The following is a 42,159-nucleotide window of genomic DNA, read 5'->3' as shown; positions in this document are numbered from 1 at the left end:
TCACCACCGTGCCATGGCCGCTCGCCCCTCAGAGCAAGCGCCGTTCTCTCTCCAAAACTTTTTGCAGAACCTTCAGCACACTATCTGCGCGGCAAACCGGTACCAGATCCGGATGCCGAGCCGACCATTCCGTGCCACTCGCCTACCAGCTCACCCTGAACCCGACATTCCCGCCATAGGTCTGCACCCGATCGGCGAATTTGCCGTCGAAGGTAGAGAATACCGATGTGTTGCTGTCCCAGTTCAGCTTGATGCCGGCATTGACGGCGACCGCGTCTTCCGCCGCCGCAAGGCGTAGCCGGTACCGCTCGGAAGATTGGTTCGACCGAGCGGTCCGGCTCGAACCCATGCAGCCGGCCCATAGCCGCGAAATTTTTCTTCAGGCGGAAAGGACTGGCATCGGCTCCGCGACCGTTTCGGCCAACATCTCTCTCTGCACGGCCAGGAAGAACCTGCGCACTTCATCTCCGGCTGCTGTTCTGTCCCTGCCGGATCCGACAATGAGATCGAGTAACTCCGACGCCTTGGCCCTCCAGAACGAGGTGGCGGTCTCGCCATGCAGATTGCCGAGCTTGGCGGCAACCTCTCTGACCAAGAATACCTGACGGTCGATCGGGAATGCACGAACTTTTTCTGGGGACATCTTCCGAACCATGAGACTAACGCAACGAATCAACCATTGCCCAAGCAATGGCGTAGCCGGCAAAGTGGAAACGGAAGCTTAACGGCGCTGAAGTTGACGCGTGCCAGTGCAGTCTTCGGGGACGAACGGGCGCAGCGATACGCTCACGACAACGCCGTGAGTGTTCAAACGCAATCGCTGACGTTGCAATCGGGGCAAGCGAACCGGTGGACGGGGAGCCCTCAGGCCTGCAGCGCCCTCGCCTCACCGCCGCGCTTGCGCGGCGTCATCATATCCCTGGCCATCAGTCCGCTCGCGCGACAAAACGCCATGAACGCCCGGCAGGCATCCTCGGTCCTGACCACGTCCACCGTGGCGCCAAAGCAGGCGTTGAACGCTTTCTGATAGATCGGGCCCTGACGGCGCGCAGGCCAGTCCTGAAGAAAATCGAGCGCCTGTTCGACCCCGTAAATCTCCTCGACTGGCAGGCCGGGCGCGGGTGCGATGCGCACCGGCACCTCGAATTGCAGTCTGTCCATTTCCTATCTCCCGAACTGGCGTCACCGAGGCAACGCCGTTCGTCGTCAAAAAAGTTGCTTTGGTCGGCTTTTGGCTCAGAAATGTGTCGTCACTTGGGTCGCTAGAAAGGAAAGCAAACCGGGCAAAAACCGGCAAGACATCGCCCTATCCAGGACGAATATCCCGGAGCGCGACTGCATTGGGCAGTTCTTCCTTGAACCTTTTGCCCTCAAGTGCCAAATCTGGGGAGATTTTCACGTCGGCTCTCTTGCAGGGCCCTACCGGCTACACGGACAAAATGGTCACCTATCTCGACGCCGCCACGGCACCGCTCAGAAACACCGGACAGATTCGACTCTATGGCGAGGAGGGCTTTGCCGGTATGCGCAAGGCATGCGACCTCACCGCGCGCTGCCTCGACGAACTGGTGCCGATGGTCGAGCCCGGCGTCACCACCGAAACCATCGACCGCTTCGTGTTCGAATTCGGCATGGACCACGGCGCGCTGCCGGCGACTCTCAACTACCGCGGCTACACGAAATCGTCCTGCACCTCGATCAACCATGTCGTCTGCCATGGCATCCCCGACAACAAGCCGCTCAAGGATGGCGACATCGTCAACATCGACGTCACCTATATCCTCGACGGCTGGCACGGTGATTCCTCGCGCATGTATCCGGTCGGCACGATCAAGCGCGCCGCCGAGCGCCTGCTCGAAGTCACCCATGAATGCCTGATGCGCGGCATTGCTGCGATCAGGCCTGGCGCCCGCACCGGCGCCATCGGCGCCGCCATCCAGACCTATGCCGAGGGCGAGCGCTGCTCGGTGGTCCGCGACTTCTGCGGCCACGGCGTCGGCCAGCTTTTCCATGATGCGCCGAACATCCTGCACTATGGCAGCGCCAATGAGGGCGTCGAGATGCGGCCCGGCATGATCTTCACCGTCGAGCCGATGATCAATCTCGGCCGGCCGCACGTGAAGGTCCTGTCGGACGGCTGGACGGCGGTGACGCGGGACCGCTCGCTGTCGGCGCAGTACGAGCACACGATCGGCGTCACCGACACCGGTTGCGAGATTTTCACGCTGTCACCCAAAAAGCTCGACCGCCCGGGCCTGCCAGCTTAAAGCCCGTCGTCTAACGCGGCACGAGGCTGTCTAATGACGGTTGGGCACCGGGACCATTCGGCAGGTCGATGGTGACGACCAGTCCGTTGGGTTGGTTGTCCTGCAATTCGATTCTGCCGCCGTGACCCTGGATGATGTCGGCAACGATCGAGAGGCCCAGGCCGAAGCCATGCTTCGATGCAATGCCGCGCGACGCATCTTCCTTGAAGAATGGTTCGAAAACACGGGAGCGCGCCGTCATCGGAATGCCCGGTCCATCGTCGCCTACCGTGATGTGTGCCGCCATGTCGGTCGCCGTCAACGCGACCGTGACATTGCTGGCGAATTTGACCCCGTTGTCGCACAGATTCGCGATCGCTCGCGCCAGCGCATTGGGCTTGCACCAGCCCGGAAGCCTATCCGGTCCGGAATATGAGACTGGAAACCCGACATCGGAGAATTCGGCACAGACGGTTTGCAGAACGCTGGCAATGTCGGCGCGCTGCAGCTTCTCCGTCGAAACATCACTGCGCAGATAGGTCAGGGTCTCGTCGATCAGGACTTCGATGTGCTGGACATCGGACAGTATCGCGGTTCGGATGGGGCCATCATCCATGCGCTCGGCGCGAAGCCGCAGCCGCGTCAACGGCGTACGCAGATCATGACTAACGCTGCGCAACATGCGCGTGCGGTTTTCGATCATCGTCCGGATACGCGTTCTCATCCTGTTCAGCGCGCGCGTCAGGCCGACCATTTCTACGGAGCCGCGTTCGACGAAAAGCTCGTTGCCATTCTCGATCTCGGCCGAACCGACGGCTGCTGAGATGCGCTTCAACGGGTCCGTCACGGCCCATACAGCAAACAGCCAGATCAGGACGGGCAAGACGACGAAAGCCATGAACCTGTAGAAAGTGACGCGGACGAAGCCTGATGTCAGAAAAGAATCGGGCATGCCGAAATGAGCCAGGACGTCTCGCTCGTCCAGATCGACGACAAACGCGTATCGACCGCCGATCCTTATCCAGCGTCCGTCAATCGCCCCCCTGTCGATTCGGAAAAGCCATTCGATACTTCGCCATTGCAGATAGGAGTGCGGAATGCCGCGGATCTGTTCCTTAGACAGTATCTCGAAATCAAAACCGGCCCGCATAGCCGTTGCCAAAATTGCGCCACGCGCCGCCCCCACTGGCGTTTCGCGCAACAAGGCAGCCACAATGGCAGTCCGTCTGGCGCTATCTTCCGCCACCGGAAGGTCAACGTTCTCTATAAAATTTTCGACGACCGACCCGACGGACATGATCACAATCACCGCGATGAAAATGATTGCCGTGAACTGCCCACGCACGGATTGTGGCAGAAAACGGCGAATGAAGCCCCTCATGCTTCCTCCACCGTCGCCGTGAAGATGTAGCCGCCCAACCGGACAGTCCTGAGAAGCACCGGATCGCGCGCGTCCTTTTCGATCTTCTGGCGGATCCGGCTGATATGAACATCGACGCTTCGTTCGATCGGTCCGGCAAGGCCGGCATGGGTTGCGCCGAGAAGTTCCTCGCGAGAGAGAACCCGGCCCGCATTGCGGCAGAACGCGAGCAGCAGATCGAATTCATGCGTCGTCGTCGCAACCCGCGCGTTGCTCGGATCATGCAATTGTCGGCGTATAGGGTCGAGACGCCAGCCGTTGAAGCGAAGCACCTTCGATCGGTCCCGCTCGTCGGGAGCATAGGCCGTGCGGCGCAGCAACGCCCGTATCCGGGCCGTCAATTCGCGCGCGCTGAATGGTTTCGTCACATAGTCATCCGCACCGATCTCCAGTCCGAAAATACGGTCGATTTCCTCGCCGAGCGCGGTCAGCATCAGGATCGGAACGTTCGTTTTCGCGCGAAGACGGCGGCAGATGCTGAGGCCGTTTTCACCCGGCAGCATGACATCCAGCACGATGAGGTCGAACTTCTGGTTGCGAAGCGCGGCATTCATCTGGACTCCGCTCTCGGCGATTTCCACGATCATGCCGTTGTCGGTGAGTGTTTCACCCAGTATGCGCGCGATCTCGAGATCGTCCTCGACAATGAGGATACGCCAACCTTGCCCCGCCGATTTGGCTTCGGCGCTCAAATCGCTTTGGTGCCGTCGCTGTGCCATGTCGGAGTTTATCTAGCCTGCATTGGCGCCTGGGAAGGCGTCAGAACCGATATCCGACGAGAAGCATCCCTGAAGGCTGGATCTTGTCGACGACAACAGGGCTGTCGGCGGCGTCACCCAAGAGAACGCCGACCCCCGCTTCGCCGCGCACCATCCAGTTCTGGTTGAGCATATATGTGGCGGAAATCGAAAAATCGGCGCGCTTCAAACCCGCGCCGGCGTCATAGCGCGCCAGTCCCGAGCGAGCCGACTGTTCGGGCGTGACGCCGAAATAGGCTTGCATATAATTTTCGTCGGCGAAGACGGCCGACGCGCTGGCGCCGATCAGCAACGATTGGGACAGAGGTTGGGTCACCTCGATCCCCACCTTGCCCAACAGGCCATCGCTGCCGCCGATGGTCTTGTCCAGTTGCGCGAAGATTTCAGCCGGGCCGAACTTCGCCGCGGCCTTCGCGCCGACTGTCGCGCCCATGTCGACATCGCCCAAACCGCGCAGGTGATCGGAGTCGTCTTCCTGGCGGCCCATCTCATAGCCAAGCCGCGCACTCAATGCGAACGGTCCTTGGTCATAGACGGCGATGTTGGCGCCTGTCGGATCGATCGTCACCGTGTCGCGAAATGTTGCCGTGACGAAAGGCACCGGCATGATCTTGAACTCGTCGCTGCCCTCGTATTTGGGGGCGATGATGGCGCCGCCGCCAAGCACGACATGCCAGTCAGCCAGTTTCTGTTCGACGCGCCCAAAACGGGAAGGCTCGGGCGGCGGGCTAAAATCGTCGGAATTGACCGCAATGGCGTCGGCCGCCAGCGCGACCCCCGAATGCGTTGAAAACAGAATTGCCATCGCCGCAAGAGAGGCCCGGCCGGCGAATATTCCAGAATCGATCTTGGCGAACATGCGTGCTCCAGAACAGCGAGGCGGCGAGCCCCTGATGCTCTGACTATTTCAGGTGAAAGTGGCTGCATGCGTGAAGTGATGTTAAGTTTTGTTGCGCAATCGTGGTTTCATCTTGCCGCCGTATAAGAAAGCCGGAGGCTGTTAGCGGGAGCCGCCACCACCTGTCGCGAATCGTCTCGTGATCGGAGAACAGAACTGTTTCAATCCAGGCCGGAACGGTTCTAATGTCAGCGCCGGAGCAATGTGGGCGGCATATGGGGAACACGAGCGACGACGACGAGCGGAGTTTCTTCTCCGAAGCGCCGATGCGGCCAGCGGCGAAAGCCAAGGCGGCCGGCGAAAAGCCACATTATCTCGGCCATCGCGACCGCCTGCGCGAGCGCTTTGCCTCGGCAGGTCCGGACGCCCTGCCCGACTACGAACTTCTGGAACTTCTGCTCTTTCGCCTGATCCCTCGCGCCGACACCAAGCCGGCGGCCAAGGCGTTGCTGGCGCGCTTCGGCACGCTGGCAGAAGTGCTCGGGGCGCCGGTTGGCCTCTTGCGGGAGGTCAAGGGCATCGGCCCGGCGGTGGCGCTTGATCTCAAGATCGTCGCGGCAACCGCGCAACGCATGGCGCGCGGCGAGGTGCAGGGCCGCGAAATCCTCTCGTCCTGGACACAACTTCTTGCCTATTGCAGGTCAGCCATGGCCTTAGAGGCGCGCGAACAGTTCCGCATCCTGTTCCTCGACAAGAAGAACGCGCTGATCGCCGATGAGGTGCAGCAGACAGGCACCGTCGACCATACGCCCGTCTATCCGCGCGAAGTGGTCAAGCGCGCGCTCGAACTCTCGGCGACCGCCATTATCCTGGTCCACAACCACCCGTCAGGCGACCCAACACCGTCGCGCGCCGACATCGAGATGACGAAGGAGATCATCGACGCGGGCAAGCGGCTGGGCATTGGCGTGCACGACCACATCATCATCGGGCGGAAGGGATATGCCAGCATGAAGGGCCTGCTGCTGATCTGAGTGGTGAGTTCCAAAAGGTGAGCGCCTGAGCAAGCCGTGCCGCCTTGGACCCGCGATCCGGTCACGGCGGATCGGTGTTGCAACTGCCGGCCACTTGGTTGACCGCTTCACCGAACCCGGCGAGGTTGAAATCGGCCTCGCCGCGTCCCGACAGCAGCCCGAATCGCCACGAAAGCTGGAGCCGGTCGGCGGCAACAAGGCGCCTGATGCCATCGGCGCCATCGAGCACCAGCATCCTGCCGCGCGGCCCGACCGACCAGCTCTCATCGAACTTGCTGCCTTGGTCGAGCGTGACCGACATGGTGATCTTGCGGCTGGCCGAGACACCGTCATTCAGTTGCAGCCATTCGGTCCAATGCGGCTCGCCGTTTGCCCGGCAGGCAATCGTCAAGATCGGGCTGTAGCTCAGGGCCCCGCCCCCGGTGATCAGCTTGTTGGTGGCATACAGCGAGGCCGTGACGAGGCCGTCCTCGCCCGTTTCGAACCGCCAATTGTCAAGCACGGCTTCGGCACGGGCAATGCCGCAGACCGAGACCAGGATCAACGCAACTGCCGCAGCGTATCCCATTTCGACGAACAGCCTCAACACGTCCTCCAACAACCCAAGCGGCTGCAATAGAAGCGCAAATAATGATCAAAGCTTGGTCGCCACAGGCCGTCGTGCGCAAAGCGCATCGGCTGTTGCAGTTTAGCAACGAAAAGGCCGCCTCGAGGGCGGCCTTTCCTGTTCCAGTGAAATGCTGGTGTTATTCAGCGTCCTTGGCGGCCTTCTTCTTCGGCGCGGCCTTCTTCTTGGGCTCTTCGGCGTCGTCGGCCTTCTTGTCGTCGGCCTTCTTGGCGGCGGCTTTCTTCGCCGGCTTCGCCTTGACGGCGGTTTCGTCCTCCTCGTCGTCGGCCAGCAGCTCTTCCTTGCTGACCTTGACGTCGGTAACCGAAATCTGGCCGAGCAGATGATCGACCACCTTCTCTTCGAACATCGGCGCCCGCAACGTGTTCAGCGCTTCCGGGTTGTTGCGGTAGAATTCGAAGACTTCCTGCTGCTGGTTGCCCGGATAGCGGCGCACCTGCTCGAACAGGCCGCGCTGCAACTCCTCGTCCGACACGGTGACGCCGGCCCTCTCGCCGATTTCAGCCAGCACCAGGCCGAGGCGCACGCGGCGCTCGGCAAGACGCAGATACTCGGCACGCGCCTCTTCTTCCGTCGTCTCTTCGTCGGCGAAGGTGCGTCCGGCTGCTTCCAGGTCGCGATTGACCTGCGCCCAGATGTTGTTGAACTCGGCGTCGACGAGCTTCGACGGCGCCTCGAACGAGTAGGACGCGTCGAGCTGGTCGAGCAACTGGCGCTTGACCTTCTGGCGCGTCATGGCGCCGAACTGGTTCTCGATCTGGCCGCGCACGACGTCGCGCAGGCGCTCCAGCGACTCCAGGCCGAGGTTCTTGGCCGTCTCGTCGTTGATTTCCAGCGCGCCGGGCTGGGACACTTCCTTGACCGTGACGTCGAAGGTCGCTTCCTTGCCGGCCAGATGCGCCGCCTGGTAGTTTTCCGGAAAGGTCACGGTGACCTGCTTTTCGTCACCGGCCTTGGCGCCGACAAGCTGATCCTCGAAGCCGGGGATAAACTCCTTCGAGCCCAGCACCAGCGGCTGATCGGTGCCGGCGCCGCCATTGAAGGCCTCGCCGTCGATCTTGCCGACATAATCGATGGAGACGCGGTCGCCAATGGCGGCCTTGCCAGTCTTCGGCTCGTAGCTGCGCGCCGATTCGGCAACGCGCTGGACCTGCTCGTCGATCTCGGTATCAGGCACGTCGAATACCTGGCGTGTCACCTTGATGTCGGAAAAGTCCTTGATCTCGATCGCCGGAATGATCTCGTAGTTGAGGCGGAACTCGAAATCGGCGCCGCCAGCCAGGATCTTCTCGGCTTCCTTCTCGTCCTCGGTCATGATGACTTCGGGCTGCATGGCAGCCTTTTCGCCACGCCCGGTGATGATCGAACGGGTCGAATCGTTGAGGATCTCATTGACCACTTCGGCCATGAACGACTTGCCGTAGACCTTGCGCAAGTGCTGCACCGGCACCTTGCCGGGACGGAAGCCGTTGATGCGGACCTTGTTCCTGGCATCCGAAAGCCGCGCCATCAGCTTGGCTTCCATGTCACCGGCCGGCACGGTGATCTTGATCTCGCGCTTGAGACCGGAGTTGAGCGTTTCGGTGACCTGCATCGTAAAACCTTTGTTTTCACCAATGAGACTGCACGGCCTCTGCCGTTTACAGCCTGCCGGTATATTCTTGCCGGGAATGGCTTTTGGTACGGAACCTGGCGATTTGACCGAAAATACGGCTCAAACTCTCCCAAACTGCGTTCCAAAATGTGAATAAGTTCTTGTTTTTCCTACTTCTTATCACATTCTGTAGAAGCGGATCGTCGCGTCCCGTCACATTTGACACGCCTTTTGTCACAGGCGAGGCTAATTTTCAACAGTCTTCGCATTCCGGCGAATAACCAACATTCTGGCCCTAACCCAACATCATCTTGTCTGACATTGACAGAATGATGGCTACATGGGATTGCCGGTCCATGCGGATGTGGCGGAACTGGTAGACGCCCTGGATTTAGGTTCCAGTGCCGAAAGGCGTGGGGGTTCGAGTCCCTTCATCCGCACCAAATTCTTGGCCCCGAGTTTCTTCCTGACATCAGTGCCTACGCTTCGAACACTTGCCTAGTAAGCCACTCTGCCAACCTGGCAAGTTCCGGCCCCAATACACGGTCGGCATCGACCGGCGGCACGATCTTTCTTATATCCGCGACGAAAGCCTGAAGCGCCGGCGGCGGCGCGCGTTCCGTGACGTAGAGCGCCTGCGAGGCCATCATCGCCAGCATCGCCATGGCGGCATCGACGCAACGGCCGGCGGTCGCTTCCTTGGTCCATGCGAAGAACGCCGTGGTGGCAACATCGTCCTGCCCGGCGCCAGCGGATTCCGTTCCGGGAATGAAGGTGCGCTGCGCCACCAGCTTGGCTTGCTCAAGATAGCCGGTGATCGCCATCGGCACATAGCCGACATTGCCGTGGCCGTCGCTGTCGGCTGAGTGCCGTCCGGCCATCAAGAGGTCTGGCAGCAGCGACACCTTGCCGTTCAGGAGTTTTGAGGCGTGACGGTCGCAGAGCAGGCAGATATCGGCCCATATCGCTGCCAGATCGTCCAGTGCCGGCGTCGCCATGGCGTTGTGATAGCCGCCGGTGCTGATGCAGCGGCCGAGCGGATGCGCATCGTCGGGCGGGATATAGACCGGATTGTCCGATATCGAGGCCAACGATACGGTGGCCGCCCGCTCGGCTGTCGACAATGCGCGATGCGCCTGGCCGAGCACGCGCGGCACGATACGGTAGCTGACCGGCGCCTGGTAGTTGCGTCGCCCATCGCCGGCGCCGACCAGAAATTCCCGCAACCCGCGCAGTGCCGCTGCTTCATGCTCGTCACCCCAGAGCATGTCGAGAGCCGCGTCGTAGTGCTCGAGCGGCGCGCGAAACGCTTCGATCGACAGCGCGAACACCTTTTGCGCCATGCGGAGGCGGCGGCGCGCAGCGAGCGCTGCGTCCGCCACCAGAGCGGCAGCGCAGGGCGAGCCGTTGATCAGCGAGCCCCGTTCCTTGACCTCCAGATCGAAACGCGTCGAAAGCTCGGCAAACAGCGGATAGAGTGCCAGGATCTCGCCGGCGCCGCCCTGGCCAGAGGCTGGCACCGTTGGCATCGGCCCACCATCGAGCATTGCGGCCACGGCAAGCGCGATGCGCGGCGTGGTGGCGGCATTGCCCTCAATGAAGTTCGTCAGGCGGGCAAGCGCGATCGCCCGGACCACGCGATCCGGCAAGGGATCGCCGAACGAAGTCGCGGCGGCAAACGCCTTGATGCGCGCATGACGGTCCCGCTCGTCGAGTTCGAGCTTGCGGCTCGCCAGTTCCCCCATGGCGGTGGTGACGCCATAAATGACCGGTGGCGGGTCGGATTCAATCAGCTTGAGGAATGAAGCGCGGCATTCGGCGATGCGCCGCAAGGCCGTTTCACCGATCTCCACCGTGTCCTGCTTCCAGGCAACGCGGAAAACAGTGTCGAGGTTGATGTCCTCGCGCGTCGACAGGCTAACTGGCATGCTTCACACCACGGCAGGAAGGGACACTAACAACGAACACTAATAGAGTGGTTCCTCGAACAGCGTCTTGTCGCCGTCCACCAGCGCCTTGATCTGCGCGGTGCCGTCACCAGCGAGCGCGAGCCGGATCCCGAATGGCCGCACCCGCATGTCGTTCTGGATCGCCATCCCCTCGCCTTCCGGCAGGTAGAAGCGCTCGATGCCGTAGTCCGGCGCGATGGTCGCCGCTTCGCCGCGAAGATCCCAGCCCTCGGCGACGTGGCCTGATATATCGGCTTCGTCGGCAGTGGCCGGCGTTGGCGCCTTGCCTAACCAGGCCATCGTCGGCTGCCAATAGCCATCGGCACCCTTCTTCAGGCGGACGACAATCGGGGTGTCGTCGCTGGAAAATTTATCGGGCGGAATATCAGCGATCATTTTCACCGGTATCCGCGAAATCTCATAGCCGAGGATGATGTAGTCGCCGCGCAGGAGATCGCGCGGATCGATGGGTTCGACCTTCAGCAGCACGTCCTTGCCGTTGCGCAATATCGCCGCCCGGCCGGCGATGATCCAGCTCAGGAAACCGATCTGGACGAGCGCCAGCACCAGCGCCGAGATAACAAGTCTTTTCCCGGTCATCATGCCGTGGCTCCCCCGGTGACTGGACCCCTCATACGTTTTTCGACGCGGATGATGACCAGCGCAAGGATGCCGAGCAGCACCGCGGCGGCCAGGAAAAAGCCGGCCGTATCGAGCATCGATTGCAAGGTCACCACATAGATGATGGCGAGTTCGAAGGCGAAGCCGGCATAGGCAAGCCAGCGCAACCCACGGCTCTCGCGTCCTGCCAGGACGACTGCCGCGACTATGCCGGCAAGCGCGACCACCGAAGCGATGGCGAAACCACTGTTATAGGTGCTCTCGTCAGCCAGTTCGAACTGGATCATCGCCAAGCCGGTAAGGAAGCCGAAAAGCGCATGCAAGGGCAAGCGGCCGCCAAGCTGCACGATTCTGTCGACCGGGTCCGGTGCGACGACAGAGGCCGCGAACAGGAGCATCGAGACGATGACCAGCGGGATCGCCACCTGCAGCGTATCGTGGTTGGTGACCAGCAGCACCAGATAGAACAGCACCGACAGGATGATCAGGTGCCGTGCCGGCTGGCTGCGGGTCCAGAACGAAACGGCAAACAGCACGATCGCCATGACGACGAAGGCATGCGGAAATTCGCTGCGGCTGTAGTAGTCGAAGCCTTTCAGGAACAGCCAGGCATCGGCAATGCCGACAGAAGCGACGGTCAGCGGGTTCGAACGCAGCGCGACTGCCGCCAATGCCGTGCCGGAGCCCCAGGTGACCAAAGCCGACGCCTCGTCGCCGGACAGATGATACATCTGGCCGATCAGCGCGATCGAGCCGCCGAAAGCGGCTGCCGCCACGATCCACAGCGCCTCGCCGATCGCCGTATGGTCGCGCGTCTTCAACAGCGCGCCGCCGACATAGCCGCCAAGGATGACCGCGAAGAGTGCCAGAACGCGCGCCAGCCGCGGGATCGCGTCCCAGTTGGCGGCGACGAAAATCAGGATGGCGGCGCCGAACAGCAAGGCAGCCATCATCGCCAGGATCGAGCCGAAGCTGAGCGACTGGCGCTCGTTGGCCTCGACATCGCGCGCCAGCACGTCGGCCGTCGTGGCGTCGATCAGCCCGGCCTGCTGCCAGCGTGCGATATCCGCCCTGACCCGCGACGAATAACCCGCCATGTCGCTTCTCCCCCGGTTTGGTCTTTTTTTCAGCCGACCCGGTCAAACCGTTGACGCAACGGCATTTTCCGATTCGGGTCTTTTTGTGTCAGGTCCGTGAACGCGCGTTAATGCTGCATTGCACAATTTGCATTGCTGCCATGCAGCCATAGCGCTTTTAAATCGATATGGGTCCGCCTATTTATAGTTCGTACACAAACGGAATGATCCGCAAGAAAGACGAAACGAGAACTACCATGAACCTGATCCGCAACTACCGCAACTGGCGCCGCTACAGGGACACCGTGTCCGAGCTGAGCCGCCTGAGCAACCGTGAACTGACCGACCTCGGCATCAGCCGCAGCGACATTCCTTACGTCGCTCGCAAGGCGGTCTAATTCTTCGGACCGCAAATGGTCCGAACCAGTTTTGAAAAAGAGAACGACAATGAACCTGATCCGCAACTATCGTAACTGGCGCGTTTATCGCGAGACGGTTACCGAGCTGGGTCGCCTTTCGAACCGCCAGCTGCATGATCTCGGTATCGTCCGCGACGAAATCAAGATCGTCGCCCGCCGGGCGATCTAACCAGAATTTCGCCAGGGTCGACCTCCTCCCCGACCCTGACGGATCCGGTCAACCTTCACCTCCTCCCGAGGGTTGACCACAAAAACGGCGCCCGCCGCACCTCCTCCCGCGGCGGGCGCTGTTTCCCCGGGCAAAAACAAATTTTGCCCCAAAGGGTTTCGCCCCTTTCAAAAACAGCGAAGAGATTTCGTCAAAGCCGACCTCCTCCCCGGCAATGACGAATACGGTCGGCCTTCACCTCCTCCCGAGGGTCGACCCCCAAAACGACACCCGCCGGACCTCCTCCCCCGGCGGGTGTTGTTGTATTCAGGGGTTGATTCTTCGAGCCGCTGTTTGCCCCGCACCACGCACGGCAATTGCAATCGCCGCATCAAGCGATTATTCCGGCGCTCATGAGCAAAAATCCCATCCATATCATCGGCGGCGGCCTCGCCGGCTCCGAAGCTGCCTGGCAGGCAGCGCAAGCTGGCGTTCCCGTCATCCTGCATGAAATGCGGCCCGTTCGCGGCACCGATGCCCACAAGACCGATAGCCTGGCCGAGCTGGTTTGTTCCAACTCCTTCCGCTCCGACGACGCCGAAAACAACGCTGTCGGCCTGTTGCACGCCGAAATGCGGCTGGCCGGCTCATTGATCATGAGCGCCGGCGACGCCAACCAGGTTCCGGCCGGCGGTGCGCTTGCCGTCGACCGCGACGGATTCGCCGACGCGGTGACGAAAAAACTCGAAGCACACCCGCTGATCACCATCCAGCGCGAGGAAATACCGGGCTTGCCGCCGGCGGATTGGGATCAGGCGATCATTGCCACGGGTCCATTGACCGCGCCCTCACTTGCCCAGTCGATCGCCGAAGCAACCGGCGCCGATGCGCTCGCCTTCTTCGACGCGATCGCGCCAATCGTCCATTTCGACACGATCGACATGGATATCTGCTGGTTCCAGTCGCGCTACGACAAGGTCGGGCCCGGCGGCACCGGCAAGGACTACATCAACTGTCCGATGGACAAGGACCAGTACCTTGCCTTCGTTCAGGCGCTGATCGACGGCCAGAAGACCGAATTCAAGCAATGGGAAGGCACACCCTATTTCGACGGCTGCCTGCCGATCGAGATCATGGCCGAGCGCGGCGTCGAGACGCTGCGCTACGGGCCGATGAAGCCGATGGGGCTCACCAATGCCCACAATCCGACGGTAAAGGCCTATGCCGTCGTCCAGCTACGACAGGACAATGCGTTGGGTACGCTCTACAACATGGTCGGTTTTCAAACCAAGCTGAAGCATGCCGAACAGGTGCGCGTCTTCCGCACCATACCGGGTCTCGAAAACGCCGATTTCGCCCGCCTCGGCGGCCTGCACCGCAACACCTACATCAACTCGCCGACCTTGCTGGACGCCTCGCTGCAACTGAAGTCGCGTTCGGGCTTGCGTTTTGCCGGCCAGATCACCGGCTGCGAAGGCTATGTCGAAAGTGCTGCCATCGGCCTGCTCGCCGGGCGCTTCGCGGCCACTGAGCGGCTCGGCCAGGCACCGTCCCTGCCGCCGCTCACCACGGCTTTCGGCGCCTTGCTCAATCACATCACCGGCGGCCACATCGTTTCAGACGACGAGCCGGGAAAGCGTTCCTTCCAGCCGATGAATGTCAATTTCGGCCTGTTCCCGCCCGTCGAAGCCCCTAAAGCCGAGGGCAAACGCATGCGCGGCAAGGACAAGACCGTCGCCAAGCGCCACGCCATCACATCGCGTGCACACGCCGATTGCCGGCAATGGTTGGGGTTGGCGGCGCAAACGGAAACGGCCGAAGCGGCGGAGTAGCCAGCTTTCTCTCTGATTGGACCTTAGGCGTCAAGTAGGATACTATCCCACTTCTTGCCTAAGAGAGACAGCCATGGAATCCGCCGAGAAACTATCCGTCACCGTCACGCCCGCAATGGCGCGCATGATCCGCGACAAGGTCGAAGATGGCTCCTTCGGATCGGCCAGCGAGGTCATCCGTGCAGCCCTTCGCGCCTTCCAGCGCGAAGAGGAAGAGCATGCCGAGCGCATGGCGTCGATCAGAGCCCGGGTGAAGGCGTCGATCGAGGATACAAGGCCGGGCCATTCGGGAGAAGAGGTTCGCACTCACCTCCGGGGACTCTTCGCCCAGTATTCGAGCCGTGCTGATGATTCGGCGGCTTGAGGTCGAGTATCGTGAAGATGCCAGAAATGATTTGGCCAACATTTTCAGACATATAGTCGAGGCCAGCGGAAGTCCTGACGTCGCGCTGAAGTTCGTTCTGCGCATCGAAGACCGGTGCCAGAGCATCGGCAACGCGCCTCGCGGCGGTCGTTCCCGCGACGACATCCTGCCAGGATTGCGAACAGTTCCGTTCGAGCACTCTGCAGTCATCGCTTACATCGTCGACGATAACTTCGTCCGCATCGTCAACATCTTCTATGGCGGTCGCGACTATGAGACTCTGATGCGTGATGGCGGATCGAGCGAACCATCCTGAGGCGATAGTTATTCAGCCGGCTCCGCACCTGCCATCGGCAGCCCCGGTTTGCCGGCCTCGCTTGGATTTCGCCTGACATAGGCAGCCTTCAGCGTCTCCGACGTTTCGCGCGAGCCGTCATGGCTCCAGCCGGGAGGCTTGATCAGATAATTCAGGCGCTCGTTCAAGGTCAGGCCGGGCGCGAAGGCGTCCCTGAACATACCGATCCATTCATGGAACGCCACTTTCAGCGGATTGAAGGTGCCGAGATTCCTGACGATGCCATAGCGCGGCCGGTCTTCTTCCAGTTCCCCGACGAAGGTGCCGAACATGCGGTCCCAGATGATCAGCGTGCCGGCGTAGTTGGCGTCGAGATAGCGCGGATTGGTGGCGTGGTGGACGCGGTGGTGTGACGGCGTGTTGAAGACGAACTCGAACCAGCCCCACATCTTGCCGATGGTCTCGGTGTGGATCCAGAACTGCCAGACCAGATTGAAGCCGAAGGTGAAGGCAATGACCGCCGGATGAAAGCCAAGCAGCACCAGCGGCGCCTGCAGCACGAACATGAAGGTGAACAGCCCGGTCCAGCTTTGCCTGAGCGCCGTCGACAGATTGTAGTGCTGGCTGGAATGGTGGTTGACGTGCTCGGCCCACACCCAGCGCACCCGGTGCGCGATGCGGTGATAGAAATAGTAGCGCAGATCATCGAGCAGGAAGGCGGCGAGGAACACCCAGACCGACAGGCCGAGATTGAAGACGCGGAATTGCCAGAGCCACAGCAGCGCCCAGTAGGACACGACGCCAAGCAGCAGCCCGGCAACGACATTGCCGGTGCCCATCATCAGGCTGGTCAAGGTGTCGCGCGTCTCGAACGATCCCTTGGCGCGGCCGGTTCGCACCAGCCAGAGCTCGATCAGGATCGCGGCAACGAAGAACGGGATGGCAAGCTGCGTGACTTGCGGAAAATCATAGCTGTCCATCATGCAGCCTCTCTGGCGGAACTTGGATGTTGCGGCTGAAGCGCTTTCAGCAAGCCTTGCGCATCCGCTGCGCTGGCAAAGCGGAAGCAGCCGCCCTTCCAGGTGAAATCGGCGAGCCGGAACGAGACCGTATTCACATCTCCGAAGTTCAAAACCGCGACATCTTCGGGCGTGACGATGCGGGTCAAAAAGCAGTCGCCGACGCTATGAACGATCCCGATGCGCCCTAGCCCGATATCCAGAAATGCGGTCCTGGCATCCGCCGTCAGGCGCACCAGCGTCACCTTCTCGTCAGGAAAATCCTCGGCGAAGCGGCTCATTGCTTGATCGGCGCCGGCTAGCGTCGCCGTCTTGCTGCCGCCGGTCAAATGCACCGCGGCAACCGACAGCGCAATGCCTAGGGCGACGATCGCGACCAACAAAGGCAAGCTCATGAACGGGTATCTCCTCCGGCCGGCCTGTCGTCTGCGGCAACAGTTTCGGCTCGGGGACTCTAGCATGATTGACGTTTACGTCAAAATGCCGGCCAGCCCCTGGTCGCACGACGCAACAACAGCCAATGCCGGCGCAAGGCCGACAGCCGCGCCACGCCGTCGAGCGGCGAGCCGCGCTCCATTTTCGTGAGATAGGCGCGCGACAGGGCCAGCGGCAGAAATGCTGGACGCAGCGAGACCGGCAGAGCCGCAGCACCCTGCTCGAAGGCGGAAAGATGGTCCCGCGCCAGCGCCATCATCGCCGCCACCGCGCGTTTGGCGCCAGGACCGCCGTCGCCAGTGAGAAACTCCTGCGGCGAAGAACCTGCCGCAGCAAGGATATCGGCCGGGACAAAACACTGTCCGCGTTTGCGGTGCAACGGCAGCAACAGCAGCAGGCCCGTCATCGCCTGCGCGCAGCCGGCCCTGCCCGCCAATTCGGCAAAGCGTGGCGCCTCGCCGGGGTCGAGCACCATCGCCGCAAGCTGGATGAGTGCGGCGGCCGTCTCGCCGCAATAGCCTTCCAGATCGGTGCGCGATGGCATCGGGTCGTCGTAAAGGTCGAAGATGCGCGCATCGAGCATGTTCTCGAAGGCCGGCTTCGGCAGATTGAATGTCGCTATGGTGGCATTCAAGGCTTCGGCTGTGGGATGGCCGACGCCCGCTTCTCCGCCGGCGGCAATGACATCGCGCCACCATTGCAGCCGCACCTCGCCTGGCAGCGCCTCGTGGATGCGATCGCGAATGCCAGCGATTTCGGCATTGAAGGCATAGAGCGAAAACAGCGCGTCGCGCTTGTCTGCCGGCGCATAGAGCGCGGTGAGATAGCGGTCATGGTCAGCGGCGCGCACCGCGTCCATGACGATTTTGGCATTCTCGGACATCTCAGTCGACGGCTATGAGCGCGGCAGCTACGGCGCGCTCTTCCGCCAGAAGGACATTGTAGGTCCGTACCGCTGCACCGGTCGACATCGGGTCGGACGCAATGCCGGCCACCTTCAGCGCGGCCCGCAGTGCGGCGGGCAATGGCCTGAGATCCCTGCCCATGCCGACCAACAGGATCTCGACCTTGTCGGCCTCAGTCAGCAGCTTGTCGAAATCCGCCACCGTCAGCGCCAGAGGATCCTCCGGTTCCCAGCCATGGATGCCGGATGGCAGACAGAGCAGCGAGCCGCGATGCGACATGTCGGCAAAGCGGAACCCGCCATTGCCGTAGGCTTCGATCGGCGCGCGGCCAGGAAAATGCGCCTCGCGGATGACGATGCCTTTGCTGGTCACCGTTTTGTCACCCCTTCAGGGCGGCGCGTCAGGTCGCGACCGCCTTGCCGCCGCCGGCCGGCTTCTCCTCGTCTGCCGAAGCCTGCGGCCGCAGCTTGAACAGGATCAGCAGCGGTGCGGCGATGAAGATCGACGAGTAGGTGCCGAACACGACGCCGAACAGCATCGCCATGGTGAACGAGCGGATGACCTCGCCGCCGAACAGCACCAGCGCCAGCAGCGCCAGGATCGTCGTCACCGAGGTCAGCGTCGTTCTCGACAGCGTCTCGTTGATGGCGTTGTTCAAGAGTTGCGGCAGCGGCATCCGCTTGTATTTTCGCAGATCCTCGCGAACACGGTCATAGACCACGATCGTATCGTTCAGCGAATAGCCGATAATCGTCAGGATAGCCGCCAGCGATGACTGGTTGAATTCGAGGCCGGTGATGACAAAGAAGCCGAGTGTCATGACCACATCGTGCACTGTCGCCACGATAGCGCCGACCGCGAACTGCCATTCGAAACGGAACCAGACATAGATCAGGATACCGACCAGCGCGACCAGCATGGCGATCGTGCCTTGCTTGGCAAGTTCGCCCGAGACGGTCGGCCCCACCACTTCGACGCGGCGGAAATCATAATTGTCCTGCAGCTCGCCGCGCACCTTGTCGATGACGGTCTGCTCGGCATTCTCGCCGCCATCCTGCGAGCCGACACGGATCAGCACGTCGTTCGGATCGCCGAACTGCTGCACCTGGACTTCACCGATGTTGAGTTCGGTCAGCCGCCCGCGGATATCGGCGATGTCGGCGTTGCCGCTCTTGGCCTTCACCTCGATCAGCGAGCCGCCCTTGAAGTCGATGCCGTAATTGATGTCGACGGTCATGAACAGCACGACCGAGAGGACCGAAAGGATGCTCGACAGCGCGAAGGTCCAGCGGCGGATGCCCATGAAGGGGATCTTCGTGCCGGGGGGAATGAAGGTTACCGGCGCCTTCGGCAACTCCTTCGGGCGGGCCCGGCGCAGCCAGATCGAGACCAGCAGACGGGTGAAGGTGAAGGCGGTGAAGACCGTGGTCAGGATGCCGATGGCGAAGGTGATGGCAAAGCCCTTCACCGGCCCGGTGCCGAGATAGAACAGCACCACGGTTGCAATCAGCGAGGTGACGTTGGAATCGACGATGGTCGCCAGCGCCTTGGTGAAACCGGTATCGATCGCCTGGATCACCGAGCGGCCGTTTCGTCGTTCCTCGCGGATACGTTCGTAGATCAGCACGTTGGAATCGACCGCCATGCCGATGGTCAGCACGATGCCGGCGATACCAGGCAAGGTCAGCGTCGCGCCGAGCAGCGACAACAGTCCGACGATCATCGCCACGTGCACCGCCAGCGCGATGTTGGCAAGGAAGCCGAGGAAGCCGTAGGCCACGAACATGAAAACGACGACCAGGATCGAACCGATGATGCCGGCGACCTTGCCGGCATGGATGGAATCCTGGCCGAGACCCGGTCCAACTGTACGCTCTTCGATCACCGTCAGTGTCGCGGGCAAGGCGCCGGCGCGCAGCAGCACGGCAAGGTCGTTGGCGCTCTGGGCGGTGAAGTTACCCGAGATCTGGCCGGTGCCGCCAAGGATCGGCTCGCGGATCTGCGGCGCCGAGATCACCTGGTTATCGAGGATGATGGCGAACAGCTTGCCGACATTCTGTGAGGTCGCCTGGCCGAAACGCGCGGCACCCTTAGAATCGAAGCGGAACGAAACCACCGGCTCGTTGTTCTGCGAATTGTATGTCGCCTGCGCATCGACGAGGTTTTCGCCCGAGACGATGACGCGGTTTTCGATCAGATAGGGAACCGGCGGGTCGTCCTGCGAATAGAGCACCGACGAACCGGCGGGGGGGCGGGCGTTGAGCGCGTCCTGCACCGGCATCGACTGGTCGACCATCTGGAAGGTCAGCTTGGCGGTCTGGCCAAGGATTTCCTTCAGCCTTTGCGGGTCCTGAAGACCCGGCACCTGGACGAGGATACGGTCGTCGCCTTGCCGCTGCACGATAGGTTCGGTCGTGCCCAGTTCGTTGACGCGGCGCTCGACCACCTCGATCGACTGCGTCAGCGCCGTCGATGTGCGGTATTTGACGCCGGCGTCGGTGACGTTGAACTTGAGCAGGCCGGGCTCGGAATCGTCCAGCGTCATTTCCTGGATGGAGCCGCCGGTGAACAGGCCGGCAGCGACCGGATCGGTCAGCGTCTTCAGTGCTGTCTTGGCGGCATCGAGCTGGGCGGGATCGGTGATGCGGACCTGCAAGGTCCGCCCCGTGCCGGCAAGGCCGGTATAGCCGATCTTGGCGTCACGCAGCAATGTGCGGATTTCGTCGCGCGTCGTCTCCAGCCGGTCCTTGATCAGATCGTTCTGATTCATCTCCAGCAGGATGTGCGAACCGCCCTGCAGATCGAGGCCGAGCGTCATCTGGCGCTTCGGCACCCAGTCGGGAAGCTTGGCCAAGGTACTTGCAGGGATGAGATTGGGCGCGGCGAGGATCACCGTGATGGCAACGGCCACCCAGATCAGGATCATCTTGAAGCGCGAAAAATACAACATATGGCGTCGTCCGTCAGAGCGTGTCCGCGGATCGCTCCGCCTACAATTCGGTTATTTCTTGGCGTTCTGGTTGGCCACCGGCTCGCCCTTGACGCGCACATCGGCGATCGTCGAGCGCAGCGCGGTCACCTTGGTGCCGCCGCCGAGGTCGATCTCGAGCTCATTGTCGTCGATCACCTTGGTCACCTTGCCGACGAATCCGCCGCCAGTGACGACCGTATCGCCGCGACGGACCGCGGCCAGCATCTCGCCGCGCTTCTTGAGCTGCGTACGCTGCGGCCGGATGATCAGAAAATACATGATCACGAAAATCAGGACAAACGGCAAAATGCTGATGAACATGTCGGGAGAAGCGCCGATACCTTGGGCGTATGCCGGTGTCACGAACATCGAGGTACTCCTGAATTTTGAAAACAGCCGCCAAACCATGGTTTGGCGGCCCCTTGAAATTTGGCCGGAATATAGTCGGTAAAGTTGTCAATGCAACTGCGCGGCCGGCCAAATCGGCTGCTTTTCCGGCCTGTTGAGCCGTGTTAGAGCATGATCGCAAAAAGCGCGAGCCGGTTTTGCGAAAAGATCACGCTCGAACAAAAGGTTGCAACCGGTTTTGTATCAGGCGGAATCGGACAGCCTCACGCTCCCGCACGTCAAAAACGAGAAAACAAAAGACCGACATGACCGACAGCAGCATTGAAGCCTTGAACCAGAAACTCGACCGGCTGATCGAGGCGGTGACCCGCCTCGCCCCGCCGCCGGTGCCCCAAACCGACCTCGGCGAGGCCGATTGCTTCGTATGGCAGGCCGATCCGGGCTATCTGGAGCCGGTACGCAGGGTTAACCGCGTAGACATCGGCCTGATCCGTGGCGTCGACCGTGTCCGCGACATTCTTGTCGACAACACGGAACGCTTCGCCGCCGGCTATCCCGCCAACAATGTGTTGTTGTGGGGCGCGCGCGGCATGGGCAAATCGTCGCTGGTCAAGGCCGTGCATGCTCAGATCAACGCCAAGGCCAAGTCCGACATGCCGTTGAAGCTGATCGAAATCCACCGTGAGGACATCGACACGCTGCCGAAGCTGATGGGCTTGCTCAAGGCAGCCCCCTTCCGCTTCATCCTGTTTTGCGACGACCTCTCCTTCGACCATGACGACACCTCCTACAAATCGCTCAAGGCAGCGCTCGAAGGCGGCGTCGAGGGCCGCCCGGCCAATGTCATCTTCTATGCCACCTCGAACCGCCGCCACCTGTTGCCGCGCGACATGATCGACAATGAGCGCTCGACCGCCATCAACCCGTCCGAAGCGGTCGAGGAGAAGGTTTCTCTGTCCGACCGGTTCGGCCTGTGGCTCGGCTTCCACAAATGTTCGCAGGACGAGTATCTCGATATGATCGACGGCTATGTCCGGCACCATGGCCTTGTCATGGATCCCGACCAGCTGCGCGCCGAAGCATTGGAATGGGCGACTACCCGAGGCAGCCGCTCGGGCCGCGTCGCCTGGCAGTTCACCCAGGATCTGGCCGGCCGGCTCGGCAAGCCGCTGAAGGATTGATGCGTTGGATTGCGTCACCAACGCAATCCAACGGCAAGGTCATTTGGGCCGCGGTGCCCGTCGCAAGTCACGCGGCGTTTGGCCGATCTCGCGGCGCATCCAATGCGCCAGATGTGACTGATGTGCGAAGCCCGTCAACTCCGCCACCTCGCTTGTGCTGAGATCGCCTCGCTGCAACAGGACGCGTGCGCGTTCGACGCGACGTCGTAACACGTAGCGGTGCAGGGTAAAGCCCGTCGCCACCTTGAACCATGTCCGCAAATGCGAACTGCTCGCGCCGGCAACCCGGCTTAGTCGATCGACCGAGAGGGGCTCGTGTAATGCGGCCTCAATGTGCTCCAACACGCGCTTGAGCTGGGTATCCGACAACCGGTTCGTTCGATCGATACCAGGATCATCGAGGCCAAGCAGCCTCACCGCGAGTGCGGCGCCAATGCTGTCGGCAAACAAGGAACCACTCGGCGCGTTTGCATTGAGATCGCTCTCGAGTGCTCGAGCAAGATGTTCGATGCGCGGGTCCCGAAGCAGGTGGCGTGTGTCGAGCCGCAATGCTCGCGCCTTGCCACCAAGTTCCGCCGCCACCCTTTCCATCAAGGCCGGCCGCAATGCAATCTCAACGGTGTCGAACGGGGTTTCGGCCTCGAAACCGCCCTCTTGGCCGGCGGGTACCAGGTCGATATCGCCGGCTCGCCTCACGAAATATCGTCCAACCTCATTGCAGTAAGAGCGCGTCGCCGCGCTTGCATGCACCATGATGCGATGGTGTGACACCCGCGACAGACGATGGACGCCTGCTTCGACATGCCGGGAAACCATCGTTACGTGGGACGAGGATTGGTCCGAAGCGAATTGCGAACGCATGCTCTCTCGATTCATGGCAAAATCTGTTGAAGATTTGGCAATTCTCGCGCGATTTTCAATGCCGCGAACCTGTACTTCCGCCTCTCCATCAAGGTTGAAAGAGAGGTTGCGATGAGTTTCTATGTTGTTGTCGGTGCAGGGCCGGTTGGAAGCGAGACCGCTCGCCTTCTTGGCGAGGAAGGACATGATGTCGTTCTCACAAGCCGAAGCGTCGGCTCGAACACGTTGCAGAACGTGCGGGCCATACAAGCCGACGCCACGGATGCCTCGGAACTGTCACATATCTGCCGAGGCGCCGATGCCATCTTCATGTGTGCCATGGCCACATATCATCGGTGGCCAACCGACTTTTTCCCCATCATCGACGGCACCGTTCGCGCGGCGGAAGCGGTCGGCGCGAAGCTCATCGTGCTCGGAAACCTCTATGGTTATGGGGAAAATGCCGATAGCCCGCTTCGCTCCGACCTGTCCCTGGACCCGACTTCGAAGAAAGGAACCGCCAGGACCATCATGTGGCAGCGGGCGGTCCGTGCCAATGTGCCGGCGATCGAAGTACGGTCCAGCGACTATCTGGGACAGGGCGCAATCAGCTATTTCTCACTGGTCGCGCTGCCCTCCATTATCGAGGGCAAGCCTACCGCCTTCATTGGAGACCTCGACGCAACTCATGCCTGGAGCTTCACCAAGGACGTCGCCAGGACACTTGTCGCGGCCTCCCGCTACACGGGTGAATGGGGACGGGCGTTTCATGTTCCCTCGCAACACGCCTCCCCCCGGGAACTCATCTTGAAAACCGCAGCGATGCTTCGCCGGGAGGTTTCAGAAGTACGTTCCTATTCGGTCTCCGAGATGGAAGCATTGGGCATGCATGAGCTTATCGAGATGAGCTACCTCTTCGAAAGGCCCTTGCTGGTCGATTCCTCCGACGCAGAGGCACTCTTAGGGGTGAAGGCCAACAGCCTTGAAGTGATGATCGCCGACACGCTCCGCGATCATCTTTGAGTCTTGAGGAACAAGCATCTAGCAACCAACTGAAAAAGCCCGCTCCTTGCGCAACGGGCTGAGCCGGCGGGCCGGACTGGAGGTCAGACGGCCCGCAAATTGCTTTTTTTCTTCTATTCGAGATAGCCTCGACTATTCGAGATAGCCGGACGGATCGACCGGAGCCGAATTCTTGCGCACTTCGAAGTGCAGCTTTGGCGAGTCCGTCGTGCCGCTCATGCCCGACAGCGCGATTTCCTGGCCGCGCTTGACCTTCTGGCCGCGCTGCACCTCGATCGAGCTGGCGTGGCCATAGACGGTGACCAAGCCATTCTCGTGACGCACCAGCACCGTGTTGCCGAATTCCTTGAGCCCGTCGCCGGCATAGATGACGACACCGTTTTCGGCCGCCTTGACCGGCGTTCCCGCCGGCACGGCGATGTCGACGCCGTCCTTGCCGGAACCGAAACCGGAGATCACGCGGCCGCGCACTGGCCAGCGCATCTTGCCGATGCCGGTGGCGTCAGGCGCGACGGCGTCGTCGTCCTCGGCCTGCTGGATGACCTTCGAATCTTTCTTCGGCGGCGTGTAGGACGCCAGCGTTTCCGACGGCGTGGTCTTTGCCGCTGGCTGCGTGGTGGCCGTGGTCACAGGATCGATCTTGGCAGGCTTGGCGCTGGCGACCGTCGCGGCCCCACCAGTCGGCACCTTCAGGGTCTGGCCGATCTTGAGCAGTCCATCCTTCATCTCGTTGGCCTGCTTTAGAGCAACGACGCCAACGCCGGTCTTCCTCGCAATCGAAGACATCGTATCGCCCGACTGGACCGTGTAGGTGCCGGCAGCGCCAGTCGCCTTGGCGGCGGCCATCTGCGGCTTGGGCTCCTTGGGCTGGTTTGCGGCAGCCGACGTGTCGCCCTGAGCGGCGGACTTGCCCTCCTTCAGCTTCGGCTGCTGTGGCAGCACCGCGACCTTGTCGGGTGCCGTGGCCGGCAGGTCATGCTTGCCGTCTTTCGCCGGCTTGGCGTCGGCGACTTTCGGCTCGCCTTTGCTCGAGTAGGCATAGGCCGGGATGACCAGCTTCTGGCCGGTCTTCAGACCCTTGGTGGCGCTCAGTCCGTTGACCTTCATGATCACGTCGGCCGGCACCTTGTAGTGCTGAGCTATGCCGGAAATCGTTTCACCGTCCCTGACGACGATCTCGGTCGCATGCGGCGTGCCGGCCGCTGCCACGCGCGGGGCATCGGGCTGCGCAACCTTGAACGGCGATGCGGCCGGACCGACGGTACCGGTCGTGGTCCTGTCGACATGCGGCGCCGGAGCCAATGCGGTGCGCGTCGGCTTTGCGGCGGGCGCCAGTGCGGGAGCCGGCTGCGCCTGGGCAACGGGTGGCGGCAGCGGCCGCGTCGAGACCGGCTCGAGGCTGGAGCGGCTGACCGACTGTGTGTGGCTGCCATCGATGGCAGCGGCCGCGACATCGCCCGGATAGGGCTGCTGTACGGCATCCTGCTTGTTGATGATGGTGCGCTGATTGTTGGTCGAGGATGTAAAGACGTCATCGACGCCATTGAACCGCGAAACCTGGGAACTGCACCCCGCCGCAGCACCGGCGACCATGAGGACAGCGCAACCCCGCAGCAGATTGCGTCCGTTTGTCTTCAAAACACTGAGTTGCATCGCACTAACCCGCACATACCCGGTACAAACTAGGCATGATTAAAGCGCGTTAATGTTACTCGACGGTTAACCTCATGGAATCCGATGCAATTTTTCTTAAAATATTAGAGGGCGCGCCGAGGGGAGATTTTAGGTCAGGCCGAGCCGGAGCCAAAGACGGGCGCGACCTACCGTTTGCAGGCCGGCATTACCTGACCCTCAACGCCCCCTAAATGACGGCGGCCACGCTGTTCAGGATCGGCTGCAGGCGGACAAGGCCGATGTCTTCACGCTCGAACCGGCTGCCGACCTTGGTCAGCTTGGCCAGCACCTGTTCGCCCTCCTCGGGTCCGATCGGCGCGATGACGATGCCGCCGCTCGACAATTGGTCGAGCAGGAAGCGCGGCAGGCTGTCGAAGGCGGCCCAGGCAACGATGCGATCGAATGGCCCTTCATTCGGCAGGCCGCCCGAACCATCGGCGTGGCGCACGATGACATTACCGATGCCGAGCGCCTCGAAGCGCTGCCTGGCTTGCTCGACGAGCGTCTTGTAGCGATCAGTGGTGACGACCCGCGCGGCCAGCCGCGACATCACCGCCGAGGTATAGCCGGAGCCGGTGCCGATCTCGAGCACGCGGTTGCCCTGCTCGATGGCGAGTGCGGCGATCACCGCCGCCTGCATGTCGGCGCCTTCGATCGCCTCGCCGCATTCGATCGGCAGCATGCGGTCCGACCAGGCAATGGAATGGAACTGCGCGGCCAGGAAACCGCGCCGCGGCGTCGCCTCGAAGGCCGCGATCAATGCCTTCGGCACCGTCCCCCGGCCGCGCAGGCGTAGCAGAAAGGCGGCAAAGCCTTCGCGGTCATCGATCCCCTGGTTCATGCAAGCGCCTTGCTCAGCTGGTCACGGATTTCATGCGCGGTGAGGTCGAGTTGCAGCGGCGTCACCGACACCAGCCTGTTGCGCAGAGCGAAGAGGTCGGTGCCTTGCTTGCCTTCGACCGGCTCGCGGCCGAAGCGCAGCCAGTAATAAGGCAGGCCGCGCCCGTCACGGCGCTCGTCGACCCATAGGCTGTGCACCAGCTTGCCTTGCGAGGTGACCACTGTGCCGGCGACCTCTTCGGGAAGGCAGTTCGGAAAATTGACGTTGAGCAGCACACCGTCCGGCAGCGGCGTCGCCACCAGCTTCTTCAACAGCGCCGGCGCCAGCGCCTCGGTCGTCTCGTAGGGGACGACACGATCCTCGCCGACATAGCTGTAGCCCTGGCTGAGCGCGATCGAGCGGATGCCGAGCAGCGCGCCTTCCATGGCGCCGGCGACGGTGCCGGAATAGGTGACGTCGTCGGCAATGTTGGCGCCGGAATTGATGCCGGACAGGATCAGGTCGGGTGCGCCGGGCAGGATCTTCTTGACACCCATGATGACGCAATCGGTCGGCGTGCCGCGCACGGCAAAGTGCTTCTCGCCGATCTTGCGCAGCCGCAGCGGCTCCGAGATCGACAGCGAATGCGCATAGCCGGACTGGTCCTGCTCCGGCGCGACCACCCAGACATCGTCGGACAATGTGCGCGCGACGCGTTCGAGCGACGCCAGGCCTTCGGCATGAATGCCGTCGTCATTGGTCAGGAGGATGCGCATTATTTCGCTTCGATCTTTTCCAGACCGCCCATGTAAGGCCGCAGCACTTCAGGAATGGTTACGCTGCCATCCTCATTCTGGTAATTCTCGATGACAGCAATGAGCGCGCGGCCGACGGCGGTGCCCGAACCGTTGAGCGTGTGGACGAAGCGGTTGCCCTTGCCGTCCCTGTCCTTATAGCGGGCGTCCATGCGGCGCGCCTGGAAATCACCGCACACCGAACAGGACGAGATTTCGCGATAGGCGTTCTGGCCGGGCAGCCAGACCTCGATGTCATAGGTCTTGCGCGCGCCAAAGCCCATGTCGCCGGTGCACAGCGTCATGGTGCGGAACGGCAGGCCGAGGCGCTTGAGCACTTCCTCGGCGCATTGCGTCATCCGCTCGTGCTCGGCGAGTGACGATTCCTGATCGGTGATCGACACCAGCTCGACCTTGTAGAACTGGTGCTGGCGCAGCATGCCGCGCGTGTCGCGCCCCGCCGAGCCCGCTTCGGAACGGAAGCACGGCGTCAGCGCCGTATAGCGCAGCGGCAGTTTTTCATGCGCGGTGATTTCCTCGCGCACTAGATTGGTGAGCGGCACCTCGGCGGTCGGGATCAGGCCAAGTCGACCCTCCCCGTGCGAGGTGAAGAACAGATCTTCCTCGAACTTCGGCAACTGGTTGGTGCCGAAAAGAACGTCGTCCTTGACCATCAGTGGCGGGATGACTTCTTCGTAGCCATGCTCGGTCGTGTGCAGATCGAGCATGAACTGACCAAGCGCACGTTCCATCCGCGCCAAGCCGCTTTTCAGCACGGTGAAGCGCGAGCCTGACAGTTTCGCCGCACGCTCGAAATCCATCATGCCGAGCGCTTCGCCGATCTCGAAATGCTCCTTCACCCAGTTCGGGCGCGTCGGCACCTTGCCGACGATATGCTTGACGACATTGTCGTGCTCATCCTTGCCGACAGGCACGTCGTCGAACGGCACGTTGGGCAGCACCGCCAGCGCATCATTCAGCGCCTTATCGAGGTCGCGCTCGCGCGCTTCGCCATTCTGGATGAAAGTTTTTATCTCGCTGACCTCGGCTTTCAGCTTCTCGGCAAGTGCCGCATCGCCCGAACGCATGGCGTTGCCGATCTCCTTCGAGGCGGCATTGCGGCGCTCCTGCCTGGTCTGCAACTCGGTGACGTGTTCGCGCCGCGCCTCGTCCGAGGCGATCAGCCCGTCGACCGTGGACTGCGCCTCACCCGCCGACCACGAGCGCTTCATCAGCGCCTCGACAAGGGCCTTCGGGTTGTCGCGAATCCATTTGATGTCAAGCATGGTCTATCCGTCCTCAAGCTAGGCCAAAGGGGCGTAAACCGCATCTGAGATCGATGCAAGATAGGCTGGGCGGCGACCGTCTTTTTCCGCCGCTGCCGCCGCTCTGTTGCCTACGAGGCTGCCGGCGCCGGAGGCTCGTCTGGGGCTTTGTCCGCCACGGTTTCCGCCGCGTCCTGCTTCTCACGCGCCACACGCTGCTTTTCCTGATCGCGCTCGATCAATCGGGCAGCCCAGATGGAGACCTCGTAGAGAAGGATGGTCGGAATGGCCAAGCCGATCTGGCTCATCGGATCGGGAGGCGTCAGCACGGCTGCGACGACGAAGGCGATGACGATCGCCCATTTGCGCTTCTCGGCCAGCGCCTTGGACGACAGCATGCCGACCCGCGTCATCAGGCTGGTGACCACCGGCAGTTGGAATACCAGGCCGAAGGAGAAGATCAGCGTCATGATCAGGCTGAGATATTCCGACACTTTCGGCAGCAGCGAGATCTGCACCTGATCGTCGGTGCCGGCCTGCTGCATGGCGAGGAAGAACCACATCACCATCGGCGTGAAGAAGAAATAAACCAGCGACGCACCCATCAGGAACAGGATCGGCGACGCGATCAGGAACGGTAGGAAGGCGTTGCGCTCGTTCTTGTAGAGGCCAGGCGCGATGAACTTGTAGATCTGCGTGGCGATCAGCGGAAACGCGATCACCATGCCGCCGAACATTGCGAGCTTGACCTGGGTGAAGAAGAATTCCTGCGGCGCGGTGTAGATCAGCTCGACCTTGTGCGGATCGAGCCCTGCCCATTGCGTCGCCCATTTGAACGGGACGACCAGAAGGTTGAACAGCTTCTTGGCGAAGAAGAAACAGACCAGGAAGGCAACGAAGAAGCCTCCGAGCGACCAGATCAGCCGCCGGCGCAACTCGATCAGATGCTCCATCAGCGGCGCCGACGATTTCTCGATCTCGTCCTTTTCCTTGTCCGAAACGCTCACTTGGCGGCTCCCGCCGTCTTCTTAGCTGTCGGCTTCTTCGCCGGAGCAGGCTTCGGATCGGCTTTCGCCACGGTCTTGGTCGCGAGGGCCTTGGCCGCAACGGGCTTCGCGGCTTTGGGCGTTTCAGCCTTTGCCGCCGTCGCGGTCTTCGCCGATGCAGGCGCCTTTGCACCATTAGCCGAAGCCTTGGCCGGCGCTTTTACCACCGGCACCGCCTTTGCCGGCGCAGGCTTGGCTACTTTCTTTGTCGCGGGCGCCTTCTGCGCCGGTTCTGTCGGCACTGACGCCGTCACCACCGATTCATCGGTCATTGCCGGGAAAATCGGCGCTGCCGGTACTGCTTCCGGCCCGTTGACGCCAGGCATGGTCGTTGCGCCATTCTTCAACGGCTCCGCCGCCAGCGGTATCGAAGCGGCAGGCGTTGCTGGGTCCGCCGCCGGCTTCGGCTTCATCGCCGCGTCGACGCCGGAGCGAACGTCGGCCGCGGCCTGTTCGAACGGATTGAGTTGCTTCCTGATCTCGGCCATCGGGCTGAGGCCTCTGAGCTCGTCTACCGACTTCTTGACGTCGTCGAGCTCGGCTTCCTTCAGCGCTTCGTTGAACTGCTTTTGGAAATCGGACGCCATGGCGCGCAGCTTCGCCGTCGTGCGGCCGAAGGTACGCAGCATATTGGGCAAATCCTTGGGCCCGACGACCACGATCATGACGATCGCGATGACCAGCATTTCGGTCCAGCCGACTTCAAACATGGCACTCTGTTCCGACTAGAACCTGTGGCTCAGCTCTTGCTGGCTTTTTCCTTCGCGGCCGTAACGGTCTCGTCGGCGCGATGTTCGACGGTGCGCTTGTCTTCGGCAACGTCGTCGTCGGCCATGCCCTTCTTGAAGCTCTTGATGCCCTTGGCCATATCGCCCATCAGCTCGGGAATCTTGCCGCGGCCGAACACCAGCAGCACGATCACCAGCACGATCATCCAATGCCAAATCGAAAATGAACCCATAGCAAATCTCTCTCGAACGTTTTCCCTGGCGATGATCTATGCGCTTTCGCGTAGGGATTCAAACACAACTGCGACAGAGTTTATGAAAGGGTGGCGGATGTCACGCATTTTCAACGTGATGGCCCGCTACGAATCCGCGCATCCTCGACAGATCGGCGGCTAATGCCAGTCAATCTTCCGTGACGCGCGGCGTCAGCAGGCCGAGTTCCTCGAGGTCGATGTCGGTCAGCGCTTCCTCGTCGTCGGTCAATGCATCGGGATCGGCCGGCGGCTGTGGAATGGAGAAATTCGACGGCATGCGGCCCGAAAGCAGTCCGGCCCCCTTCAGTTCCTCCATGCCAGGAAGATCGCGGATCTCCTCCAGCGCGAAATGGTCGAGGAAGGTGTCGGTGGTGCCGTAGGTGACAGGGCGTCCCGGCGTTTTGCGCCGGCCGCGCATGCGCACCCATTCCGTTTCCAACAGCGTGTCGAGCGTGCCTTTCGAGGTTTCGACGCCCCGGATGTCCTCGATCTCGGCGCGCGTCACCGGCTGGTGATAGGCGATGATCGCTAGCACTTCGAGCGCCGCGCGGGAGAGCTTCCTTTGTTGGACAGTATCCCGGCTCATCAGGAAAGCGAGATCGCCGGCCGTGCGGAACGCCCAGGCGTCGCCGATACGCACCAGATTGACGCCGCGCCGCGCATAGATCTGCTGCAGCTCGGCCATGGCCAGGGCGATGTTGATGCCGTCCGGCAGACGTGCCGCAAGCTGCTTTTCGCTGACCGGTTCAGCACTGGCGAACACGATCGCTTCGGCCATGCGCACGGCTTCGGCCAGATGCAGCCGCTCGGCCGGATTCTGTACCTGTTGCTCGGCCGGGTTCTGGGAGAGCGACTCCTCTTCCGCTTCATCGCCGACCTTGAACGGGATAACCGAAGCGTTGGCGCGTTCGCTCATGATGCCACCTCGACTGCCTTGATTGCCTGCGCGCGGCCGCGCAGATAGATCGGCGCGAAGACTTCGTCCTGCCGCATGTCCATCGTGCCTTCGCGCACCAGTTCCAGCGTGGCCGCGAAAGAGCTGGCGATCGCCGTGCGCCGCTCCTCGGGGCTGGTCATGTACACGATCAGAAAACTTTCCAGCGTCGCCCAGTCGTGCAGAGCCCCAACCATGCGGGTCAGGATATCGCGCGCGTCCTTGAGCGACCAGACGCCGCGCCTGGCGATCGTCACATTGTTGATCGCCTGCTTCTGCCGTTGCTGGGCATAGGCAGTGAGTAGATCGTAAAGCGAGGCCGAATAGGCGTTACGCTTTTCGATGATGACCATTTCCGGCATGCCGCGCGCGAACACGTCACGGCCGAGCCGGTTGCGGTTGACCAGGCGCGCCGAGGCGTCGCGCATGGCTTCCAGCCGCTTCAGCCGGAACTGCAGCACCGCCGCCAGTTCCTCACCGCTTTCGCCCTCGTCGCCCGGCTGCTTGGGGATCAGTAGCTTCGACTTGAGGAAGGCCAGCCACGCCGCCATCACCAGATAGTCGGCGGCAAGCTCGAGCCTGAGCGCCCTCGCCGTCTCGACAAAGGTCAGGTATTGCTCGACCAGCGCCAGGATCGAAATCCGCGCCAGATCGACTTTCTGGGTGCGGGCCAGATGCAGCAGAAGATCGAGTGGACCTTCGAAGCCGGCCACGTCGACGACCAGCGACGGATCGCCGGTGACGCGTGAATCGTCATTCTCGGCCCACAGACGGTCCATCGGTGCGGCCTTCGCGGCCTTGCTTTCCAATGTTTCCGCCACTTCCTCTCACTTCCCTTTGTTAAGCCACCGCGTCGAAATAGGTGGCGAATTCAGCGCGTATCTCGGTTTCTTCCACCGTGTCGTGTTTCTTAATATAGGTCAGCGCCCGCTTTGCGCGCTCCAGCGACGTGCCCTCGAGCCCCGTGGTTCGCGATGCAATGCCGGCCATCTCCTCGAAAACGCCGTTGCAGTGAAGGACCAGATCGCAGCCCGCCGCAAGGATCGAGGCCGCCTTTGTCGGGAAATCCCCAGAAAGTGCCTTCATCGAAGTGTCGTCGCTCATCAGCAACCCGTCGAAACCGATCTCGCGCCGGATGATCTCGTCGATGACCTTGCCGGAGGTGGTCGCCGGATTGTTGGGGTCGATCGCGCTGTAGACGACATGCGCCGTCATCGCCATCGGCAGATGGCTAAGCTCCTTGAACGGGGCGAAATCATGCCGCTGCAGATCGCTGAGCGAGGCATTGACGACAGGCAATTCGAAATGCGTGTCGGCAGAGGCCCGGCCATGTCCCGGAATGTGCTTCATGACGGGCAGTACCCCGCCTGACATCAGTCCTTCCGCCGCGGCGCGGCCGAGTTCAATCACCGGTCGCGGGTCCTTGCCATAGGCACGTGCACCGATGACGTCGCTGGCGCCCTCGATCGGCACGTCGAGCACCGGCAGACAATCGGCAGTGATGCCGTAGCGCAGCAGATCGAATGCATGCAGCCGCGCCATCAGCCAGGCGGCGCGAGCGCCGGCATCATGGTCGTCGCGCCACAGCGCGCCAAGCGCGCCGCCGGCCGGATAGTTCGGCGCCAGTGGCGGCCTCAGGCGTTGCACACGGCCGCCTTCCTGGTCGATGAACACCAGCGCGTCCGGACGCCCGATGCAGTCACGCATCTCGGCGACCAGATCGCGGATCTGTTCCGTCTCGCCGATGTTGCGCGCAAACAGGATGAAGGCCCACGGGCATTCATTGCGATAGAAATTGATTTCTTCGCGAGTGAGCGATTTCCCGGCACAGCCGAGGATCATGGATTTTGATTCGGTCATATCAGGAGTCTAAAGCTTCGCGCGATCAAAGGGAATCATCCGGATCACAAGCGGTCAAACGCCAGATCTGCTTTCCCCATGAAAAAAGCCGGCGCGATGACCGCGCCGGCTTTTTGATTGGTTGGCTCCGGCTCTAGCGCGAGACGAAGCAGTTGCCGCCGGCGGCCTTGTAGCTGGTGCACAAATTGATCGCGTCGTTGCGCGACTGAGCCGGCACGCGCACACGGTAGAACGTGCCCTTGCCGGCGATCTCGGCCTTGACGATGTTGGCTGTATGGCCGGCAAGCACGCTGCCGTAGCGGCGCTGCAGATCCTGATAGCTGGACTGGGCGCTTTCGACCGTCGGTTGTGAAGCGATCTGCATCGACCACGAACCACCACCAGTCGCGGTCGATGCCGGATCGATGGACGCAACCTGATCGGGCTTGACCTCGCCGACGACATCGACCGGCTGGGCGGGCGGGCGCTGCGGCGCGAGCGGAACCTTGGCCGGCGTGTTGGCCGATTGGGCCTTAGCCTCAGCCTTGGGCTTGGCTGCCGGCTTGAGGGCCGGCTCGTCGTTCGCCTGGGCAGCGGCAGGCGCCACGGTCCCGGTCTGGTCCGCAACAGCTTGCGCCAACGGGGCAACATGCTGCGGCGCCGGATCGACCGGCTCCGTTGCGGCCACCTGCGGGGCGGCGGGCGCCGGATCTTCACGCGGCACCAGCGAACCGTCCGATTTGACCACCATGGTCCTCACCTTGCGCGGCGCAACGGCGACGACATCGGCATTTGTGCCCTTGTCGGCATCCTGCAGCACCTGCGCGATACGATCCTCGGACTTGGGCGCGGCCGCCATGTTGTCGGCCGAAGCGGCTACGGCGGTCGGCGCGGCGTTGCCGTCATCGGTTCCAACGACGGCTGCGGCGGCTGCGTTCTGGTCCGGCGAAAGATCGATGGCGCGGGCCGGATCCTTCGCCTGGACGTCCACCGGTTCTTCGGTGTTGGTGACCAGCTTTTCCTGGACCGGCTCAGCGGCCTTCGCGCCCCTGACCGCGTCATAGACCTTGTTGTCCTGGTTCGGCACCACAGCCCCACCCGGATTCTCCGGCTTGACCTTGATTGGCGCGTTGTCCGCCTTGACGATGACAGGCGCTTCGCTGCCGCCCTTGCCGCCGAAAGACAGCGCAAAGGCACCGAGGCCGCCTGCGATCGCCACCGCGCCGACAATCGCGGCGATGAACAGGCCACGTCCGCGCGAAGGCTTCGCAGCCTCACGCTCGTCGAGACCTGGAACAGCCATCGCCTCATCGAGTTCAGGATCGTAGTCGAGTTCATCGACGGTGAAATCATCCGCCTGTGAAGCCGGCTGGCTGCCGGGCAGATTGTCGAGATCGAAGCCATCGGCGGCATCGGCATAGCCGGTGGGCGCCGCCGCGCGGGCAGACACTTCCATCGGACGCGCCGCATAGGTCCGAGCTTCCGGCTCATAGCCCGGCTTGACGCTGTCATAGCCTGGCTTGACGCTGTCATAGCCCTGCGTGACCCCGTCATAACCCCGCTTGACGCTTTCATAACCCTGCTTGACGCTGTCATAGCCCGGCTTGACCCCGTCATAGCTCGGCTTGAAGCCCGCGGCGTAGGCGTCATCATCGTAAGACGCGCCGGCCACGTTGCTTGCGGGAGCGGCAGCGACCTCCACCGCGTTCATCTCGGAGAGAAGGCTGGAGAACTCGGCATCGAGATCGTCATAGCCAGGCGACGCCGGCTGATCTTCCTCGAAGTGCAGTTCCGGAATATCGAGATCGTCCGCCAGCGCCACGACGCGCTCGGGCACATCGACCGTCTCGACATCGGGCATGTCTTCATAACGCGCGGACTGGCGCGATGGCGGCGCGGATACAGGGGCGACGGTCTCGACCGGCTCGGCCGAACGGTAGGACGGTACCGCAGCGACTGCCGGCGCCGCAGCCATGGAGGCCATCGAAGCGGCCGGCTGAGCGCTAAACGCAGGCTGAGCGCTAAATGACGGCTGCTGCGGAACCGGCGTCACGCGGCTCCACGAACGTGCCGGCTCGGGCGGCGTGGAACGCTCCGCCAGCCAATCGAGAGAATCCGCCGAATTATCCTGCGTATCCAGGCTTTTGGCCAAAGCCGCGTCGAACGCATCATTGTCGAGATCGACATCGCCATGTCCGTCGACGTCCGAGGCCGGATCCTGATCCTCAAGTTCATCGAGCAGAAGATCGTCGACATCCGCATCGGCTGCCTGGGCGGCGCCAAGATGGTGGGGCGCCTCAGGCGCGGTTTCTTCAAGATCCCAGTCGAGGTCGCCGACAAGATCGGTCGGCTCCTCTGTGATCTCTGCAGCTGCGGGGACAGACGACTGAGCAGCGATAGCCGGATGAGCCATGACGGGCTCCTCCTTGGCCATAGGCGCTGTGCGCGCGGTCATGGCACCCAGCAGCGCATTCAACTCGTCTTCCAGGCTTCGTTCGTCCGATATGGGGGCTTGAACCGCCGGCGCAGCAGCCGCTTCTGGCGCCGCCGGCTGGACCGCCGCAGCGGCAATTTCGGCGGCGGGTTCTTCGACTGTTTCGGCAAACGTGTCGTCGAAGTTCAGGTCGAAAGCATCATCCGACGCCACTTCATCCGACGCCGCTTCGGGGCTGAGAGCCTCGCCCGTCGCATCCGCGCTATCGGGAAGCGCATCATGCGCTTCCGGCGCGTCGAATGCGACCGGCTCATCAGCGCGAATGTCAAAATCCATGTCGACATCAGCCATGGAATCGTCAAGGCGGTCGGCAAAATCCTCGTCGGAGGCAAGATTCTCGTCGGAGGCCCGGCCGTCACGCGCAGCCGCCTGCTCCGGCAGATACTCGACGGGATCGGCAGCCGTGTAGGGCTGTTCCGCCACCGAATGGTCGTCGAGCATCAGCTCGTCTTCGAGCGAGATCGCAACCGCTTCGTCGATTTCATGATCGGGGGCGGCCGTCTCGACAGCAGGCGCGTCGGCAACGGCAACAGCATGCTGGGCGTCTTCGGCTTCCTCGTCGATCCGGAAGTCCTGGTTGAGCGACGCGGCAAGCTCGTCCGCCATCGGCTGGTCGTCCTCGAAGGGAGAGACATCCTCAAGCGAACTGGCGACGGCATTGTCGAAATCAGCGTCGAAAGCCGGCTCGACAGACGGCGCGGCTTCGGCGGCGGCCGTATCGCTGGCGCCGGCGGCATGGTCGTCGACATCAGTCATGTCCAGATGGAAATCGTCGTCGAGCGACGCGGCAAGCTCGTCGTCGTCCATTGCGCTGGCATCAGCAGCTTCGAACGCAGGCTCATGCTCGAAAGTCTGCTCACGAGCCTCGGCAACCGGAGCGGCGTCGCTGTCGTCAGCGCCGAACTCGCCCATCATTTCCTTCTCGAGATCGATATCGAAATCGCTCTCTTCCGCCACGTGATCGGCGGCTGGGGCTTTCGGCTGGGCGGGCGGCTGCGGCTTGACCGGCTGGCGCGGGTCGAACCCCATGATCCTGGTCAGTTCCGCGAACGGATCATCGCCAGCGATGTCGTTGTTGTCGGCTACTCTCAGCTGGGTTCTGTCTGCCATTATTGTTCCCGAACTCGCACTCATTCGGACGCCATGGACGTCGCGTAGGGTTGGCCCTTACCAGCGCAATGTGGGCAAAAGGTGACAGGTTTTTAGTCAAACCTAACGCATTTCGGTGGGCGCGGCGGCTCCGATCAACGTCAGGCCGGACGTCAAAACATCCGAAACAGCCTGCACCAGCCCTAGTCTGGCATGCGTCAATTGTCGGTCGTTAACCTTAACAAAACGTAAGTCTGGATTATCCGTGCCACGGTTCCAGTGTCCATGGAAGCTGGAAGCCAGATCATAGAGGTAAAATGCCAGCCGATGCGGCTCGAGCGCAAGTGCTGCCGACTCGATCAGGCGCGGATATTCGGCAAGCTTGCGGATCAGGCCGATCTCGCCCTCGTCGGTCAGCAAAGCCACGGCGGACGCCAGGCTGTTGCGGTCGAAATTGGCTTCGCCCAGCTGCTCGCTCGCCTGCCTGAACACCGAATGGCAGCGCGCCGAGGCATACTGCACATAGAACACCGGGTTATCCTTGGACTGCTCGGTCACCTTGGCGAAATCGAAATCCAACGGCGCATCGTTCTTGCGGTAGAGCATCATGAAGCGGATCGCGTCGCGGCCAACCTCCTCCACCACTTCGCGCAACGTCACGAAATCGCCGGACCGCTTCGACATGCGCACCGGCTCGCCGTCCCGAAACAGCTTCACCAGCTGGCAAAGCAGCACGGTAAGTTTCACTTCGTCCCCGGCAATGGCCCGCGCCAAAGCTTCCAGCCGCTTGACATAGCCGCCATGGTCCGCGCCGAGCACATAGATCAGGTCGACGAAGCCGCGATCGACCTTGTCCTTGAGATAGGCGACGTCGGCGGCGAAATAGGTGAAGGAGCCATCGGACTTGACCAGCGCCCGGTCCATGTCGTCGCCGACCGCGGTCGAGCGGAACAGCGTCTGCTCGCGGTCCTCCCAATCGTCGGGCTTCTCGCCCTTGGGCGGTGGCAGCTTGCCCTTGTAGATATGGCCCTTCAGCGTCAAATCGTTGATCGCCGAACGGATCTTCTTGGCATTGTCGGCGTGCAGCGTGCGCTCGGAGAAGAACACGTCGTGATGCACGTTGAGCATCGCCAGATCCTCGCGGATCATCGCCATCATCGCATCGATGGTGCGGTCCTTGACGATGGCGAGCGCCTCGTCGTCCGGCATCTGCAGGAGCGAGCGGTCGAACTCCTTGGCCAGCGCCTGACCGACAGGGACGAGATAATCGCCGGGGTAAAGCCCAGCCGGTATCTCGCCGATATCATCGCCAAGCGCCTCGCGGTAGCGCAGTATGACCGAGCGGCCGAGCACGTCGATCTGCGAGCCGGCATCGTTGATGACATATTCCTTGGTCACGTCGTAGCCGGCGAAGGCCATCAGATTGGCGAGCGCGTCGCCGACCACAGCACCCCGGCAGTGGCCGACATGCATCGGCCCCGTCGGATTGGCCGAGACATATTCGACATTGGTCTTCCTGCCGCCGCCAACGGTCGAACGTCCATAGTTGCGGCCCTCGCCAAGCAGCTCGGTCAGATGCGTCTGCCAGAAGCCGTCCTTCAGCCGGAGATTGACGAAACCCGGACCGGCCACGTCGGTGGCGGCGACATCCTTGTCGTCACGCAGCGCTTGCGCCAGTTTCTCGGCCAGCGCGCGCGGATTCTGGCCGGTCGGCTTGGCCAGCACCATTGCCGCATTGGTCGCCAAGTCGCCATGGCTGGCGTCGCGCGGCGGCTCGACGGCAATGCGCGACAGGTCCGGCGAAACGCCATTACTGTCTTTCAAATCAAGCGCTTCGACGGCTTTTATGATTCGCGCGGTGAAATCGGCGAAGATGTTCATGGGACTGGCTCTGGTGGCTTTGCAGGGAATCCGGCTCGTTGGCCGGCAAAATCGAGCCCGCCCTAGCTCAATTCAGGCGTATGGTCAAACAAACGCCGGTGCTCCTTGAGCGCATAGGTGTCGGTCATACCCGCCAGGAAGTCGGCGACGCTGCGCGCCTTGATGCGATCGTCGGCCCGATCCAGCCCCTCGCGCCAGCCGTCCGGCATGGCGCGCGGATCGGCGAAATAGGCGTCGAACAGATCCTTGACGATCTGCTCGGCGTCCGCGCGCACCCGCATGACTTCCGCGTGCCGATAGAGATGCTTGTAGAGAAAAGCCTTCAGTTCTTTCTCGAAGGCGGCCATTTCGGCCGAGAAAGTCACCATAGTCTCGCCCGCCGCCCTCACCGCATCGGCGCTCTGAGGCCTGATGCGCTCCAGATTGGCAGTGGTGGAGACGATGACGTCCTCGACCATGGCGGTGATCTGCCGCCGCATCAGTTCATGGCCGGTGCGCACATCATCGAGGGAGGGATAGCGTGCGCGCACGCCTCTCAGAATGGTTCCGGGCAGCGAAACCGTCTCCAGCATGTCCAGCGTCAGCAGCCCTGCCCTCAAGCCATCGTCGATGTCATGGTTGTTGTAGGCGATGTCGTCAGCGATCGCCGCGCATTGCGCCTCGATGCCGGCAAACCGGTCCAGTTCGAGGTCATGCAGCTGCGAATAGTCACGGATCGCCTGCGGCACCGGCCCTTTCAGACCTTGACCATTGGCGTCCGTCAGCGGTCCATTGTGCTTGACCAGACCTTCCAGCGTTTCCCAGGTCAGGTTGAGCCCGTCGAATTCGGCGTAGCGCGCCTCTAGCCTTGTCACGATGCGCAGCGATTGCGCATTGTGGTCGAAACCGCCCCAGGCGGCCATCTTCTCGTTCAGCGCGTCCTCACCAGTGTGGCCGAAAGGCGTGTGGCCGAAATCATGCACCAGTGCGACTGCCTCGGCGAGATCCTCGTCGCCGCGCAGCGCCCGTGCCAGGGCGCGCGCGATCTGCGCCACTTCGATCGAATGGGTCAGCCGGGTGCGGTAGTGGTCGCCTTCATGCGCAATGAAGACCTGCGTCTTGTGTTTGAGCCGGCGGAAGGCCGTCGAATGAATGATGCGGTCGCGGTCGCGCTGGAACGGCGTGCGGGTCGGGCTTTCCACCTCGTCGAAAAGCCGTCCACGCGACTTTGCCGGATCGCAGGCATAGGCGGCGCGTGGCCGATAGCCGAATCCGATGTCGCCCAACTCATTGGTCATGGCTGATGCTGCCGCAGTTGACTTGGTCCAGTTGGCTTGGGCCTGGTTGACTTGGCCCCTCGCGCTTCATACCTATCATGTGAAACCGAAAGCAAGGTGACGCCCATGGGCGCTGATGCCAAGACTGCCATGAAAGTCGATATGACCGAGGCCGCTGCCAAGCGGATCGCCAAGATTGTCTCGGGCGAGGCCGGCAAGACGGCGCTGCGCGTTTCGGTCGAAGGCGGCGGTTGCTCGGGCTTTTCCTACAAGTTCGACCTGGTCGAAGGTGCGAATGACGATGACGTCGCCATCGAAAAGGACGGCGCCACGGTGCTGATCGATGATCTGTCGCTGGTCTATATGGGTGGTTCGGTGATCGATTTCGTCGACGATCTGATGGGCCAGTCGTTCCAGATCAGGAACCCCAATGCCGTCGCCTCCTGCGGCTGCGGCACGAGTTTTTCCATATAGAATGCCTGCCATCGGCGCGGTCCGTCAGATCGCGCTGGCGGCCGGCCGCGACCTCGATACGACGCTAGCCTTCTGGCGCGACGTGCTAGGTATGGCTGTCCACGCGCGCTTCGATCCGCCGGGCATTGCCTTCATCATGGCCGGTGATATCAGGTTGCTGTTCACTGACGGCATACCAGCCGGAACCGTCTATCTCGACATATCGGGCCTCGACGATTTCCACGCCTCGGCAATCGCCGCCGGCGTCCCCTTCACCGCGCCGCCGATGCTTGTCCATCGCGACACCGAGGGCCAGTTCGGTCCAGCGGGGGAAAGCGAATGGATGGCCTTCCTAAAGGACCCGGCTGGCAATACGATCGGTCTCGTCGAACGCCATCCGCCGCAAGAGCCCAACTGAACAGCATCGGGACCATCATGAAAATCGTCACCTGGAACATCAACGGCGTGCGCGCCCGCATCGGCAACCTGACCCATTGGCTGACCGAAAGCGCGCCCGATATCGCCTGCCTCCAGGAGATCAAGACGGTCGATGAGCAGTTCCCGCGCGCCGAGATCGAGGCGCTTGGCTACAACGTCGAAACCCATGGCCAGAAGGGTTTCAATGGTGTCGCCATCCTGTCGAAATTGCGCTTCGACGAGGTCATCAGAGGCCTGCCTGGCGACGATGCCGATGAACAGGCGCGTTTCATCGAAGGCGTTTTCTCGACCGACAAGGGCGCATTGCGCGTCGCCTCGCTCTATCTGCCGAACGGCAATCCGATCGATGACGAGAAGAAGTTCTCCTACAAGCTGTCCTGGATGGCACGGCTGGAGCGCTGGGCGCAGGAACGACTTGAGCTCGAAGAGGCGCTGGTGCTGGCCGGCGACTACAACGTCATTCCCGAGCCGATCGACGCGCGGTTTCCGGAGAACTGGCTGGGCGATGCGCTGTTCCAGCCGCAGACGCGGCAAGCCTTCCGCCGGCTGCTCAACCTGGGGTTCACCGAAGCGGTGCGCGCGGTCACCGACGCGCCCGACACCTATACCTTCTGGGACTATCAGGCCGGCGCCTGGCAGAAGAACAACGGCATCCGCATCGACCATCTGCTGCTGTCGCCGGAAGCCGCCAACCGGTTCTCATCCGCCTCGATCGAAAAGCATGTCCGCGCCTGGGAAAAACCCTCCGATCATGTGCCGGTGGCGATCGATCTCGCGCTGCAGCCCGCCTGAGAGAACCCTGGCCCGACGCCGGGCGCGCCTGCGCTCGACCTCATATAGCCACATTCCGGCGCATGATGGGAGACCAGCATGGCGGCTGGGGTTCCCATGACCATTCGATTTCATCTTTGTCCGATCGGCCTGGCATTTGCGGTGGCCGCTCCTGCCGCGGCACTTGCCGATCAGGAATGCCTGGCCAATGGAAAATCCTATCAGCTCGGCCAGGTCGCCTGCCTGACGGTTGCCGACCAGAGCCATCTTGCCCGTTGCGACATGGTGCTCAACAACACCTCGTGGACGAAGGTCGGGGACAGCTGCCCCGCAAACACAATGGCGCCGCACCTGCACGCCACGCCGATCTCGACGCCAGCGCCCAGTCTGGTGCCGACGGAACCGACCGAAAAGTGAGCCAATCTCCCCCCTTGGGGGGGAGATTGGCTGTCGCAACCGTTTTCGCCAATCTCCAATGT

45 protein-coding genes and 1 tRNA gene are annotated in these 42,159 nt (G+C 62.1%); 15 read left to right on the top strand and 31 right to left on the bottom strand.

Annotated elements, in window-relative coordinates:
* Window positions 1-142: 142 nt before the first annotated feature.
* The 3 genes from NKJ06_RS20525 to NKJ06_RS20515 all read right to left on the bottom strand — a co-directional run bounded on the left by NKJ06_RS20525 (window position 143) and on the right by NKJ06_RS20515 (window position 1,161).
* On the bottom strand, window positions 143-349 hold the full coding sequence (locus tag NKJ06_RS20525; protein WP_352628042.1) for an autotransporter outer membrane beta-barrel domain-containing protein: 207 nt from the start codon (window positions 347-349) through the stop codon (window positions 143-145).
* Between the two features lie 30 nt (window positions 350-379).
* On the bottom strand, window positions 380-655 hold the full coding sequence (locus NKJ06_RS20520) for a DUF6074 family protein (RefSeq protein WP_502905643.1): 276 nt from the start codon (window positions 653-655) through the stop codon (window positions 380-382).
* Between the two features lie 209 nt (window positions 656-864).
* Window positions 865-1,161, bottom strand: a complete 297-nt coding sequence (locus NKJ06_RS20515) for a DUF982 domain-containing protein (protein WP_352628041.1) — start codon at window positions 1,159-1,161, stop codon at window positions 865-867.
* Between the two features lie 278 nt (window positions 1,162-1,439).
* On the opposite strand from NKJ06_RS20515, the gene map reads away from it, so the two are divergent.
* The gene (gene map, locus NKJ06_RS20510; protein WP_352628040.1) at window positions 1,440-2,267 is read left to right on the top strand and encodes a type I methionyl aminopeptidase; all 828 of its coding nucleotides are present in this window, start codon (window positions 1,440-1,442) and stop codon (window positions 2,265-2,267) included.
* 10 nt (window positions 2,268-2,277) lie between these two features.
* Here map and NKJ06_RS20505 read toward each other — a convergent pair whose 3' ends face one another.
* Window positions 2,278-3,198: a sensor histidine kinase gene (locus NKJ06_RS20505; RefSeq protein WP_502905642.1), complete on the bottom strand. Its 921-nt coding sequence runs from the start codon at window positions 3,196-3,198 to the stop codon at window positions 2,278-2,280.
* A 6-nt stretch (window positions 3,199-3,204) separates the two neighbouring features.
* Between NKJ06_RS20505 and NKJ06_RS35840 the strand changes: the two genes are divergently transcribed.
* Entirely contained in the window at window positions 3,205-3,657 is a 453-nt protein-coding gene (locus tag NKJ06_RS35840; RefSeq protein ID WP_502905641.1) for a hypothetical protein, read from the top strand.
* Here the strand turns inward: NKJ06_RS35840 and NKJ06_RS20500 are convergent.
* Window positions 3,624-4,385 carry a response regulator gene (locus NKJ06_RS20500; protein WP_352628038.1) on the bottom strand — a complete coding sequence of 254 codons (762 nt, stop codon included), beginning with the start codon at window positions 4,383-4,385 and terminating at the stop codon, window positions 3,624-3,626. The genes NKJ06_RS35840 and NKJ06_RS20500 overlap by 34 nt on opposite strands.
* Window positions 4,386-4,425: 40 nt before the next feature.
* Window positions 4,426-5,283, bottom strand: a complete 858-nt coding sequence (locus NKJ06_RS20495) for a MipA/OmpV family protein (protein WP_352628037.1) — start codon at window positions 5,281-5,283, stop codon at window positions 4,426-4,428.
* Window positions 5,284-5,537: 254 nt separating this feature from the next.
* On the opposite strand from NKJ06_RS20495, the gene radC reads away from it, so the two are divergent.
* Window positions 5,538-6,296, top strand: coding sequence for a RadC family protein (gene radC / locus NKJ06_RS20490; protein WP_352810470.1), 759 nt, complete (start codon window positions 5,538-5,540; stop codon window positions 6,294-6,296).
* 61 nt (window positions 6,297-6,357) lie between these two features.
* Here the strand turns inward: radC and NKJ06_RS20485 are convergent, their stop codons facing one another.
* On the bottom strand, window positions 6,358-6,882 hold the full coding sequence (locus NKJ06_RS20485; RefSeq protein ID WP_352628035.1) for a hypothetical protein: 525 nt from the start codon (window positions 6,880-6,882) through the stop codon (window positions 6,358-6,360).
* A gap of 160 nt (window positions 6,883-7,042) precedes the next feature.
* Entirely contained in the window at window positions 7,043-8,518 is a 1,476-nt protein-coding gene (tig, locus tag NKJ06_RS20480) for a trigger factor (RefSeq protein ID WP_352628034.1), read from the bottom strand.
* 358 nt (window positions 8,519-8,876) lie between these two features.
* Here tig and NKJ06_RS20475 point away from each other — a divergent pair.
* A tRNA-Leu gene (locus tag NKJ06_RS20475) sits at window positions 8,877-8,961 on the top strand.
* A 36-nt stretch (window positions 8,962-8,997) separates the two neighbouring features.
* Here the strand turns inward: NKJ06_RS20475 and NKJ06_RS20470 are convergent.
* Genes NKJ06_RS20470 through NKJ06_RS20460 form a run of 3 tightly spaced genes read right to left on the bottom strand, consistent with a single transcriptional unit; the run spans window position 8,998 to window position 12,185 of the window.
* Window positions 8,998-10,446 carry an aromatic amino acid lyase gene (locus NKJ06_RS20470; protein ID WP_352628033.1) on the bottom strand — a complete coding sequence of 483 codons (1,449 nt, stop codon included), beginning with the start codon at window positions 10,444-10,446 and terminating at the stop codon, window positions 8,998-9,000.
* 39 nt (window positions 10,447-10,485) lie between these two features.
* Entirely contained in the window at window positions 10,486-11,070 is a 585-nt protein-coding gene (locus tag NKJ06_RS20465) for a GDYXXLXY domain-containing protein (protein WP_352628032.1), read from the bottom strand.
* Complete coding sequence (locus NKJ06_RS20460; RefSeq protein ID WP_352628031.1) at window positions 11,067-12,185, bottom strand: DUF2157 domain-containing protein; 1,119 nt, start codon at window positions 12,183-12,185, stop codon at window positions 11,067-11,069. Before NKJ06_RS20460 ends, NKJ06_RS20465 begins: the two co-directional genes overlap by 4 nt.
* A 236-nt stretch (window positions 12,186-12,421) precedes the next feature.
* On the opposite strand from NKJ06_RS20460, the gene NKJ06_RS20455 reads away from it, so the two are divergent.
* From NKJ06_RS20455 to NKJ06_RS20435, 5 genes are all read left to right on the top strand, one after another.
* Window positions 12,422-12,562, top strand: a complete 141-nt coding sequence (locus NKJ06_RS20455) for a DUF1127 domain-containing protein (RefSeq protein ID WP_013531315.1) — start codon at window positions 12,422-12,424, stop codon at window positions 12,560-12,562.
* Window positions 12,563-12,611: 49 nt separating this feature from the next.
* Window positions 12,612-12,752: a DUF1127 domain-containing protein gene (locus tag NKJ06_RS20450; RefSeq protein ID WP_013895120.1), complete on the top strand. Its 141-nt coding sequence runs from the start codon at window positions 12,612-12,614 to the stop codon at window positions 12,750-12,752.
* A gap of 392 nt (window positions 12,753-13,144) precedes the next feature.
* Complete coding sequence (gene trmFO, locus NKJ06_RS20445; protein WP_352628030.1) at window positions 13,145-14,563, top strand: methylenetetrahydrofolate--tRNA-(uracil(54)-C(5))-methyltransferase (FADH(2)-oxidizing) TrmFO; 1,419 nt, start codon at window positions 13,145-13,147, stop codon at window positions 14,561-14,563.
* Between the two features lie 73 nt (window positions 14,564-14,636).
* Window positions 14,637-14,927 (top strand): type II toxin-antitoxin system ParD family antitoxin, encoded by a 291-nt coding sequence (locus tag NKJ06_RS20440; RefSeq protein ID WP_352628029.1) that lies wholly within the window; start codon window positions 14,637-14,639, stop codon window positions 14,925-14,927.
* Window positions 14,911-15,243 carry a type II toxin-antitoxin system RelE/ParE family toxin gene (locus NKJ06_RS20435; protein ID WP_352628028.1) on the top strand — a complete coding sequence of 111 codons (333 nt, stop codon included), beginning with the start codon at window positions 14,911-14,913 and terminating at the stop codon, window positions 15,241-15,243. Before NKJ06_RS20440 ends, NKJ06_RS20435 begins: the two co-directional genes overlap by 17 nt.
* Window positions 15,244-15,251: 8 nt before the next feature.
* On the opposite strand, the gene NKJ06_RS20430 is transcribed toward NKJ06_RS20435, so the two are convergent.
* From NKJ06_RS20430 to yajC, 6 genes are all read right to left on the bottom strand, one after another.
* Window positions 15,252-16,202 carry a sterol desaturase family protein gene (locus NKJ06_RS20430; RefSeq protein WP_352628143.1) on the bottom strand — a complete coding sequence of 317 codons (951 nt, stop codon included), beginning with the start codon at window positions 16,200-16,202 and terminating at the stop codon, window positions 15,252-15,254.
* Window positions 16,202-16,576, bottom strand: a complete 375-nt coding sequence (locus NKJ06_RS20425) for a hypothetical protein (protein WP_352810472.1) — start codon at window positions 16,574-16,576, stop codon at window positions 16,202-16,204. Before NKJ06_RS20425 ends, NKJ06_RS20430 begins: the two co-directional genes overlap by 1 nt.
* A 140-nt stretch (window positions 16,577-16,716) precedes the next feature.
* On the bottom strand, window positions 16,717-17,559 hold the full coding sequence (locus NKJ06_RS20420; protein ID WP_352628026.1) for a phytoene/squalene synthase family protein: 843 nt from the start codon (window positions 17,557-17,559) through the stop codon (window positions 16,717-16,719).
* A 1-nt stretch (window position 17,560) separates the two neighbouring features.
* Window positions 17,561-17,953 (bottom strand): Mth938-like domain-containing protein, encoded by a 393-nt coding sequence (locus NKJ06_RS20415; RefSeq protein WP_352810467.1) that lies wholly within the window; start codon window positions 17,951-17,953, stop codon window positions 17,561-17,563.
* A 28-nt stretch (window positions 17,954-17,981) separates the two neighbouring features.
* Window positions 17,982-20,531 carry a protein translocase subunit SecDF gene (secDF, locus tag NKJ06_RS20410; protein ID WP_352628024.1) on the bottom strand — a complete coding sequence of 850 codons (2,550 nt, stop codon included), beginning with the start codon at window positions 20,529-20,531 and terminating at the stop codon, window positions 17,982-17,984.
* A gap of 51 nt (window positions 20,532-20,582) precedes the next feature.
* Complete coding sequence (yajC, locus tag NKJ06_RS20405) at window positions 20,583-20,921, bottom strand: preprotein translocase subunit YajC (protein WP_027024896.1); 339 nt, start codon at window positions 20,919-20,921, stop codon at window positions 20,583-20,585.
* 284 nt (window positions 20,922-21,205) lie between these two features.
* On the opposite strand from yajC, the gene NKJ06_RS20400 reads away from it, so the two are divergent.
* Window positions 21,206-22,081 (top strand): ATP-binding protein, encoded by an 876-nt coding sequence (locus NKJ06_RS20400; protein WP_352628023.1) that lies wholly within the window; start codon window positions 21,206-21,208, stop codon window positions 22,079-22,081.
* A gap of 39 nt (window positions 22,082-22,120) precedes the next feature.
* Here NKJ06_RS20400 and NKJ06_RS20395 read toward each other — a convergent pair whose 3' ends face one another.
* Window positions 22,121-22,957, bottom strand: coding sequence for a helix-turn-helix domain-containing protein (locus tag NKJ06_RS20395; protein ID WP_502905644.1), 837 nt, complete (start codon window positions 22,955-22,957; stop codon window positions 22,121-22,123).
* A 96-nt stretch (window positions 22,958-23,053) separates the two neighbouring features.
* Here NKJ06_RS20395 and NKJ06_RS20390 point away from each other — a divergent pair, with 96 nt between their 5' ends.
* Window positions 23,054-23,944 (top strand): NAD-dependent epimerase/dehydratase family protein, encoded by an 891-nt coding sequence (locus NKJ06_RS20390; RefSeq protein WP_352628022.1) that lies wholly within the window; start codon window positions 23,054-23,056, stop codon window positions 23,942-23,944.
* 132 nt (window positions 23,945-24,076) lie between these two features.
* Here NKJ06_RS20390 and NKJ06_RS20385 read toward each other — a convergent pair whose 3' ends face one another.
* From NKJ06_RS20385 to NKJ06_RS20325, 13 genes are all read right to left on the bottom strand, one after another.
* Complete coding sequence (locus tag NKJ06_RS20385) at window positions 24,077-25,597, bottom strand: peptidoglycan DD-metalloendopeptidase family protein (protein ID WP_352810466.1); 1,521 nt, start codon at window positions 25,595-25,597, stop codon at window positions 24,077-24,079.
* A 208-nt stretch (window positions 25,598-25,805) separates the two neighbouring features.
* Window positions 25,806-26,459: a protein-L-isoaspartate(D-aspartate) O-methyltransferase gene (locus NKJ06_RS20380; protein ID WP_352628020.1), complete on the bottom strand. Its 654-nt coding sequence runs from the start codon at window positions 26,457-26,459 to the stop codon at window positions 25,806-25,808.
* Window positions 26,456-27,214 carry a 5'/3'-nucleotidase SurE gene (gene surE, locus NKJ06_RS20375; RefSeq protein WP_352628019.1) on the bottom strand — a complete coding sequence of 253 codons (759 nt, stop codon included), beginning with the start codon at window positions 27,212-27,214 and terminating at the stop codon, window positions 26,456-26,458. The genes NKJ06_RS20380 and surE overlap by 4 nt, the downstream gene beginning before the upstream one ends.
* Window positions 27,214-28,518, bottom strand: a complete 1,305-nt coding sequence (serS, locus tag NKJ06_RS20370; RefSeq protein ID WP_352628018.1) for a serine--tRNA ligase — start codon at window positions 28,516-28,518, stop codon at window positions 27,214-27,216. Before serS ends, surE begins: the two co-directional genes overlap by 1 nt.
* Window positions 28,519-28,628: 110 nt before the next feature.
* Complete coding sequence (gene tatC, locus NKJ06_RS20365; RefSeq protein ID WP_352628017.1) at window positions 28,629-29,504, bottom strand: twin-arginine translocase subunit TatC; 876 nt, start codon at window positions 29,502-29,504, stop codon at window positions 28,629-28,631.
* Window positions 29,501-30,253, bottom strand: a complete 753-nt coding sequence (gene tatB, locus NKJ06_RS20360) for a Sec-independent protein translocase protein TatB (RefSeq protein WP_352628016.1) — start codon at window positions 30,251-30,253, stop codon at window positions 29,501-29,503. The genes tatC and tatB overlap by 4 nt, the downstream gene beginning before the upstream one ends.
* Window positions 30,254-30,282: 29 nt before the next feature.
* Window positions 30,283-30,504 carry a twin-arginine translocase TatA/TatE family subunit gene (locus NKJ06_RS20355; protein ID WP_352628015.1) on the bottom strand — a complete coding sequence of 74 codons (222 nt, stop codon included), beginning with the start codon at window positions 30,502-30,504 and terminating at the stop codon, window positions 30,283-30,285.
* A gap of 169 nt (window positions 30,505-30,673) precedes the next feature.
* A complete protein-coding gene (gene scpB, locus NKJ06_RS20350; protein ID WP_352628014.1) occupies window positions 30,674-31,441 on the bottom strand; it encodes an SMC-Scp complex subunit ScpB in 768 nt (255 codons plus the stop codon).
* Window positions 31,438-32,238 (bottom strand): segregation and condensation protein A, encoded by an 801-nt coding sequence (locus NKJ06_RS20345; protein WP_352628141.1) that lies wholly within the window; start codon window positions 32,236-32,238, stop codon window positions 31,438-31,440. The genes scpB and NKJ06_RS20345 overlap by 4 nt, the downstream gene beginning before the upstream one ends.
* Window positions 32,239-32,299: 61 nt before the next feature.
* Window positions 32,300-33,319 (bottom strand): beta-N-acetylhexosaminidase, encoded by a 1,020-nt coding sequence (gene nagZ, locus NKJ06_RS20340; RefSeq protein WP_352628013.1) that lies wholly within the window; start codon window positions 33,317-33,319, stop codon window positions 32,300-32,302.
* 133 nt (window positions 33,320-33,452) lie between these two features.
* On the bottom strand, window positions 33,453-36,902 hold the full coding sequence (locus NKJ06_RS20335; protein ID WP_352810465.1) for an SPOR domain-containing protein: 3,450 nt from the start codon (window positions 36,900-36,902) through the stop codon (window positions 33,453-33,455).
* A gap of 102 nt (window positions 36,903-37,004) precedes the next feature.
* Window positions 37,005-38,762: an arginine--tRNA ligase gene (argS, locus tag NKJ06_RS20330; RefSeq protein ID WP_352628011.1), complete on the bottom strand. Its 1,758-nt coding sequence runs from the start codon at window positions 38,760-38,762 to the stop codon at window positions 37,005-37,007.
* A gap of 62 nt (window positions 38,763-38,824) precedes the next feature.
* Window positions 38,825-40,039 (bottom strand): deoxyguanosinetriphosphate triphosphohydrolase, encoded by a 1,215-nt coding sequence (locus NKJ06_RS20325; protein WP_352628010.1) that lies wholly within the window; start codon window positions 40,037-40,039, stop codon window positions 38,825-38,827.
* Between the two features lie 105 nt (window positions 40,040-40,144).
* Between NKJ06_RS20325 and erpA the strand changes: the two genes are divergently transcribed.
* From erpA to NKJ06_RS20305, 4 genes are all read left to right on the top strand, one after another.
* A complete protein-coding gene (gene erpA / locus NKJ06_RS20320) occupies window positions 40,145-40,492 on the top strand; it encodes an iron-sulfur cluster insertion protein ErpA (RefSeq protein ID WP_352628009.1) in 348 nt (115 codons plus the stop codon).
* Between the two features lies 1 nt (window position 40,493).
* Window positions 40,494-40,889: a VOC family protein gene (locus NKJ06_RS20315; protein ID WP_352628008.1), complete on the top strand. Its 396-nt coding sequence runs from the start codon at window positions 40,494-40,496 to the stop codon at window positions 40,887-40,889.
* 17 nt (window positions 40,890-40,906) lie between these two features.
* On the top strand, window positions 40,907-41,701 hold the full coding sequence (gene xth, locus NKJ06_RS20310) for an exodeoxyribonuclease III (protein WP_352628007.1): 795 nt from the start codon (window positions 40,907-40,909) through the stop codon (window positions 41,699-41,701).
* 78 nt (window positions 41,702-41,779) lie between these two features.
* A complete protein-coding gene (locus tag NKJ06_RS20305) occupies window positions 41,780-42,097 on the top strand; it encodes a hypothetical protein (protein ID WP_352628006.1) in 318 nt (105 codons plus the stop codon).
* Window positions 42,098-42,159: the final 62 nt, after the last annotated feature.

It is taken from the genome of Mesorhizobium sp. M0293 (assembly GCF_040321735.1).
Lineage (GTDB): Bacteria > Pseudomonadota > Alphaproteobacteria > Rhizobiales > Rhizobiaceae > Mesorhizobium.
Note: the sequence above shows the minus strand (reverse complement) of the source record. Positions and strands in the feature narration are given on the sequence as shown.

What these genes read in the sequence shown, in the direction of transcription:
- NKJ06_RS20525 (WP_352628042.1), bottom strand. Translation starts at nt 349, where the DNA reads ATGGGTTCGAGCCGGACCGCTCGGTCGAACCAATCTTCCGAGCGGTAC.
- NKJ06_RS20520 (WP_502905643.1), bottom strand. Translation starts at nt 655, where the DNA reads ATGGTTCGGAAGATGTCCCCAGAAAAAGTTCGTGCATTCCCGATCGAC.
- NKJ06_RS20515 (WP_352628041.1), bottom strand. Translation starts at nt 1,161, where the DNA reads ATGGACAGACTGCAATTCGAGGTGCCGGTGCGCATCGCACCCGCGCCC.
- map (WP_352628040.1), top strand. Translation starts at nt 1,440, where the DNA reads ATGGTCACCTATCTCGACGCCGCCACGGCACCGCTCAGAAACACCGGA.
- NKJ06_RS20505 (WP_502905642.1), bottom strand. Translation starts at nt 3,198, where the DNA reads ATGCCCGATTCTTTTCTGACATCAGGCTTCGTCCGCGTCACTTTCTAC.
- NKJ06_RS35840 (WP_502905641.1), top strand. Translation starts at nt 3,205, where the DNA reads ATGAGCCAGGACGTCTCGCTCGTCCAGATCGACGACAAACGCGTATCG.
- NKJ06_RS20500 (WP_352628038.1), bottom strand. Translation starts at nt 4,385, where the DNA reads ATGGCACAGCGACGGCACCAAAGCGATTTGAGCGCCGAAGCCAAATCG.
- NKJ06_RS20495 (WP_352628037.1), bottom strand. Translation starts at nt 5,283, where the DNA reads ATGTTCGCCAAGATCGATTCTGGAATATTCGCCGGCCGGGCCTCTCTT.
- radC (WP_352810470.1), top strand. Translation starts at nt 5,538, where the DNA reads ATGGGGAACACGAGCGACGACGACGAGCGGAGTTTCTTCTCCGAAGCG.
- tig (WP_352628034.1), bottom strand. Translation starts at nt 8,518, where the DNA reads ATGCAGGTCACCGAAACGCTCAACTCCGGTCTCAAGCGCGAGATCAAG.
- NKJ06_RS20470 (WP_352628033.1), bottom strand. Translation starts at nt 10,446, where the DNA reads ATGCCAGTTAGCCTGTCGACGCGCGAGGACATCAACCTCGACACTGTT.
- NKJ06_RS20465 (WP_352628032.1), bottom strand. Translation starts at nt 11,070, where the DNA reads ATGATGACCGGGAAAAGACTTGTTATCTCGGCGCTGGTGCTGGCGCTC.
- NKJ06_RS20460 (WP_352628031.1), bottom strand. Translation starts at nt 12,185, where the DNA reads ATGGCGGGTTATTCGTCGCGGGTCAGGGCGGATATCGCACGCTGGCAG.
- NKJ06_RS20455 (WP_013531315.1), top strand. Translation starts at nt 12,422, where the DNA reads ATGAACCTGATCCGCAACTACCGCAACTGGCGCCGCTACAGGGACACC.
- NKJ06_RS20450 (WP_013895120.1), top strand. Translation starts at nt 12,612, where the DNA reads ATGAACCTGATCCGCAACTATCGTAACTGGCGCGTTTATCGCGAGACG.
- trmFO (WP_352628030.1), top strand. Translation starts at nt 13,145, where the DNA reads ATGAGCAAAAATCCCATCCATATCATCGGCGGCGGCCTCGCCGGCTCC.
- NKJ06_RS20440 (WP_352628029.1), top strand. Translation starts at nt 14,637, where the DNA reads ATGGAATCCGCCGAGAAACTATCCGTCACCGTCACGCCCGCAATGGCG.
- NKJ06_RS20435 (WP_352628028.1), top strand. Translation starts at nt 14,911, where the DNA reads ATGATTCGGCGGCTTGAGGTCGAGTATCGTGAAGATGCCAGAAATGAT.
- NKJ06_RS20430 (WP_352628143.1), bottom strand. Translation starts at nt 16,202, where the DNA reads ATGGACAGCTATGATTTTCCGCAAGTCACGCAGCTTGCCATCCCGTTC.
- NKJ06_RS20420 (WP_352628026.1), bottom strand. Translation starts at nt 17,559, where the DNA reads ATGTCCGAGAATGCCAAAATCGTCATGGACGCGGTGCGCGCCGCTGAC.
- secDF (WP_352628024.1), bottom strand. Translation starts at nt 20,531, where the DNA reads ATGTTGTATTTTTCGCGCTTCAAGATGATCCTGATCTGGGTGGCCGTT.
- yajC (WP_027024896.1), bottom strand. Translation starts at nt 20,921, where the DNA reads ATGTTCGTGACACCGGCATACGCCCAAGGTATCGGCGCTTCTCCCGAC.
- NKJ06_RS20400 (WP_352628023.1), top strand. Translation starts at nt 21,206, where the DNA reads ATGACCGACAGCAGCATTGAAGCCTTGAACCAGAAACTCGACCGGCTG.
- NKJ06_RS20395 (WP_502905644.1), bottom strand. Translation starts at nt 22,957, where the DNA reads ATGAATCGAGAGAGCATGCGTTCGCAATTCGCTTCGGACCAATCCTCG.
- NKJ06_RS20390 (WP_352628022.1), top strand. Translation starts at nt 23,054, where the DNA reads ATGAGTTTCTATGTTGTTGTCGGTGCAGGGCCGGTTGGAAGCGAGACC.
- NKJ06_RS20385 (WP_352810466.1), bottom strand. Translation starts at nt 25,597, where the DNA reads ATGCAACTCAGTGTTTTGAAGACAAACGGACGCAATCTGCTGCGGGGT.
- NKJ06_RS20380 (WP_352628020.1), bottom strand. Translation starts at nt 26,459, where the DNA reads ATGAACCAGGGGATCGATGACCGCGAAGGCTTTGCCGCCTTTCTGCTA.
- surE (WP_352628019.1), bottom strand. Translation starts at nt 27,214, where the DNA reads ATGCGCATCCTCCTGACCAATGACGACGGCATTCATGCCGAAGGCCTG.
- serS (WP_352628018.1), bottom strand. Translation starts at nt 28,518, where the DNA reads ATGCTTGACATCAAATGGATTCGCGACAACCCGAAGGCCCTTGTCGAG.
- tatB (WP_352628016.1), bottom strand. Translation starts at nt 30,253, where the DNA reads ATGTTTGAAGTCGGCTGGACCGAAATGCTGGTCATCGCGATCGTCATG.
- NKJ06_RS20355 (WP_352628015.1), bottom strand. Translation starts at nt 30,504, where the DNA reads ATGGGTTCATTTTCGATTTGGCATTGGATGATCGTGCTGGTGATCGTG.
- scpB (WP_352628014.1), bottom strand. Translation starts at nt 31,441, where the DNA reads ATGAGCGAACGCGCCAACGCTTCGGTTATCCCGTTCAAGGTCGGCGAT.
- NKJ06_RS20345 (WP_352628141.1), bottom strand. Translation starts at nt 32,238, where the DNA reads ATGGACCGTCTGTGGGCCGAGAATGACGATTCACGCGTCACCGGCGAT.
- nagZ (WP_352628013.1), bottom strand. Translation starts at nt 33,319, where the DNA reads ATGACCGAATCAAAATCCATGATCCTCGGCTGTGCCGGGAAATCGCTC.
- NKJ06_RS20335 (WP_352810465.1), bottom strand. Translation starts at nt 36,902, where the DNA reads ATGGCAGACAGAACCCAGCTGAGAGTAGCCGACAACAACGACATCGCT.
- argS (WP_352628011.1), bottom strand. Translation starts at nt 38,762, where the DNA reads ATGAACATCTTCGCCGATTTCACCGCGCGAATCATAAAAGCCGTCGAA.
- NKJ06_RS20325 (WP_352628010.1), bottom strand. Translation starts at nt 40,039, where the DNA reads ATGACCAATGAGTTGGGCGACATCGGATTCGGCTATCGGCCACGCGCC.
- erpA (WP_352628009.1), top strand. Translation starts at nt 40,145, where the DNA reads ATGGGCGCTGATGCCAAGACTGCCATGAAAGTCGATATGACCGAGGCC.
- NKJ06_RS20315 (WP_352628008.1), top strand. Translation starts at nt 40,494, where the DNA reads ATGCCTGCCATCGGCGCGGTCCGTCAGATCGCGCTGGCGGCCGGCCGC.
- xth (WP_352628007.1), top strand. Translation starts at nt 40,907, where the DNA reads ATGAAAATCGTCACCTGGAACATCAACGGCGTGCGCGCCCGCATCGGC.
- NKJ06_RS20305 (WP_352628006.1), top strand. Translation starts at nt 41,780, where the DNA reads ATGGCGGCTGGGGTTCCCATGACCATTCGATTTCATCTTTGTCCGATC.